The sequence below is a fragment of the Nocardioides sp. genome (assembly GCF_030019515.1).
In the GTDB taxonomy this organism is placed as follows: domain Bacteria; phylum Actinomycetota; class Actinomycetes; order Propionibacteriales; family Nocardioidaceae; genus Nocardioides.
The window spans coordinates 1-55,042 of record NZ_JASEEQ010000019.1 but is presented as its reverse complement, the minus strand read 5'-3'; the positions used below and the strand labels follow the sequence as shown (position 1 = coordinate 55,042).

61 protein-coding genes and 1 other RNA gene (1 of these 62 cut by a window edge) are annotated in these 55,042 nt (G+C 72.9%); 31 read left to right on the top strand and 31 right to left on the bottom strand.

What is annotated here, in order from left to right:
• The 5 genes in view from QMC84_RS20690 to QMC84_RS20670 are tightly spaced (at most 37 nt apart) and all read left to right on the top strand, a layout consistent with a single transcriptional unit that may run on beyond the window.
• Window positions 1-362, top strand: partial view of a TetR family transcriptional regulator C-terminal domain-containing protein gene (locus QMC84_RS20690; protein ID WP_300378248.1) — the 3' portion only. The gene continues 238 nt to the left of window position 1, outside the view; 362 of the gene's 600 nt are visible here — the last part of the coding sequence; its start codon lies off the left edge, out of view; it ends in the stop codon at window positions 360-362.
• Complete coding sequence (locus QMC84_RS20685) at window positions 359-1,771, top strand: GMC family oxidoreductase (protein WP_300378246.1); 1,413 nt, start codon at window positions 359-361, stop codon at window positions 1,769-1,771. The genes QMC84_RS20690 and QMC84_RS20685 overlap by 4 nt, the downstream gene beginning before the upstream one ends.
• A 7-nt stretch (window positions 1,772-1,778) precedes the next feature.
• Window positions 1,779-2,228, top strand: a complete 450-nt coding sequence (locus QMC84_RS20680; RefSeq protein ID WP_300378244.1) for a hypothetical protein — start codon at window positions 1,779-1,781, stop codon at window positions 2,226-2,228.
• Entirely contained in the window at window positions 2,225-3,775 is a 1,551-nt protein-coding gene (locus tag QMC84_RS20675) for an aldehyde dehydrogenase family protein (RefSeq protein WP_300378242.1), read from the top strand. The genes QMC84_RS20680 and QMC84_RS20675 overlap by 4 nt, the downstream gene beginning before the upstream one ends.
• Window positions 3,776-3,812: 37 nt before the next feature.
• Window positions 3,813-4,118: a hypothetical protein gene (locus QMC84_RS20670; protein WP_300378240.1), complete on the top strand. Its 306-nt coding sequence runs from the start codon at window positions 3,813-3,815 to the stop codon at window positions 4,116-4,118.
• A 57-nt stretch (window positions 4,119-4,175) separates the two neighbouring features.
• Here QMC84_RS20670 and QMC84_RS20665 read toward each other — a convergent pair whose 3' ends face one another.
• From QMC84_RS20665 to QMC84_RS20625, 9 genes are all read right to left on the bottom strand, one after another.
• Window positions 4,176-4,793 carry an ester cyclase gene (locus tag QMC84_RS20665; protein WP_300378238.1) on the bottom strand — a complete coding sequence of 206 codons (618 nt, stop codon included), beginning with the start codon at window positions 4,791-4,793 and terminating at the stop codon, window positions 4,176-4,178.
• Between the two features lie 189 nt (window positions 4,794-4,982).
• Entirely contained in the window at window positions 4,983-5,750 is a 768-nt protein-coding gene (locus QMC84_RS20660) for a PIG-L family deacetylase (RefSeq protein ID WP_300378235.1), read from the bottom strand.
• Window positions 5,751-5,760: 10 nt separating this feature from the next.
• Window positions 5,761-7,965, bottom strand: coding sequence for a glycosyltransferase (locus tag QMC84_RS20655; RefSeq protein WP_300378233.1), 2,205 nt, complete (start codon window positions 7,963-7,965; stop codon window positions 5,761-5,763).
• A gap of 53 nt (window positions 7,966-8,018) precedes the next feature.
• The gene (locus QMC84_RS20650; protein ID WP_300378231.1) at window positions 8,019-9,059 is read right to left on the bottom strand and encodes a phosphatase PAP2 family protein; all 1,041 of its coding nucleotides are present in this window, start codon (window positions 9,057-9,059) and stop codon (window positions 8,019-8,021) included.
• Between the two features lie 59 nt (window positions 9,060-9,118).
• On the bottom strand, window positions 9,119-10,564 hold the full coding sequence (locus QMC84_RS20645; protein ID WP_300378229.1) for an ATP-binding protein: 1,446 nt from the start codon (window positions 10,562-10,564) through the stop codon (window positions 9,119-9,121).
• A gap of 10 nt (window positions 10,565-10,574) precedes the next feature.
• Window positions 10,575-11,261, bottom strand: coding sequence for a response regulator transcription factor (locus tag QMC84_RS20640; RefSeq protein WP_300378227.1), 687 nt, complete (start codon window positions 11,259-11,261; stop codon window positions 10,575-10,577).
• A complete protein-coding gene (locus tag QMC84_RS20635) occupies window positions 11,258-12,799 on the bottom strand; it encodes a hypothetical protein (protein ID WP_300378225.1) in 1,542 nt (513 codons plus the stop codon). Before QMC84_RS20635 ends, QMC84_RS20640 begins: the two co-directional genes overlap by 4 nt.
• Window positions 12,738-13,457, bottom strand: coding sequence for a DedA family protein (locus tag QMC84_RS20630; RefSeq protein ID WP_300378223.1), 720 nt, complete (start codon window positions 13,455-13,457; stop codon window positions 12,738-12,740). Before QMC84_RS20630 ends, QMC84_RS20635 begins: the two co-directional genes overlap by 62 nt.
• Window positions 13,454-14,068: a phosphatase PAP2 family protein gene (locus QMC84_RS20625; RefSeq protein WP_300378221.1), complete on the bottom strand. Its 615-nt coding sequence runs from the start codon at window positions 14,066-14,068 to the stop codon at window positions 13,454-13,456. Before QMC84_RS20625 ends, QMC84_RS20630 begins: the two co-directional genes overlap by 4 nt.
• Before the next feature lie 210 nt (window positions 14,069-14,278).
• Here QMC84_RS20625 and QMC84_RS20620 point away from each other — a divergent pair, with 210 nt between their 5' ends.
• The gene (locus tag QMC84_RS20620; protein WP_300378219.1) at window positions 14,279-14,917 is read left to right on the top strand and encodes a cation transporter; all 639 of its coding nucleotides are present in this window, start codon (window positions 14,279-14,281) and stop codon (window positions 14,915-14,917) included.
• A 3-nt stretch (window positions 14,918-14,920) separates the two neighbouring features.
• Here the strand turns inward: QMC84_RS20620 and QMC84_RS20615 are convergent, their stop codons facing one another.
• Genes QMC84_RS20615 through QMC84_RS20600 form a run of 4 tightly spaced genes read right to left on the bottom strand, consistent with a single transcriptional unit; the run spans window position 14,921 to window position 18,005 of the window.
• Window positions 14,921-15,700 (bottom strand): fumarylacetoacetate hydrolase family protein, encoded by a 780-nt coding sequence (locus QMC84_RS20615; RefSeq protein WP_300378217.1) that lies wholly within the window; start codon window positions 15,698-15,700, stop codon window positions 14,921-14,923.
• A complete protein-coding gene (locus QMC84_RS20610) occupies window positions 15,697-16,842 on the bottom strand; it encodes a luciferase family protein (RefSeq protein ID WP_300378215.1) in 1,146 nt (381 codons plus the stop codon). Before QMC84_RS20610 ends, QMC84_RS20615 begins: the two co-directional genes overlap by 4 nt.
• A complete protein-coding gene (locus QMC84_RS20605) occupies window positions 16,839-17,375 on the bottom strand; it encodes a VOC family protein (RefSeq protein ID WP_300378213.1) in 537 nt (178 codons plus the stop codon). Before QMC84_RS20605 ends, QMC84_RS20610 begins: the two co-directional genes overlap by 4 nt.
• Window positions 17,376-17,429: 54 nt before the next feature.
• Window positions 17,430-18,005 (bottom strand): NADPH-dependent F420 reductase, encoded by a 576-nt coding sequence (locus QMC84_RS20600; RefSeq protein ID WP_300378211.1) that lies wholly within the window; start codon window positions 18,003-18,005, stop codon window positions 17,430-17,432.
• 109 nt (window positions 18,006-18,114) lie between these two features.
• Between QMC84_RS20600 and QMC84_RS20595 the strand changes: the two genes are divergently transcribed.
• Window positions 18,115-18,609, top strand: coding sequence for a MarR family transcriptional regulator (locus QMC84_RS20595; RefSeq protein WP_300378209.1), 495 nt, complete (start codon window positions 18,115-18,117; stop codon window positions 18,607-18,609).
• Window positions 18,610-18,661: 52 nt separating this feature from the next.
• The gene (locus QMC84_RS20590) at window positions 18,662-19,426 is read left to right on the top strand and encodes a response regulator transcription factor (protein WP_300378207.1); all 765 of its coding nucleotides are present in this window, start codon (window positions 18,662-18,664) and stop codon (window positions 19,424-19,426) included.
• Between the two features lie 25 nt (window positions 19,427-19,451).
• Here QMC84_RS20590 and QMC84_RS20585 read toward each other — a convergent pair whose 3' ends face one another.
• The 8 genes from QMC84_RS20585 to QMC84_RS20550 form a co-directional block, all read right to left on the bottom strand.
• Window positions 19,452-19,817, bottom strand: a complete 366-nt coding sequence (locus tag QMC84_RS20585; protein WP_300378205.1) for an Hpt domain-containing protein — start codon at window positions 19,815-19,817, stop codon at window positions 19,452-19,454.
• Between the two features lie 163 nt (window positions 19,818-19,980).
• Complete coding sequence (locus QMC84_RS20580; protein ID WP_300378203.1) at window positions 19,981-20,763, bottom strand: isocitrate lyase/phosphoenolpyruvate mutase family protein; 783 nt, start codon at window positions 20,761-20,763, stop codon at window positions 19,981-19,983.
• A 30-nt stretch (window positions 20,764-20,793) separates the two neighbouring features.
• Entirely contained in the window at window positions 20,794-23,781 is a 2,988-nt protein-coding gene (locus QMC84_RS20575) for a bifunctional [glutamine synthetase] adenylyltransferase/[glutamine synthetase]-adenylyl-L-tyrosine phosphorylase (RefSeq protein WP_300378201.1), read from the bottom strand.
• Window positions 23,778-24,527: a type 1 glutamine amidotransferase gene (locus QMC84_RS20570; RefSeq protein WP_300378199.1), complete on the bottom strand. Its 750-nt coding sequence runs from the start codon at window positions 24,525-24,527 to the stop codon at window positions 23,778-23,780. Before QMC84_RS20570 ends, QMC84_RS20575 begins: the two co-directional genes overlap by 4 nt.
• Window positions 24,528-24,552: 25 nt before the next feature.
• Window positions 24,553-25,890 carry a type I glutamate--ammonia ligase gene (gene glnA, locus QMC84_RS20565; protein WP_300378197.1) on the bottom strand — a complete coding sequence of 446 codons (1,338 nt, stop codon included), beginning with the start codon at window positions 25,888-25,890 and terminating at the stop codon, window positions 24,553-24,555.
• A 56-nt stretch (window positions 25,891-25,946) separates the two neighbouring features.
• On the bottom strand, window positions 25,947-26,597 hold the full coding sequence (locus tag QMC84_RS20560; protein WP_300378195.1) for a hypothetical protein: 651 nt from the start codon (window positions 26,595-26,597) through the stop codon (window positions 25,947-25,949).
• 248 nt (window positions 26,598-26,845) lie between these two features.
• Entirely contained in the window at window positions 26,846-28,876 is a 2,031-nt protein-coding gene (locus QMC84_RS20555) for an NAD(+) synthase (RefSeq protein ID WP_300378193.1), read from the bottom strand.
• Window positions 28,877-28,914: 38 nt separating this feature from the next.
• Entirely contained in the window at window positions 28,915-29,664 is a 750-nt protein-coding gene (locus QMC84_RS20550; RefSeq protein ID WP_300378191.1) for a class I SAM-dependent methyltransferase, read from the bottom strand.
• Between the two features lie 50 nt (window positions 29,665-29,714).
• Between QMC84_RS20550 and QMC84_RS20545 the strand changes: the two genes are divergently transcribed.
• From QMC84_RS20545 to QMC84_RS20525, 5 genes are all read left to right on the top strand, one after another.
• Complete coding sequence (locus QMC84_RS20545) at window positions 29,715-30,176, top strand: VOC family protein (RefSeq protein ID WP_300378189.1); 462 nt, start codon at window positions 29,715-29,717, stop codon at window positions 30,174-30,176.
• A gap of 110 nt (window positions 30,177-30,286) precedes the next feature.
• Window positions 30,287-31,150 (top strand): 3-methyl-2-oxobutanoate hydroxymethyltransferase, encoded by an 864-nt coding sequence (gene panB, locus QMC84_RS20540; protein ID WP_300378187.1) that lies wholly within the window; start codon window positions 30,287-30,289, stop codon window positions 31,148-31,150.
• Window positions 31,151-31,177: 27 nt separating this feature from the next.
• On the top strand, window positions 31,178-32,341 hold the full coding sequence (locus tag QMC84_RS20535) for a PQQ-dependent sugar dehydrogenase (protein ID WP_300378185.1): 1,164 nt from the start codon (window positions 31,178-31,180) through the stop codon (window positions 32,339-32,341).
• A 21-nt stretch (window positions 32,342-32,362) separates the two neighbouring features.
• On the top strand, window positions 32,363-33,619 hold the full coding sequence (locus QMC84_RS20530) for a hemolysin family protein (protein WP_300378183.1): 1,257 nt from the start codon (window positions 32,363-32,365) through the stop codon (window positions 33,617-33,619).
• A gap of 44 nt (window positions 33,620-33,663) precedes the next feature.
• Entirely contained in the window at window positions 33,664-34,527 is an 864-nt protein-coding gene (locus QMC84_RS20525; protein ID WP_300378181.1) for an endonuclease/exonuclease/phosphatase family protein, read from the top strand.
• 3 nt (window positions 34,528-34,530) lie between these two features.
• Here QMC84_RS20525 and QMC84_RS20520 read toward each other — a convergent pair whose 3' ends face one another.
• Together QMC84_RS20520 and QMC84_RS20515 are read right to left on the bottom strand one after the other, a co-directional pair.
• Window positions 34,531-34,818 (bottom strand): hypothetical protein, encoded by a 288-nt coding sequence (locus QMC84_RS20520; RefSeq protein WP_300378179.1) that lies wholly within the window; start codon window positions 34,816-34,818, stop codon window positions 34,531-34,533.
• Window positions 34,819-34,827: 9 nt separating this feature from the next.
• The gene (locus tag QMC84_RS20515; RefSeq protein ID WP_300378177.1) at window positions 34,828-35,013 is read right to left on the bottom strand and encodes a hypothetical protein; all 186 of its coding nucleotides are present in this window, start codon (window positions 35,011-35,013) and stop codon (window positions 34,828-34,830) included.
• Window positions 35,014-35,037: 24 nt separating this feature from the next.
• On the opposite strand from QMC84_RS20515, the gene map reads away from it, so the two are divergent.
• Window positions 35,038-35,865 (top strand): type I methionyl aminopeptidase, encoded by an 828-nt coding sequence (gene map, locus QMC84_RS20510; protein ID WP_300378175.1) that lies wholly within the window; start codon window positions 35,038-35,040, stop codon window positions 35,863-35,865.
• A 114-nt stretch (window positions 35,866-35,979) separates the two neighbouring features.
• Here the strand turns inward: map and QMC84_RS20505 are convergent, their stop codons facing one another.
• Window positions 35,980-36,447, bottom strand: coding sequence for a tetratricopeptide repeat protein (locus QMC84_RS20505; RefSeq protein ID WP_300378173.1), 468 nt, complete (start codon window positions 36,445-36,447; stop codon window positions 35,980-35,982).
• Between the two features lie 80 nt (window positions 36,448-36,527).
• Here QMC84_RS20505 and QMC84_RS20500 point away from each other — a divergent pair, with 80 nt between their 5' ends.
• Window positions 36,528-37,295, top strand: coding sequence for an isocitrate lyase/phosphoenolpyruvate mutase family protein (locus QMC84_RS20500; protein WP_300378171.1), 768 nt, complete (start codon window positions 36,528-36,530; stop codon window positions 37,293-37,295).
• Window positions 37,296-37,303: 8 nt separating this feature from the next.
• Window positions 37,304-37,692: RNase P RNA component class A (gene rnpB, locus QMC84_RS20495), an RNA gene on the top strand.
• Window positions 37,693-37,722: 30 nt separating this feature from the next.
• On the opposite strand, the gene QMC84_RS20490 is transcribed toward rnpB, so the two are convergent.
• The gene (locus tag QMC84_RS20490) at window positions 37,723-38,853 is read right to left on the bottom strand and encodes a site-specific integrase (protein ID WP_300378169.1); all 1,131 of its coding nucleotides are present in this window, start codon (window positions 38,851-38,853) and stop codon (window positions 37,723-37,725) included.
• Complete coding sequence (locus tag QMC84_RS20485) at window positions 38,853-39,659, bottom strand: hypothetical protein (protein ID WP_300378166.1); 807 nt, start codon at window positions 39,657-39,659, stop codon at window positions 38,853-38,855. Before QMC84_RS20485 ends, QMC84_RS20490 begins: the two co-directional genes overlap by 1 nt.
• Before the next feature lie 90 nt (window positions 39,660-39,749).
• Here QMC84_RS20485 and QMC84_RS20480 point away from each other — a divergent pair, with 90 nt between their 5' ends.
• From QMC84_RS20480 to QMC84_RS20415, 14 genes are all read left to right on the top strand, one after another.
• A complete protein-coding gene (locus tag QMC84_RS20480; RefSeq protein ID WP_300378164.1) occupies window positions 39,750-39,968 on the top strand; it encodes a hypothetical protein in 219 nt (72 codons plus the stop codon).
• Window positions 39,969-40,129: 161 nt separating this feature from the next.
• Entirely contained in the window at window positions 40,130-40,705 is a 576-nt protein-coding gene (locus tag QMC84_RS20475; RefSeq protein ID WP_300378162.1) for a hypothetical protein, read from the top strand.
• Window positions 40,702-42,303, top strand: coding sequence for a hypothetical protein (locus QMC84_RS20470; protein WP_300378160.1), 1,602 nt, complete (start codon window positions 40,702-40,704; stop codon window positions 42,301-42,303). Before QMC84_RS20475 ends, QMC84_RS20470 begins: the two co-directional genes overlap by 4 nt.
• A 271-nt stretch (window positions 42,304-42,574) precedes the next feature.
• A complete protein-coding gene (locus tag QMC84_RS20465; protein WP_300378157.1) occupies window positions 42,575-43,096 on the top strand; it encodes a WhiB family transcriptional regulator in 522 nt (173 codons plus the stop codon).
• A 1-nt stretch (window position 43,097) separates the two neighbouring features.
• A complete protein-coding gene (locus QMC84_RS20460) occupies window positions 43,098-43,376 on the top strand; it encodes a hypothetical protein (RefSeq protein WP_300378155.1) in 279 nt (92 codons plus the stop codon).
• On the top strand, window positions 43,373-43,666 hold the full coding sequence (locus QMC84_RS20455) for a hypothetical protein (protein ID WP_300378153.1): 294 nt from the start codon (window positions 43,373-43,375) through the stop codon (window positions 43,664-43,666). Before QMC84_RS20460 ends, QMC84_RS20455 begins: the two co-directional genes overlap by 4 nt.
• 167 nt (window positions 43,667-43,833) lie before the next feature.
• Window positions 43,834-44,223: a hypothetical protein gene (locus QMC84_RS20450; protein ID WP_300378151.1), complete on the top strand. Its 390-nt coding sequence runs from the start codon at window positions 43,834-43,836 to the stop codon at window positions 44,221-44,223.
• Entirely contained in the window at window positions 44,216-44,632 is a 417-nt protein-coding gene (locus QMC84_RS20445) for a hypothetical protein (RefSeq protein WP_300378149.1), read from the top strand. The genes QMC84_RS20450 and QMC84_RS20445 overlap by 8 nt, the downstream gene beginning before the upstream one ends.
• Before the next feature lie 167 nt (window positions 44,633-44,799).
• A complete protein-coding gene (locus tag QMC84_RS20440) occupies window positions 44,800-45,381 on the top strand; it encodes a hypothetical protein (protein ID WP_300378147.1) in 582 nt (193 codons plus the stop codon).
• Window positions 45,378-45,782, top strand: coding sequence for a helix-turn-helix domain-containing protein (locus QMC84_RS20435; RefSeq protein ID WP_300378145.1), 405 nt, complete (start codon window positions 45,378-45,380; stop codon window positions 45,780-45,782). Before QMC84_RS20440 ends, QMC84_RS20435 begins: the two co-directional genes overlap by 4 nt.
• A complete protein-coding gene (locus QMC84_RS20430; RefSeq protein ID WP_300378143.1) occupies window positions 45,779-46,081 on the top strand; it encodes a hypothetical protein in 303 nt (100 codons plus the stop codon). The genes QMC84_RS20435 and QMC84_RS20430 overlap by 4 nt, the downstream gene beginning before the upstream one ends.
• 5 nt (window positions 46,082-46,086) lie before the next feature.
• Window positions 46,087-46,344 carry a hypothetical protein gene (locus QMC84_RS20425; protein WP_300378141.1) on the top strand — a complete coding sequence of 86 codons (258 nt, stop codon included), beginning with the start codon at window positions 46,087-46,089 and terminating at the stop codon, window positions 46,342-46,344.
• A gap of 67 nt (window positions 46,345-46,411) precedes the next feature.
• Complete coding sequence (locus QMC84_RS20420) at window positions 46,412-50,065, top strand: phage tail tape measure protein (protein ID WP_300378138.1); 3,654 nt, start codon at window positions 46,412-46,414, stop codon at window positions 50,063-50,065.
• Between the two features lie 14 nt (window positions 50,066-50,079).
• Complete coding sequence (locus QMC84_RS20415; RefSeq protein ID WP_300378136.1) at window positions 50,080-50,316, top strand: hypothetical protein; 237 nt, start codon at window positions 50,080-50,082, stop codon at window positions 50,314-50,316.
• A gap of 19 nt (window positions 50,317-50,335) precedes the next feature.
• On the opposite strand, the gene QMC84_RS20410 is transcribed toward QMC84_RS20415, so the two are convergent.
• The 5 genes from QMC84_RS20410 to QMC84_RS20390 all read right to left on the bottom strand — a co-directional run bounded on the left by QMC84_RS20410 (window position 50,336) and on the right by QMC84_RS20390 (window position 53,177).
• Window positions 50,336-51,127 carry a hypothetical protein gene (locus tag QMC84_RS20410; RefSeq protein ID WP_300378134.1) on the bottom strand — a complete coding sequence of 264 codons (792 nt, stop codon included), beginning with the start codon at window positions 51,125-51,127 and terminating at the stop codon, window positions 50,336-50,338.
• Between the two features lie 310 nt (window positions 51,128-51,437).
• The gene (locus tag QMC84_RS20405) at window positions 51,438-51,884 is read right to left on the bottom strand and encodes a helix-turn-helix domain-containing protein (protein WP_300378132.1); all 447 of its coding nucleotides are present in this window, start codon (window positions 51,882-51,884) and stop codon (window positions 51,438-51,440) included.
• Between the two features lie 76 nt (window positions 51,885-51,960).
• The gene (locus QMC84_RS20400; protein WP_300378130.1) at window positions 51,961-52,485 is read right to left on the bottom strand and encodes a hypothetical protein; all 525 of its coding nucleotides are present in this window, start codon (window positions 52,483-52,485) and stop codon (window positions 51,961-51,963) included.
• Entirely contained in the window at window positions 52,482-52,703 is a 222-nt protein-coding gene (locus tag QMC84_RS20395) for a hypothetical protein (protein WP_300378129.1), read from the bottom strand. Before QMC84_RS20395 ends, QMC84_RS20400 begins: the two co-directional genes overlap by 4 nt.
• Before the next feature lie 75 nt (window positions 52,704-52,778).
• Window positions 52,779-53,177: a hypothetical protein gene (locus tag QMC84_RS20390; RefSeq protein ID WP_300378127.1), complete on the bottom strand. Its 399-nt coding sequence runs from the start codon at window positions 53,175-53,177 to the stop codon at window positions 52,779-52,781.
• A gap of 377 nt (window positions 53,178-53,554) precedes the next feature.
• Here QMC84_RS20390 and QMC84_RS20385 point away from each other — a divergent pair, with 377 nt between their 5' ends.
• Complete coding sequence (locus QMC84_RS20385; protein WP_300378125.1) at window positions 53,555-54,940, top strand: NAD-dependent malic enzyme; 1,386 nt, start codon at window positions 53,555-53,557, stop codon at window positions 54,938-54,940.
• Window positions 54,941-55,042: the final 102 nt, after the last annotated feature.

The following is a 55,042-nucleotide window of genomic DNA, read 5'->3' as shown; positions in this document are numbered from 1 at the left end:
GCTCTCCCGAGGACGCGGTGCGCCGGGCCCTCGCGGCGTACCTCGACCTGGTCCGCACCGACCCGGGCCGCGAGCAGGGCATGTTCGAGCTCACCCAGCACGCGCTGCGAACCCCGACGCTGGCGCGGCTGGCGACCGAGCAGTACCAGCGCTACCACGAGGTCGCCGCGGAGCTGCTCGACCACCTGGCGGACCGGTTCGACCGGCGCTGGGACTCCCCCACCGCCGACCTGGCACGGCTGGTGATCTCGCTGACCGACGGGCTCACCCTGGCCTGGCTGGCCGACCGCGACGACGCCGCCGCCGAACGGCTCGCCGCGCTGGCCGCCGACGCCGTGCTCACCCACCTGGAGGACTCATGAGCGAGCGCTACGACGTGATCGTGGTCGGGGCCGGCACCTCGGGCCTGAACCTGGCCCGCGACCTCGCGGCCGGCGGGCTGCACTGCCTGGTCCTGGAGGCCGGCGGCCGCTACGACCGCCGTACCTACCCCCGCACCGAGGTCGACGGGTCGGCGCAGCTCTTCTGGGGCGGCGGCCTCGAGCTGAACGCCGACGCGTCGCTGGCGATCCTGCGCCCGAAGGTGGTCGGTGGCGGCTCGATCGTCAACCAGGCGCTGATGGACCGGTTCGACGACGTCGCGCTCGACGACTTCCGGGCGGCCAGCGGCGTCGGGCTGTTCACCGAGGCGGCGCTGGCGCCGTACTACGGGCGCGCCGAGGCCAACATCTGCCTGCAGACGGTGCCGGAGGAGCGCCGCAACGGCAACGCGGCGATCTTCGCCGAGGGCTTCACCCGCAACGGCTACCGGCACGCACCCCTGCGACGGGCGCAGGCCGACTGCCGCTTCGAGGACGGCAACTCCTGCGTCGAGTGCCTCTCGGGCTGCCGGATCGACTCCAAGCAGTCGACGGCGATCACCGCGCTCCCCGCGGCCGAGCGGGACGGCGCCGTACTGCTCGCCGACGTGGAGGTGACGCTGGTGGCCGAGCGGCCCGACCGGGTGAGCGTGACCGGGCTGGTCGGCAAGCCCGGCGGCGCCCGGGTCGAGCAGACGTGGACCGCCGACCGGCTGGTGCTCGCCGCCGGCGCGATCGGCAACTCCCGGCTGCTGCTGGCCTCGGGGTTCGGCTCGCACCTGCCGGCGCTGGGCCACGGCTTCTTCACCCACCCGCAGTACATGAACTTCGGCGTCTTCGACGAGCCGGTCCGGGCGCACTCCGGGCCGCTGCAGAACTACAAGTCCGCCGACCCGGGCTTCCGCCGACAGGGCTTCAAGCTCGAGAACGTGTTCGCCGGGCCGTCGTCGATCGCGATGCTGATGCCCGGGTTCGGCGCGGCCCACCTGGCACTCATGCGGCGCTACGACCACCTGGGGTGCATCGAGGTCTGCGTGCGCGACACCACCCCGGGCCGGATCCGGCTCAACCGCAAGGGCGCGGTCGTCATCGACAAGCGGCTCGGCGAGGAGGAGCTGCGCCGCCGCGACGCCGGCGCCGCCGCGATCCGCAACATCTTCCTCTCCATGGGCGCCCGCGAGCTGGTCGAGGGCGACCTGGGGATCGGGCTGCACCTGATGGGCGGGTGCGCGATCGGGACCGACCCGGCCCGCTCGGTCGTCGACCCCGACTTCACGGTGCACCGCAGCCGGCGCATCCATGCGGCCGACTCGAGCGTCTTCCCGAACGCGCCGGGGATCAACCCGGCGCTGACCATCGCAGCACTGTCGATCCGGGCCGGGGAGTCGATCCTGGCCGCGGCGGGGAGATGAGGACGAGATGCCCCAGCAGACGACACCGAAGCTGACCGCCACCCAGGCCCGGGGGCTGCTCCGGCTCGGCGACGTGGTGATCCCCGGCGACGGCGTCCTTCCGCCGTTCTCGCGGGCGGTCGCTGCGACCGAGGCCGACCGGATGCTGCCCTACCTCAGCGACGCGGACCGCTCGAGCCTGCTGCTGCTGCTCGCCGTGTGCGGCCGGCTGCCGCGGCCCGCGGTCCGCGCCCTGGTCGCGCTGGCCGCCGGCTGGCGGCGTACTCCGGAGCCGGCCGCGGCGGGGCTGCGGATGGCCCACATCGGGATCAAGGGCGTGGTGCACTCCCTGTACTGGTCCGACCTGAACCGGCTCGGCATCCACGAGGCGATCGGCTACGACGCCCAGGTCGACGAGGCGGCGTACGAGCGGTCGTTGGGGATCACCGCCGACCCCACCACGGAGGAGGACCAGTGAGCGAGAGCTTCGTGCGAGCCGAGGTCGCCGGCGTCGTCGAGCGGGCCCGGAGCGGCCAGCGGTCGCTGGGCGCCCTGTCGGTCGTCGAGCGCCTGGTGCACCTGCGCGCGCTGCGCCGCGCGATCGCGGGGCGGGTCGACGAGATCGTCGAGCGGGTCCAGGCCGAGACCGGCAAGTCGCGCTCGGACATCTTGATGTCGGAGATCTTCGGCGCGATGGACGCGATCGCCTGGCTGGAGGCGAACGCCGTGGACGCGCTCGCGGACGAGAAGGTCCCCACCCCGATGACCCTGATGGGCAAGAAGTCGCGGATCTGGTTCCAGCCCCGCGGCGTCGTGCTCGTCGTCTCCCCGTGGAACTACCCGTTCTTCCAAGCGCTCGTGCCGATCGCGAGCGCGCTCGCCGCGGGCAACGCCGTGGTCTACAAGCCGAGCGAGCACACCCCGCTGGAGGGGCTGGTGGAGTCGCTGGCCGAGCAGGCGGCGATCGCGCCGCACTGGCTGCAGGTCGTGTACGGCGACGGGTCGGTCGGCTCCGAGGTGATCGGGCAGCGGCCGGACCAGGTCATGTTCACCGGGTCGGCGCGCACCGGCCGCGCCATCCTGCGCCAGGCGGCCGAGCTGCTGATCCCCGTGGAGCTCGAGCTCGGCGGCAAGGACCCGATGATCGTCTTCGACGACGTCGACATCGCCCGCACCGCGGCGGGTGCCGCGTTCGGTGCGCTCACCGCGGCGGGCCAGTCCTGCACCTCGGTCGAACGGCTCTTCGTCCACGAGTCGATCCACGACGACCTGGTCGCCGCCCTCGTCGAGCTGGTCTCCTCGCTGCGGCTCGTCGAGTCCCCCGACGACGACCGGGACGGTGACGGCGACATCGGCCGCATGACGACCGACTTCCAGGTGCGGACCGTCGCCGAGCACGTCCTCGACGCCCGCACCCGCGGCGCGCGGGTGCTCACCGGTGCCGACTGGGACCCGCAGGCAGTGCTCGACGGCCGCCCGGGCCTGCCCGGCCGGCCGTTCCGGCTGGTGCCGCCGATGGTGGTCACCGACCTGCCCGACGACGCGCTGATGGCGACCGAGGAGACGTTCGGGCCGGTGGTCCCGGTGCTGCGGTTCAGCGACGAGCAGGAGGTGATCCGGCGCGCCAACGCCTCGGCGTACGGCCTGACCGCGAGCGTGTGGAGCGCCGACGCCGAGCGGGCCGAGCGGGTCGCACGGCAGCTGCGCTGCGGCGGCGTCTCGATCAACAACGTGATGGCCACCGAAGCCACCCCCGCGCTGCCGTTCGGAGGCGTCGGAGAGTCGGGCATGGGCCGCTACAAGGGCGTGGCCGGGCTGCGCACGTTCACCAACGCCCAAGCGGTGGTCATCGACTCCGACGGCACCAAGCTCGAGGCCAACTGGTACCCGTACACCGCCAGGAAGCACGCCCTGTTCACCTCGATGATGCGCGCCTGGTTCAGTGACGGCCCGACCCGGCTGGCCCGGTTCGCGGTCGCCGGCGCGCGGCTCGAGAGGCACGCCCAGAAGGCTCGCCGTGAGTAGTCGCGCTCGCTAACGTGGTGACCGGACGGAGGTCGCGATGGGCACACAGATCCTCACCGAGGTCGCCGCGCGGGTCGACGCACAGCGCGAGGAGGAGCTCCTCGCTGGCTTCCACCGGCTGCTCCAGCGGCCGATGCCGGACGGGCTGGTGCGCACCGAGCTCCTGCGCGGCGCCGACGGCGAGTGGCGGATCCAGACGCTCTGGACGAGCCGTGAGGCGCTGGACGCGATGCGAGCCCTCGCCGAGCCACCGGCCGCCCCGACCCTGTTCCGCAACGTCGGCGCCGAGCCGCACCTGACCATCCTCGAGGTCGCGGGCAAGTACGCGGATCCGGTGCCCTGACCGGATCCGGATGCTTCCGCGGCCGCGCCGGTGAGGACGCGGCCGCGGTCGTAGCCGTCAGAGGCCGATCTGGGAGTAGAAGGTCTGGTTGTCCCAGAAGAGGAACTCCTCATCCATGGTGCCCCGACGGTTCCAGAGTCCGACGGTGGCCATGTTGATCGCGTACTGCCGACCGGTCGGCTCGATGTATCCGCCCTTGCCGTCCGGCATCGGGGCCGAGAAGGTACCCCGCATGACGCCGGTGACCGCGGTCAGGTTGCCCTTGGCGACCCGCAGCGGGTGCACCTGGATGTTGGTATCGGGTGCCCAGACGAACAGCGCCGCCAGGTCGTCGATGTGCTTCTGGATGCCGTCGGTGTAGTGGCCGTCCGGCCAGTGCACGCGCACGTGCTTGGCGTGGCTCTCGTCCAGGCGCGCCCAGTCCGCGCTCGAGAACACGGTGAAATCCAGCTCGTCGAAGGTCTTGAGGTTGCGTCGCTCCTCGGCGGTCAGGTTCTTCGGGAACGGCGGGCTGGTGACGCCCCCCGCAGCCGGGTCGGGCAGCGGCGTCCAGCCCCGGAGCTGGCCCGATGCGGTCGCCTCCGCGGGCGTCAGCCCGGCGTCCACGGCGCCGAGCGCCAGGGCTCCGAACGTCGCCAGGCCCGAGGCCCGCAGTGCGTCTCGTCGATTGATCATCTGGTCTCACCTTCCTGCTCGCAGACACTTACTTGTTGATTCAAGCAAACCTTAGTTGTTTCTTCAACTAATTGCCGGCCGTGTCCGTGGAGTGGAACGGATCCGCTCCGAGCGCCGCTCGCCTGTGACGCCGTGTCACCCCTTCTCCCCCCCTGCCGCACCACGGTGGGAGGTTGGGGTAGACAGGCGTTACAGCTCGCGGGGCGGGCGCGGCACCTCGACGAACCACTCGGTGCCGAGCACCCGGCGGGCGAGCCAGGTCGGCAGGAGCCGCAGCAGTGCGAGGGTGCGGACGCCGCCGGATGCCTGGGAGGCGTGGGCGGCCAGGGCGGCGCGCTTCGCAGGGAGCTGGTCGCGGACGTCGGCCCGCAGCGACACCTGGGCCGGCGCCGAGTAGATCCCTCGCCCCGGCAGGGTGAGGCCCGGGAGGAGCCGGGCGAACGGCCGGAGCACGGCGATCCCGCGGGCCAGCCAGGTGCGGTCCCGGGTCGCCTCGAGCAGCCGGGGCGGCCGGGCCGCGAGGACCTGCGCGGTGCGGGCGACGTGGTGCACCTGGACGTGGTCCGGGTGGCCGTAGCCGCCGTTCGCGTCGTAGCCGGTCAGGACGTCGGCGTCCTCCTCGTCGAGGACGGCGACCAGCCGCCGGGCGGCGTCCGCGAGCGACGCGTCCGCGAACCGGTCGACGAGACCGCTCGGGGCGTCGGCCATCCCGGAGTCGGCGTACCCGAGCCAGACGACGGCGGCGGCGCCGAGGGCGCGGGCGGAGGCGGCCGCCTCGACCCGACGGCGTACGCCGAGCGGCCCGGCCGCGGGGGCGACGGCGGCGAGCCCGGCTCCCCCGTCGGTGGCGAAGACCAGCACCACGCGGTCGCCGGCCGCGGCGCGCTGGGCGAGCCAGCCGCCGGTGAGCAGCGCCTCGTCGTCGGGGTGGGCGTGGAAGGACACGATCGTGGCCATCGGATCGAGCCTAGGCCTGGGCCTCGAGCAGCGCCGGGACCAGCGGCTCCGGCGCGCGGACCGGTGCGGCGAGCCGCTCGCTCGCGAGCCGGTACAGCGCGTCGGTCCGATCGAGGGCGTCGACCCAGTCGCAGGCCGGCGCGACCCGCCGGTTGTGCTCGGCGATCCGCTCGCGGAGCGTCGCGTCGAGGACCAGGTCCGCGAGCGCCACGACCATCTCCGCGTCGTCGGCGACCAGGACGCCGTCCATCCGGTCCCGGATGAACTCGCTCACCCCGCTGCGGCGGTTCGCCACCACGGGCAGGCCGGCGCAGCGCGCCTCGAGGGCGGCCAGGCCGAAGGACTCTTTCGGGGCGGGGGCGACGTACACGGACGCGGAGAGCAGGTGGCCGAGGACCTCGGACCGCGGGATCCGCCCGGTGACCCGCACGCAGTCGGTCAGGCCGCGGCGTCGGACGTACCGCTCGACCCGGCCCCGCAGCCGGCCGTCGCCGACGACGAGCAGGCGGACGTCGCGCTCCGGTGCGAGCGCGCGCACCTGCTCGAACGCGCGGACCAGCGGCAGCGGTCGTTTGCGCGGCATCAGTCGCATCACGCTCACCAGGGTGATCGGCCCCGCCCCGGTCGGGTCGGTCGGGCGGGCAGGCGACGCGGGCCGGCGCCACTGCTCGACATCGATCGCGTTCGGGAGGACGGCGACGTCCCGACCGTGCAGCGAGCGCCGGAACGTCTCGGCCGCGGCGCCGCTGACCGCGGACCAGACCACCGGCCAGCGGCGCAGCCGGGCCACGGCCGCGAGCCGGAGCAGACCACCCGCGCCCGCCCACATCGAGTGCACCGTCACCAGCGTCGGGACCCCGGCGGCCATCGCGGCCCGCGCCACCCCGATGCCGTACGGCGAGAGCATCGACACGTGGACGTGGACCACGTCGTACTCCGTGACCAGGCGCCGGGCCGCCGCGGCGGGCAGCCGGCGCACCCACGCCGGGTCGGGGCCCGCCGACGTGGTCGGGGTGAGCACCACCGCGTCCAGCCCTCGCGCCCGCTGGTGGCGAACCAGATCGTCCACGTGGGTCTCGATCCCACCGAGCCGGGGCAGGAACACGTCGGTCACATGCGCCACGCGCCGCGGGTCGCCCAGCGGCCGCGGCGCCGCCGGCCAGCGACGGGCGGCGCGGCGCCGGCCGAGCAGCCAGACGCCGAGGGTGCCGCCGCCGACCGGGATCTCGAGGGCGAAGACGAGGCCGCGGTAGAGCACCGCGCCGGCCGCGGCACCGGCCGGGTCGCCGCCCAGCGCCATCAGGATGCCGACCAGGCCCACGTCGGCCACGCCGACGCCACCGGGGGTCACCGGCAGCACCGTCAGGGTCCGCTCGAGAGCGAACCCGGCGAGCACCTCGGGCCAGGTGACCCCGCTGTGGGTCACGTGCAGACAGAGCCCGAGCAGCAGGCCCTGAAGCGCGACGTACCCGCTGATGCCCAGCGACATCGGCAGCCAGCCGTCGGCGACCACCCGCGCGCACTCCCGGCGTACGTCGAGCAGCGGGCCGACCACGTCGAGCTCGCGGGGCCGCCGGAGCCCGCGTAGCACCCGGCGCACGACCCACTCGACGGCCCGGCCCAGGCCGACCGTGCAGCGCGGGCTGGCCAGCACCGCGGCCGCGCAGGCGGCCAGCCCGACGAACGCCAGTCCGGCCAGCAGCGCGGTGTACCGCAGGGTTGCCGTCACCGACTCCCCCGCGTGCACGAGCGCGACGACCGCGATCACCGGGAGCACGAGCTTGGAGCCGACGTCGACGAGGTTGGTGAGGAAGGTGTAGCCGGCGAACCGCCGGGCGTCGATGCCCCAGGCGCGCATCATCCGGCGGTTCAGCTCGATGCCGGCCGCGCCGCCGAGCGGGACCACGTTCGAGACGGCGCTGCCGGTGAGGTTCAGCGCCAGCGCCCGCCGGTGCGTGAGGCTGGGCGCCGCGGCGGTGAGCACGCTGGAGTGGACGACCAGGCCGAGGAACCACAGCACGACCAGGCCGAGGACCGCCGGCCAGTGCAGCGACCGGAGCACCGGCAGCACGCCGTGCCAGGACAGGTCGACCGCCTGCGGGACCCCGACCGCGACCAGGCCGAGCGCGAGGGCCCAGGAGACCACGAAGCGCAGTCGGCGCCAGACGCGCGACGGGGGCCCGGCCTCGAGGGCCTCGGCGCTGACCGCGTGCATGTCGCGACGGTAGGCAGGGTCGGATGAAGCCTTCATGAAGCGCGGCTCCGCCCTCAGGAGGGGCGCCGCCGGACCCCGACGGTGCGCGGCCCGAGCCACCACGCCGCGGCTGCGATCGCGAGCCCGGCCAGGTCGTCGACCGCGAAGTGCCAGCCGAGGTAGACCGTGGCGACGAGGGTCCCCGCCAGGAAGACCGCGAGGGCGATCGTGGTCCGGCGCATCCGGTGCCACCAGGCGATGCCGAGGATCACCGCGGTGACGCCCACGTGCAGGCTGGCGAACGCGGCGACCTGGGCGAAGGCGCCGGCCGCCGAGGGGTCGGCCAGCAGGTGGGCGCGGTCGGCGAGGTACCGCGCCTGGGTGTCCTGGATCATCATGTGCGGCAACCCGGCGAAGTCCTGCGGCGCGGCGTGGAAGGGCCCGAGCGACGGGATCGCGTAGTACGACGCGGTCCCGAGGATCCACACCCAGACCAGGGCCGCGATGCTCGCGTAGGCGTCGCGCAGCCGCCGCGCCAGCACGACCGCCGCCGGGAACGCCAGCACCACGATCGTCGGGAACGTCTCGTACCAGACCATCAGCACCCAGGCGGCCACGTGCTGGCCGAGCAGGTCGTGAAGCAGCATCGCCGGACTGTGCCCGAGGAACAGCCACCGGTCCCACTCCAGCAGCATCCGGTCGCGTGGCCGGTTGAAGGAGTTCCAGCTCTTCAGGTTGTGGTAGGTGAAGTAGGTCAGGTGGTACCCGAGCAGCGCCACGACCGCGAGAGCGGTACGCCGGCGCGTCCAGCGCCCGCGGACGGCGGCGAGCACCCGGCGTACCTCGACGGGCCGGCCGGCACGGACCAGCCCGTCGAGGGCCACCAGCCCGAGGGAGATGGCGGCGGTGAGCGCGATCCTGCTGAGCAGGAACGCCCCGTGTGGGTCACGGAAGGGGATCCCCACCTGGAACGACCGCACCAGGCCCACGCCGACGAAGACGAGCACCACGAGCCACAGCCGTGCGGCCGTCGCCCAGGGCAGGTCCGGTCCGTCCGTGGTGGGCCCGGTCGGCGGTGCGGTCGGCTCCTGCACGCTGGTCGTCTCCTCGGGCACGGCCGGAACCTAGGCCGAGAAACATGAAGCGGAGGTGAAGGGCCCTCGCGGGCCGCCGGTCACCCGGTGGTCGCGACGGCCCCGGTCGGCAGCAGGATGCTGACGGTCATCTCGGGGCCGTGGGTGCAGGCGAGGGGTGCGCGGCCGCCGCCGTGCGAGGAGTGGTGGCCCGCGTGGCACAGCCGCAGCTCGCCGCCCGCCTGGGCGACGACCGCCTGGACCAGCGCCAGGCCGAGGCCGGACCCGGGACGGCTGCGCGCCTCCTCGGAGCGCACGAAGCGCCGCGTGGCCGTGTCGAGGATCTCCGGCGCCAGCCCGGGTCCGGCGTCGGCGACCATCAGCCGCGCCCAGCCGGGGTCCGGCCGGTCGACGGTGACGGCGTACGGCGCGGCCCCGTGCAGGGCGGCGTTGTCGAGGAGGTTGGTCAACATCCGCTCGACCTCGAAGTCGGCCACCGCCACCGGCACCGGCCCGGCCGGGATCCCGGTCGAGGTCCGGGCCGCCTCCGCCGGGGCGGCGAGCCGGCGCTGGTTGACGACGCGGGCGGTGACCGCCGCCAGGTCGCACGTCTCGTGCCCGGTCCGGCCGGTGGCGCTGCCGAGCTCGAGGAGCTGCTCGGCGAGCCGGGCGAGCCGGTCCAGGTCGACCTGGAGCTCCGCGAGGACCCGCTCGTGCTCCTGCTGCGTGCGCGGGCGTCGGCGCGCCAGCTGGACCCGGCTGGTGAGCAGGGTGATCGGGGTGCGGAGCTCGTGGCTGGCCTCGTTGACGAACTGGCGCTCCCGGTCCAGCGCCCGCTCCAGGGACGTCAGCATCTGGTTGAGGGTGTGCCCGAGCCGGGTGACCTCGTCGTCGCGAGAGGCGGAGACGTCGAGGCGCAGGTCGGGAGCGCCCGCGGCGATGGCGGCGGCGCGGCGGCGGTAGCGCTCGACCGGCCGCAGCGCCGCGCGGGCGAGCCGCTCCCCCACGAACGCCGTGACCGCGAGCGCGCCCAGGCCGGCCAGGACCAGCTGGGCCAGCAGCTCGCGCAGTGCCTCGTCGCGGTGGTCGCGGCGGACGGCGACCAGCAGGTAGTGGCCGCTGCCGTCGCCCAGCCGGTTGACGCGGAGCCGGTACGGATCGTCCGAGATCGGCAGGAAGTCGCCGACGTTGAACGTCCGGTGGGCGCCGCCGACGTGGTCCAGCTGAAGCTCGCTGATCAGGCCCTTCGTCCCGCTGGCGCCGCCGTGGTCCAGCACCGACCCGTCGGACTCCAGCACCTGCCAGGCCACGCCGGTGGCGTCGGCGGCGGACCGGTTCGCCACCCGGCCCTCGGCGCCGACGAGCGGCGTCAGGGTCCGGGTCGCCTGCGCGAGCTCGGTGTCCAGGCCGCGGTCCAGGGCGTAGCCCACCCGCCAGTAGACGAAGCTGCCGGCCGCGAGGAGCACGACGAACATCGCCGCGGAGAAGCCGGCGACCAGGCGGATCCGCAGCGGCAGCCGGGACGCCCGCTCGCGCAGCGACGTCATCTGGCCGACGTCATCGGGCCGCCGGGGTCGGTTCCACGCGATAGCCGACGCCGCGCAGCGTCGTGATCGTCTCGGTGCCGAACGGCTTGTCGATCTTGGCCCGGATCGCGGCGAGGTGCACGTCGATCACGTTACTGCGCAGGTCGGTCTCGCCGTCCCACACCTCGTCGAGGATCATCAGCCGGCTCACGACCCGACCCGCGTGGGAGACGAGCAGGTGGAGGATGTCGAACTCGCGCGCGGATAGGACGATCTCGGTGCCGCCACGGGTGACCCGCCGGGCGACCGGGTCCACGACCAGGTCGCCGAGCTGTACCGGCGCCTCCCCCACCAGGCTGTGGCGCCGGTAGAGCGCGCGCAGCCGGGCCAGCAGCTCGTCGAGGTCGAACGGCTTGGGCAGGTAGTCGTCCGCGCCGGCGTCCAGGCCGCTGATCCGGTCACGGACGTCGCCCCGGGCGGTCAGCATCAGGATCGGCAGCGCCACCCCGAGGTCGCGCAGCCGCCGGGCCACGGTCACCCCGTCCATGCCCGGCAGCATCCAGTCGAGCAGTGCCACGTCCAGGCCGGAGTCGGAGAGCAGGCGCTCGTACGCCGAGCGGCCGTCGTGCACCACCTCGACCTGCCAGCCGGCCTCGGCGAGGGACTCCTCGAGGACATCGGCGAGCCGGACGTCGTCCTCGGCCACCAGGATCCTCACGGGCCCACTCCTCCCTGTCGCTCCCAGACGTGCCACTCGCCGTACGTCCTCTGCTCACCGTAGTGATGTACCAAGTACCCCTCCGCGGCCCGCGCGTCCAGTCCCCACGACGCGAGGCTGTCGCCGTCGACGACGAGCCACCGCGGCGCGGCCGGCCCGGCCAGCACGTCCTCCAGGCCGCGCAGCCGCGGGTCGCGGACCCGCACCGGCAGGCTCCACAGGTAGGGGTAGGGGCTGCTCAGGCCGCTGGCCGCCACGATCTCCGGGTGGCCGAAGGCGACGACCACCCCGTCCGCGGGCTCGGCGTGGGCGCGCAGGTACGCCGCCACCTGCTCCTCCGGCGCCACGTCGTCCGACGGCTGGCTCCAGCGCAGCCAGGCCAGCGGGTTGACCACCAGGACATACGCCAGGACGGCAGCCACCAGGGACCGACCCCGCACGGGGGCGGCGAGGACGACCAGCAGCACCAGGCCCGGCACCAGCCCGGTGAGGTAGTGCCACCAGTAGCTGCCGCCCATCACGACGCCGAACAGCTCCCAGCCGACCAGGGCCAGCGCCGGCCAGGTCAGGCCGGAGGACCGGTCGGCGAGGACGAGCAGGACGAGCAGCACCAGCAGGGGCGCACCGCCGCTGATGAGGAACACCGTGGCCAGGTGCATCATCCGCTCGGGCGTCGCCGGCGACGAGGAGGTCCCGATCACCGCTGACGCCTCCAGCCGGAAGACGAAGACCGCGTCCCAGACGCCGCGCGGCGACGTCCCACGAACGGCGGCGCCCGCGAGAGCCACCCCCAGCACCGCCAGGGTGCCACCGGCGAACGCGGCCGCCCGCGCGCCCAGTGCCCGGGCCCGGCCGTACCGGGTCAGCAGCACGACGGCGGCGACCACGAAGACGTCGACGGCGTTCTGCTTGACCAGCGCCGCCGCCATGGCCGCAGCGCCGGCGCCCGCGGCCAGGGCCAGGCCGCTGCGGCCGTGCGCGCCCCGCGGCTCGCGCACGGCGGCCAGCAGCAGCACGACGCCCAGCAGGACGGACGGCACGGCGAGGATCTCGCCGTCGGTCTCGGGGAGGCCGAAGTACGGGCTGGACAGCAGCGCCAGCGCCGCGGCGGGCGCGGCCACCCGCGGCCAGAGCCGGCCGTTCCCGAGCAGGCCGCCCAGGACGCCGGCCAGCAGGACCGACACGGCACTGGCGGTCGCGCCCATCAGCTTGACCGCGGGCGCGACCACGACCCCACCGCTCGGGGTGAGGTGGCCGGCGATGGAGAACAGCCAGACCAGCAGCGGGGGCCGGTCCACCCAGTAGTCGCCGTACAGCGAGGAGCCGGGGTGCCAGTGCTGGCCGAGGAGGAGGAACCCGCTCTCGTCGGAGCTCAGCGGGTCGTGCAGGAACGGCAGCCAGGCAGCGAACGCGGCGGCAGCGGCGAGGAGCAGGAGGCCGGCAGCGGCTCGGCTCCCACCGAGGACGGTGCCCGGCTCACCCGACCGACGACTCGGCTCGGCGACCGGGGGTGCGGCGACGGACCCGGGGCTGGACACGCCGCGACCGTAGGCCGCAGCAGATGAAGGAGCGATGAAGGCCGAGCCGGCGGCGGCCGGTCCCCCGCCCGCGCAGGTGACGAGCGGCGATCAGGCCGGCGACGACCACGACGGCCAGGCCGGCGCCGACGCCCGAGATCACGTGCTCGACGGTCTGCCAGCTGTTGCCCGCCAGGTAGCCGGCGAGCGCGACGGCGCTCCCCCACGCCGCGGCGCCGGCGACGTTGAAGAGGGCGAAGGTCCGGTACCGCATCCGGGCCATTCCGGCCAGGCCCGGGACGAGCACGCGCAGCGCAACCGTGAACCGGCCGACGAACACGGCCGGTCCACCACGGCGCGCGATCAGGTCCGCCGCCCGGTCGAGGTGCTCGGCGCGGACCAGCCGACCCACCGTGGAGTCCAGGATGCGACGCCCCCATCGCTGCCCGACCAGGTAGCCGACCGCATCGCCCGCCGCCGCACCGCCGATCGCCGCCGCCAGCACCGCGGCCAGCGGCAGGTGTCCCTGGCCGGCGGCCACGCCGCCGAGCAGCACCGCGATCTCCCCCGGGAAGACGAACCCGACGAACGCGGAGGACTCCAGCGCCGGCAGCGCGAAGACCACCAGCAGCCCGAGCCAGACCGGCATCGACAGCAGCTGCTCGACGAGGCCGGTCATCGGGTCACCACCGGCGGCCGGCTGACGAGCGGGCGCAGCGGGGTGCCCGCGAGCCAGGCGACGAGGGCCCGGACGGCCGGGCGGGCGAGCAGGTACGACGTCCCCGTGACCAGAGCGCCGAGCGCCAGGCCGGCCAGCACGTCGAGCGGGAAGTGCGCGCCGACGTAGACCCGGCTGAACGCCATCAGGGCCGCCAGCGCGACCGCCAGCAGCCCGAGCCGGCGGTGCGCCAGCAGCACGCCGACCGCGACCGCTCCGGCGAGGACCGCATGGTCGCTCGGGAACGAGTAGTCCTGGCTGCGCGGGACCAGGAGCAGCACGTGCGGGAGGACCGCGTAGGGCCGCGGCTCCGCGACGTCTCCCGAGACCAGCTGGTTGAGGCCGACGGCCAGCAGCGCGGCGAGCGGCGCCCACAGGGCGATGGCGACGCGGGGCAGGTCCCGCTCGCCCCGCGCCAGCCACCAGGACAGCAGGAGCAGCCCGGCGAACAGCACCACGCCGTACTCGGTGAAGAGCCGGAACGGCGCGTGCAGCCAGGGCGTCTCGACCGACAGCCGGTTGACGTCGGTGAACCAGTCCACCTGCAGCTGTGCCCACACCACGGATCCCACGGCCCCTCCTCGTGGGCGGATGACACCCGCCTCGCCCCGGACCGTACGCAGCGGTGGATGAACCCGGGATGAAGGCGCGGGCTACCCCCCTGACGGCCCGGCCCCGGGCCAGGCCCGGGCCGGCGGTGCCCCAGCAACCGACCCACCGCCCACACCGGTTGCCAGGCCACCGCCCACCCGCCGACCTCGCACGCGGCCTAGATTGGCGGGGTGAGCTCACCCCACCCGGTCGAGCCGACGGGCATCGACGCACACCGGCTGCGGCGCGCGGTCCTCGTGGTCGCCGGCCTGAACTTCTCCTACTTCTTCGTCGAGTTCACGGTCGCGCTGTCGGCGGGCTCGGTGTCCCTGTTGGCCGACAGCGTCGACTTCCTCGAGGACACCTCGATCAACCTGCTGATCTTCATCGCCCTGGGCTGGCCGCTCGCCCGGCGTGCGCTGGCCGGCAAGGCGATGGCGCTGATCATCCTCGGGCCCGCGTCGGTCGCGGCGTGGACGGCGATCCAGCGGTTCAGCGACCCGGTCGCCCCCGACGTCCTGCCGCTGGTGCTCGCCTCGCTCGGTGCCATCGTCGTCAACGGGACCAGCGCCTGGGTGCTCGTCAACGTGCGCCACGCGGGCGGCTCCCTGAGCCGCGCGGCGTTCCTCTCGGCACGTAACGACGTGCTGGTCAACGTCGCGATCATCGGGATGGGGCTGGTGACCGTGTGGTCCGGGTCCGGCTGGCCGGACCTGGTGCTCGGCACGTTCATCATCCTGTTGGCCGCGCACGCCGCCTGGGAGGTCTGGGAGGTCAGCGAGGAGGAGCGGCTGGCCTCGAAGGCCCTGGCCGGGGAGCAGATCGACTGACCGCTACGCCGTGGGCTCGACCGCGATCGTGCCCAAGCCCTCGACGCTGAGCCGGTAGCGGCTCCCGGACCGAAGGGGTACGGCGTCCGTCAGCGCGCCGGCCAGCACGAGCGACCCGGCCGGGAGCGACTGCCCGTGCCGCTCGAGGTGCTCGGAGAGCAGCCCGAGGGCGCGCCACGGGTCGCCCAGGATCGCGGCGCCGGTGGCCCGGTGGACGACCTCGCCGTCGACCTCCACCGCGCAGCGCACCGAGGCCAGGTCCAGGTCGGCCGGCCAGGCGACCGGCTCGGCCCCGACCAGCACCCCGGCCGCGCTGGTCTCGTCGGCGACCACGTCGGGCAGCCGGAAGCGGTAGCCGGTCCACCGGGAGTCGAGGATCTCGGCTGCGACCGCCACGCCGGCGACGCTGGCCATCGCCGCGTGGGCGTCGAGCGCCCGGTCGATCGGACGCCCGGTGACGAAGGCGATCTCCGGCTCGATCCGCGGCTGGGCCCAGCGCGCCAGGGCGTCCCCGACGTCCTCGGGCTCGAGCAGCATCGAGCGGGTCAGGAAGCCGACGATCGGCCGGTCGACGCCCATCCGGTCCTGCTTGGCGCGGCTGGTCAGACCCAGCTTGGCCCCCACGACCGGGTCGCCCGCGGCGACCCGGTCGTCCAGGGCGAGCGCCTGCACGGCGTACCCCCAGTCCTCGTCGAGCTCGGGGTGCTCGTCGGTGAAGGGCGGCAGCGTGCGGCGCTCCGCCCGCGCAGCACGGAGCAGGTCGGCGGCCTCGCGGGGAGTCACCGGCCCATCGTCGCGTACGCGTGGCTGGCGGCGACGATCCCGGCGACCACCTCGAGCTCTGCGTCGTCGCGGGGACCGTAGACCAGCACCATGCCGCGGGCCAGTCGGATGCCGGCGAGCGGGTGTGCGACCGCCCAGCCCTGGGCGATGGCGTCGCGGGCGAGCGCGGGCGGCAGCGCCAGGTGCAGCGAGCCGTCGTGCTCCGGGTGCAGGTGGGCGAACTCCCCGACCTGCGGCACGAGGTAGGCGTCCGGCGGCGCGCCCGGTGCCGGCGACACCATGAAGCCGCGAGCGCCGGGGACGGAGATCGCCGACTGCCGGCTCGAGACACCCGGCAGGCCGCTGACCCGGGCGAACAGCTGCTCCTGGAGCCCGGTCGGGCTCTGGTCGGACTCCTGCTGCTGCGGGATGGTCCACGAGACCCGCGGTCGCGTGCCCGCCCGGGCGGGCAGCCGCCCGTCCGGCAGCGACGGCCAGGTGACCGCGCCCTCGGGTAGGGCCTCGCGGCGGCCGAGGAGGTCGAGGCGCTCGCCGATCCAGCCGCTGAGCTCGGCAGCGGTGGCCGCGGTGAGCCCGTGGCCGCCCGGGTCGCGCCGGGCGTACGGCGGGGCGCCCGACTCGCCCGTCAGGTAGGACCAGGTGCGGTCCAGCAGCTCGCGCGGGATCACCGTGTCGGTGTCGCCCTGGGCGACGAACACCGGCACGCCGGCCAGCCGCGCGGGAGTCACGGGGACGCCTGCGTCGAACGGCAGGGTCCCGTAGAGGATCGCTGCGCCCGCGTACCGCTCGGGCTCACTGAGCAGCAGCCCGCCGGCGAAGGCGGCGCCGCCGCTGAACCCGGCGAGCACCACCGGGCGCCCGGCGGGGGCGACCTGGTCGAGCCAGCCGCGGAACCACGCCATCGTCTGCGCCAGGGACTCCGCGACCGGGCGCCCGATGCCACGGTTGGCGAACCAGGCGTAGCCGCCGCCCTCGGCGATCGGCGCGCGGACCGCGGCGTACGACGGGCCCGCGGGCAGGTGGTCGGCCAGGCCGATGATCCCCTGCTCGTCGGCGCCGCGGCCGTGCAGCAGCACGACCAGCGGCCGCTCCGGGTCGTCGGGCCGGTGCCAGGCGACGACGGGCTCGGCGAACGTGCTCACGAGGCGACCGCCTCGGCGACGATCCGACCGGCGGAGGCGACCCCGCCCCAGCGGGCGAGCTCGGCGTCCAGGTCGAGGTGCTCGATCGGGGCGGAGCTCTCGTACTCGCCCCAGGCCTCGCGCGGCAGCATCCACATCAGCTCGAACTCGTTGCCGTCGGGGTCTGCGCCGTACACGCTCTTCGTGGCGCCGTGGCTCGACGCCCCGGTGTAGGCGCCGGCGTCGACGAGCGCCTGGCGGGCGGCCGCGAGCTCCTCGATGGTGTCCAGCTGCCAGGCGAGGTGGTAGAGCCCGATCCCACCGCGCCGCTTCGGCGGCGCGGCCGGACCGACGCCGAACAGGCCGAGGTCGTGGTGGTTGCCCGAGCGGGGCAGCCGCAGGAAGGCCGCGTTGGCGCGCGGCTCCCTGGCGGCCACGACCATCCCGAACACCTGCGTGTAGAAGCGCTCGGCGCGCTCCAGGTCGGCGACGAAGAGTACGGCGTGGTTGAGCCGGACCGGGGAGAACGACGGTGTGGACGGTGCGGTCGACATGACTGACTCCTGTCAGGTGGTCGGGATGGTCGGGGCGGTCGGGACGGGCCGGCCTCAGCCCTGGACGGCGAAGCCGCCGGTCCAGGCGATCTTCTCGGCGGCGGCAAGGCTGATCTGCAGGAAGCCGAGCGCCTCCATCTCGCGGGCCCGGCGCAGCGAGCCGGCGTCGATGGCGCGCAGGCCGCCGGCGGTCACGAGCTCGGACAGGCGGGCCTTGGCGTCGGCGTCGTCGCCGGCGATCAGGACGGTCGTGACCCGGTCGCCGATCGTCCCGGAGGCCAGGGTGGCCGCGAAGGTCGTGTTGAAGGCCTTGAGGACCCGGGAGTCCGGCAGCGCGGCCGCGAGCTCGGCGGCGGCCGAGGAGTCGGCGGGCACGGTGAGGGAGTCGAAGGTCTCGAAGTTCACCGGGTTGGTGATGTCGACGACGATCTTGCCGGCGAGCTGGGCGCTGCGCTCGGCGAGCACCTGGGGCAGGGCCGGGTAGGGCACTGCGAGGACGACGATGTCGCCGCTGACGGGGGTGGCGCTGTCGGCTTCGCCGAGGAGTTGGGCGCTGTGCCCGCCGCGCTCGACGACGCTGGCGATGGCCGGGCCCATGTTGCCGGTTCCGAGGATGGTGACGGTGGTCATGAGAGTGGTCCCTTCGTAGACGTCGCACGACAGCCAATTGGTTGTCACTTCAATGAACCATGCCATCGCGTTGATTGTTCCCACAACTTTTCTGAGGCACACTCGGGCCGTGGAGACCCGATGGTTGAGCAAGGCCGAGCTGGCCGCCTGGGTGCGGCTGGTCGCGGTGGTCGAACTGCTGCCGGGGGTGCTCGACACCCAGCTGCGCCGGGACGCGGGGCTGACGATGTTCGAGTACTACGTGCTCGCGACGCTCTCCGAGGCGCCCGGCCGGGTGCTGCGGATGACGGCGCTCGCGGCCCAGACGAACGCCACCCTGCCCCGGCTCTCCCACGTGGTCCGGCGGCTGGAGAAGCGCGACCTGGTACGCCGAGTCCCCGCCACCGACGACCGGCGGGCCACGGACGCCCACCTCACCGACGCCGGCTGGCGCACCGTCCAGGAGACCGCGCCTGGCCATGTCGCCCACGTCCGCGACCGGGTCATCGACGCGCTCACCCCTGCGCAGGTCGCGCAGCTGACCGAGATCGCGGATGCGTTGCTGCCGCGGCTCGACCCGGCGGGGACGATGACCGGGCTCTACCACCGCCACGACGACGCCTGAGCCGCGGACCGGCGTATCTCAAGACTTCCGCAAGAAGTGGCATCATCGGCCCATGGAGACCGACGTGGGGCCTGTCTCAGCGGGCGCGCCCGGCCGGCTCGGGCGGGTCGCGCTCGTGGTGGAGGACGACGAGGACATCCGCGCGCTGATCGTGTACACCCTCGAGACCCAGGGCTTCGAGGTGTTCGCCGTCGGCTCCGGCCTCGAGGGGGTGGCGGCGGTCCGCGACCGGAAGCCGGACCTGATCACCCTGGACCTGGGCCTGCCGGGGATCGACGGCATCGAGGCCTGCCGGCGGATCCGCGAGATCAGCGACGCGTACGTCGTGATGATCACCGCCCGCGACGACGAGATCGACCGGCTCCTCGGCCTGGAGACCGGCGCCGACGACTTCATCGCCAAGCCGTTCAGCGCCCGCGAGCTGAAGGCTCGCGTGAACGCGATGTTCCGCCGCCCCCGCACGGTCGGCGGCGTCCCGCGTCCGGACGCATCGACCCAGGACGCGCACGAGATCCTGACCCACGGCCCGCTGCGCGTCGATGTGGAGAGCCGTCGCGCGTTCCGCACCGACGAGGAGCTGGTGCTGACCCGCACCGAGTTCGACCTGCTGACCGAGCTGATGCGGGCCCCCGCGCGGGTCTGGTCGCGCGAGGCGCTGCTGCGCAGCGTCTGGGGCACCGACTGGGCCTCGGACACCCACCTGGTGGAGGTCCACGTCGGCAACCTGCGGCGCAAGCTCGCCGCCGGCACCGACGGCTCGACCCGGTTCATCCGCACCGTGCGGGGCGTGGGCTACCGGATGGAGCTCCCGGACTAGGGACGGTGGGCCGATCCCGACCGGGCTAGACCGCGAGGTGGTCGGCGAGCACCCGCTCGACCCGGGTCGCGGCGGGCGGCAGCGCCGCGGCCGCGGCGTACGCGCCCGGCAGGTCCCGGAGCCGCAGCTGCTGCTCGACCACGGCGGCGAGGGCCCCGAGCTCGTGCGCGCCGAGGGTCCGCGAGGAGACCTTGAGGCTGAGCACCGCATCCATCGCCGGGTCCGGGTCCTCGGCCTCGAGGGCGGCGAGGAGGCGGCCGAGCCGAAGCGGCAGCAGCCGGAGGTAGCTCTGGACCAGGACCAGGGCGAACTCGTCGTCGCGGGGGTGCCCGGTCAGGCCGGCCACAGCGGCCGGGTCGAACACCGCGGGCGTCTCGACGACCTCGCTCATGACGACTGCTTCCCCTCCTGCCCCGGCGACCGGGCAGTCCGACAGGTGCGCGGTGGTACGCCCTGACGAGCAGATGCTGTCCGGGCAGGCTCAAGCAACCGGCCACCCGGCCTCGGGGTTCGCGCAAGGAACCGGCAAGGAACCTCAAGCCGCCGCCGGCAGATCAGTTCAGCGCGCGCATCGTCGGCGGGACGCCCCCGCCGCGGTGCACCTCCTCGACCAGCTCCTGGAGCGCGGTGAGCGCGACGTTCTGCGACATCGGCCCGTAGGACACCCGGGCCACGCCGAGCTCCTCGAGCCGGGCCAGGGGCGGCAAGCCCGGCACGCCGATCAGGGTGAGCCGCTGCGGGCCGTAGGCCTCCACGAGCGTGGCGACCTGCTGCTCGTCGAGGCGCCCGGGCACGAACACGACGGGCGCCCCGGCGTCCAGGTAGGCGCGACCGCGCTCGACGGCGTCGGCGAGCACGTCGCCCGGGTCGCGGTCGCGACCGCGCAGGAACGCGTCGGTCCGCGCGTTCAGCACGAAGTCCACGCCCTCCGCCTCCGCGGCCCGCATGATCCGCTCGACGTTCGCCGCGGCCTCGGTGACCGGGCGCATCTGGTCCTCGATGTTGGCGCCGACCACGCCCAGCCCGATCGCGCGCCGCACGGTCCCGGCCGGGTCGCCGTACCCGCCCTCGAGGTCGGCGCTGACCGGCAGGTCGGTCGCGGCGGCGATCCGGCCGACGGCCTCGAGCATCAGGTCGACCGGGATCTGCTCGCCGTCGGGATAGCCGTAGGACGCGGCGATCGAGTGGCTGGCGGTCGCCAGCGCGGTGGTGCCGGGGACCCCGGCGACCGTCCTCGCGGAGACCACGTCCCACACGTTGACGACGGTGAGCAGCTCGGGGGCTTCGTGCAGGCGCAGGAGGGTGGTGGCCCGGTCACGGGTCCGGTCGTCGGTCATGACCGGAGCCTAGGACCCCGGACCGACTGCTCACTCCCAGAAGACCCGCTCGACGACGGCGCGGGCCAGGCGCGTGTAGCGCAGCTGGTCGTTGACCATCGCGTCCGAGGACGCGGGCGGGTAGCCGAGGATCGAGGCGACCGCGGCCCGCTCGCGGATGTCGCGGGGCAGCTCGTCGGCGGCCCGGCCGCGCACCAGCGTGACCGCGTTGCGGACCCGGCTGACCCGCCGCCAGGTCTGCTGGAGCACGGCGGCGTCGTCGTCGGTGACCAGGCCGGCCTGCCGGGCCGCGGCCAGGGCGTCGAGGGTGCGGGAGGTGCGCAGCCCGGGCACGGAGTCGGCGTACCGCATCTGCAGCAGCTGCACGGTCCACTCGATGTCGGCGAGGCCGCCGCGGCCGAGCTTGAGGTGGGTGTGCGGGTCGGCACCGCGCGGCAGTCGCTCGTCGTCGATGCGCGCCTTGATCCGGCGCACCTCGACCACGTCGTCCACGCTGAGCCCGCCGGCCGGGTAGCGCAGCGGGTCGATCAGCTCCTCGAAGCGGCGACGCAGGTCGAGGTCGCCGACCACGGCGTCGGCGCGCAGCAGCGCCTGCGCCTCCCACACCTTCGACCAGCGCGCGTAGTAGGCGGCGTAGGAGTCCAGGGTCCGCACCAGCGGCCCCTGCTTGCCCTCGGGGCGCAGGTCGGCGTCGACCTCCAGGGCCGGGTCGGGGCCGGGCAGCGCGAGTAGGCGGCGCAGCTCGTTGCCGACCGCGTGGGCGTACGACGACGCCTGCTGCTGGTCGGCGCCCGGTTCGGGGTCGTGCACGAACAGCACGTCGGCGTCGCTGCCGTAGGACAGCTCGAAGCCGCCGTAGCGGCCCATCGCGACGACCGCCATCCGGGTGGGCGCGGCGGCCAGGTCCCGCTGCCGGCGTACGGCACGACCGGCGACCTCGAGCGTGGCCTCCAGCGTCGCGTCGGTGAGCCGGGACAGGGCCGCGCCCACGTCCGCGACGTCGGTGAGCCCGAGCAGGTCGCCGGCGGCGATCCGCAGCAGCTCGCGTCGGCGGACCCCGCGGATCGCGAGCACGGCCGACTCGGGGTCGTCGTGCCGGCCCGAGGAGGCGAGCATCTCCTCGCTCAGGGCCTCCGCCGACAGCGGCGTCAGGTCGCCGCCGAGCATCCGCACCCCCTGCGGCTCCCGCTCCAGCAGGTCGGTGGCATAGCGCGACGTCGCGAGGATCCGCGCCAGCCGCTCGGCGACCTCGCCCTCGTCGCGCAGGGTGGAGAGGTACCACGGGGTGCTGCCCAGCGACTCGCTGATCCGGCGGAAGCCGAACAGCCCGGCGTCCGGGTCGGGTGCGTCGGCGAACCAGCCCAGCAGCACCGGCAGCAGGGTGCGCTGGATCTGCGCGGCCCGGCTGAGCCCGGACGTCAGCGCCTCGAGGTGGCGCAGCGCACCCTGCGGGTCGAGGAAGCCGAGCGCGGCCAGCCGCTCGGTCGCAGCCTCCGGCGAGAGCCGGGCCTCCTCGCCGGGGATCCTCGCGACGGCGGCGAGCAGCGGGCGGTAGAAGAGCTTCTCGTGCAGCCGGCGCACCTCGAGCCGGTGGTGCTGCCAGGTCTTGCCGAGGACGCGGACCGGGTCCTTGAGGTAGCCCATGCTGCGGCCGAGCCGACGCAGCGAGGCCTCGTCCTCCGGCACCACGTGGGTACGGCGCAGCCGGTGCAGCTGGATGCGGTGCTCGAGGGTCCGGAGGAACGCGTACGCGTCGTGCAGGGCCTCGCCGTCCGCGCGGCCGACATACCCGGCCCGGGTCAGCTCGGCGAGCGCGCTCAGCGTGGTGGAGGGCCGGATCCGCTCGTCGGCGCGGCCGTGCACGAGCTGGAGCAGCTGGACTGCGAACTCGACGTCGCGCAGCCCGCCGGAGCCCAGCTTGAGCTGCCGCTCGGCCTCTCGGGCCGGGATGTGCTCGACCACCCGGCGCCGCATCGCCTGGGTGTCCTCGACGAAGCCGTCGCGCTCGGCGGCGCTCCACACCATCGGCCGGGTCATCGCCACGAACTCCCGACCCAGCGCCAGGTCGCCGGCGACCGCCCGTGCCTTGAGCAGGGCCTGGAACTCCCAGGTGCTGGCCCACCGCTCGTAGTACCCCTGGTGGCTGGCGATGGTGCGCACCAACGGCCCGGCCTTGCCCTCGGGGCGCAGCGCCGCGTCGACCGGCCAGATGGTGCCCTCGGTGGTGTGGTCGGAGCAGACCCGGATCAGGTTGCTGGCGAGCTGGGTCGCGGCCTTCAGCGCGCTGTTGTCGACGGCGCTGTCCGAGACGCCGTCGGCCGGCGCCCAGACGAAGATCACGTCGACGTCGGAGACGTAGTTGAGCTCGTGGCCGCCGCACTTGCCCATCGCGACCACGCCGAGCCGCGCCAGGGCGCTGTCGGCGCCGACCCGCTGGCGGGCCACCGCCAGCGCGGCGTCCAGGGTGCCGGCCGCCAGGTCGGAGAGCTCGGCGGCGGCGTCGTCGACGACGAGGTGGTGCGCGAGGTCGCGTGCCGCCAGCCGCAGCAGCACCCGGCGGTACTCCACGCGGAGCGCGTCGACGGCCTCGGCGTCCGGGAGGGTCGCGACCGGCTCGGGGTGGTCCGGGTCGGCGCCGACGGCCGCGAGCAGCTCGGCGCGGATCGCCCAGGCGGCCGGCCGGCTCGAGCCGAGCGCGGGATCGGCCAGCTCGCGCCAGTGCTCCGGGTGCCGCACCAGGTGGTCGCCGAGCGCCTCGCTCGCACCGAGCACGCTCAGCAGGCGCATCGCGGTGCCCTCGTCGTCGACCAGCTCCTCGAGCAGCTCGTCGGGGTCGTCGAGCGCCTCGACCAGCCGCGCCAGCGCGGCGACGGCGTCGTCGGGGTCGGCGGTGCGGGCCAGCAGGGCGAGCAGCGGGTCGGCGGCCGCACCGAGTCCGGCGAGCGCGTCCAGCGCGGCGTCGGGGTCGAGGAAGCCCAGGCGCAGCAGGTTCCCCTTGCTGGTCGCCGACCGGGTCATCGGGCCGGGCACTCCGCAACGCGTGCGGCGGCCCGCTCGGAGACCAGGGCCGCGAGCCCGGTGGCGAGCGGCCGCCACGCGTCGTCCAACTCGGCGCGGGCCGCGTCGATCTCACGCAGCACGGCGTCGGTGTCGATGCCGCGGGTCTCGTGCGAGCCGCGGTCGGACTCGGCCCAGGGCCGCAGCACGGGTACGTCGACCTCCGGGTGCAGCTGCACCCCCCACACGGTGGGCGCGTAGCGCACGGCCTGGACCTCGCCGGCGCCGGTCCCGGCCAGCAGCACCGCGCCCGGCGGCAGCTCGGTCACCACGTCGTCGTTCCACTGCACGCCGCGCCGCGGGGTCGCGAGCGGGCCGAGCAGCCGGTCCGAGGTGGCTGCGGTGGTCCACCCGACGTCGAGCAGCCCGACCTGCTGCCCGCGGGGGTTGCGCGCCACGGTGCCGCCGTACGCGGCGGCGATCAGCTGGTGGCCCAGGCAGATGCCGAGCGTGGGCAGCCCCCCGTCCCGCGCCTGCCGGAGCAGCTCCTTGACCGGCGCGAGCCAGGCGTGCCGGTCGTCGTCGTTCGCGCCCATCGGCCCGCCGAGCACCACCAGCCCGTCGTACGCCGCAAGGCCCGGCAGCTCGTCGCCCGCGTAGGGACGGCGGACGTCCAGGTCACAGCCGGCCTCGGTCAGCCAGGTGCCGACCCACGCCGGCGGGCACTCGAGGTCGTGCTCGACCACGAGCACCACCGGACGGGTCACGCCGCCTCCTGGACCGGCGCGCCCATCACAGCACCGGGAGCATGCGGTCGCGCTCGAAGGCGGAGACCTGGCCCCGGTACTCCTCCCACTCCGCGCGCTTGTTGCGCAGGAAGTAGTCGAAGACGTGCTCGCCGAGGGTCTCGGCGAGCAGCTCGGAGTGCTCGGCCACCGCGATGGCCTCGGCGAGGCTCTTCGGCAGCGGCTCGATGCCGAGGCTCTTGCGCTCCCGCTCGGTCAGCGCCCACACGTCGTCCTCGGCCTCGCGGGGCAGGTCGTAGCCCTCGGTGATGCCCTTCATGCCGGCGGCCAGCACCACCGCGAAGGCCAGGTAGGGGTTGCAGGCGGCGTCGATGGTGCGCAGCTCGATCCGGGTGGACTGGCCCTTGTTGGGCTTGTACATCGGGACCCGGATCATCGCCGAGCGGTTGTTGTGGCCCCAGCAGATGTAGGACGGCGCCTCACCGCCGAACATCAGCCGCTTGTAGCTGTTGACCCACTGGTTGGTGACCACGCTGATCTCGTTGGCGTGCCGCAGCACGCCCGCGATGAACTGCCGCCCGGTCTTCGAGAGCTGGTACTCGGCGCCGGCCTCGAAGAACGCGTTGCGGTCGCCCTCGAACAGCGATACGTGGGTGTGCATCCCCGAACCCGGGTGGGTGGTGAACGGCTTGGGCATGAACGTCGCCCACACCCCCTGCCCGAGCGCGACCTCGCGGATCACGGTGCGGAACGTCATCACGTTGTCCGCGGTGGTCAGCGCGTCGGCGTACCGCAGGTCGATCTCCTGCTGGCCGGGCCCGCCCTCGTGGTGGCTGAACTCCACGGAGATGCCCATCGACTCGAGCATCGTGATCGCCTCGCGGCGGAAGTCGGCGCCCATCGACTGCGCGGTGTGGTCGAAGTAGCCGCTGCGGTCCACCGGCTCGGGCTCGGCCCCGGCCTCGGGGCTGTTCTTGAACAGGTAGAACTCGATCTCCGGGTGGGTGTAGAACGTGAAGCCCTGGTCGGCCGCCTTGCCCAGCGTGCGCTTGAGGACGTGGCGCGGGTCGGAGTACGACGAGGAGCCGTCCGGCATCATGATGTCGCAGAACATCCGGGCCGTGGCCGGGCCCTCGCCGCGCCAGGGCAGGATCTGGAACGTCGACGGGTCCGGCATCGCCAGCATGTCCGCCTCGTAGACCCGCGCGAAGCCCTCGATCGCCGAGCCGTCGAAGCCGATCCCCTCGTCGAAGGCGCCGTCCAGCTCGGCCGGCGCCACCGCCACCGACTTCAAGAATCCCAGGACGTCGGTGAACCACAGCCGCACGAACCGGACGTCCCGCTCCTCGAGAGCGCGAAGAACGAAGTCCTCCTGCTTACCCATGCCTCCAGCCTATCGGCGCGCACGCTTCGGGGCCGATCACGCGCCGATCCTCCGGGTCAGCCGCGCGGCTGCACCCCGCAGATCGGTACGTCCTGGGTGCCCATGACGCCATCCCACACCTGACGCATGGGGACCATCCAGTCCTGGGTGACGTCGGCGTAGGCGATGCTGCCGCGGACCCGGTGCCGCAGGCCCTGGACCCAGACCTTGCGGACGGTCAGCGGGATCGTCACCTCGGCGTCGCGGGTGCCGGCCCAGCAGCCCGCGCCCCTGGTCTTGGAGCGGGCCTCCTTGAAGCCGACCTCGTCGCCGACCCGCTTGCCGCCGTAGCGGAACACGGTCTGGGTGATGTAGCCGGTGTGGCCCTCCCAGGGCGCCTCGACCGTCATCGACATGCCCTTGGTGCGCCGGCTGGGCACGGTGACGGTGACCGTACCGTCGCTGACCTCGTGCTGTCCCCCGTCCCAGACCCGGACGCCGGACGTGGCGTCCGGGTCCCAGCGGCCCTGGACCAGGCCGACCACGCAGCCGTCGCAGTCGGGCACCTGGAAGGTGATGGTGGTCTGGCGCGCCTCGCGGGCGGACGGTGTCGTGGCGAGGGCGGTGGTGGCGTCAGCGGCGGGTGCGGCGCTCAGGGCACCGGCCGCGCCGGCGGCCAGGACCGCGGCGCCGGCCGCGAACCGGCGCAGGGGGCTGATGCTGCTCATGGCGTACTCCTCGGGCGGGACCCTCGGGCAGGATCTCGAACGTGTCACGGTGGTGACGCTCCGGCCGCCGGTTCGGTTGCATGCCGGAGCGTCATTTCTGTGCGGCTCGAGCCCGGCCAGGGGTGACCCAGCAACCGACCCCGACCCGCATCCGGTTGCCAGCACACCGCGCACCCGCGCCACCGCGCCACCGCGACGCGTCGCCACGCCGGCACGCACGCCCGGCCCGGCCAGCCGTCGGCGGGCAGTCACTCGGTGGGGATGTTGGCCTCCAGCTCGGCCAGCCAGGCGGCGGGCGAGGCGTCCGAGGGCATCCGCCAGTCCCCGCGCGGGGACATGGTGCCGCCGTGGCTGACCTTCGGCCCGTTCGGCAGCGCGGAGCGCTTGAACTGGCTGGCGAAGAACCGCCGGACGAACACCTCGAGCCAGCGACGGATCGTGGCCAGGTCGAACTCGATGCGCCGGTCGTCGGGGTAGTTCGGGGGCCACTCCCCCGCGTCCGCGTCGTGCCAGGCGTGCCAGGCGAGGAACGCGACCTTGCTGGGCGAGTAGCCGTAGCGCAGCACGTGGAAGAGCGTGAAGTCCTGCAGGGAGTACGGCCCGACTGACTGCTCGGTGGACTGCGGCAGGTGGTCCTCCCGGGTCGGGATCAGCTCCGGGGTGATCTCCTGGCCGACCACGTCGAGCAGCACCCGGTTGGTGGTCTCGTCGAACTGCCCGGTGCTGATCACCCAGCGGATCAGGTGCTGGATGAGCGTCTTCGGTACGCCGGCGTTGACGTTGTAGTGGGACATCTGGTCGCCCACGCCGTACGTGCACCAGCCCAGCGCCAGCTCGGAGAGGTCGCCGGTGCCGAGCACGATGCCGCCGCGGTGGTTGGCGAGCCGGAACAGGTAGTCGGTGCGCAGCCCGGCCTGGACGTTCTCGAAGGTGATGTCGTAGACCTCCTCCCCCCTCGCGTAGGGGTGGTCGAGGTCGGTGAGCATCGCCCGCGCGGCGTCGGTGATGTCGATCTCCTGCATGGTGATGCCGAGCGACTCGGCGAGCGCCCACGCGTAGCCCTTGGTGGCCGGGCCGGTCGCGAAGCCCGGCAGCGTGAAGCCGAGGATCTCGCTGCGGTCGCGGCCGAGCCGGTCCATCGCCTTCGCCGCGACGATCAGGGCGTGCGTGGAGTCCAGGCCGCCGCTGATGCCGATGACGACCTTCGGCTGGCCGATGGCGCTCAGCCGCTGCTCGAGCCCCGAGACCTGGATGTTGTAGGCCTCGTAGCAGTCCTGGGCCAGCCGCTCGGCGTCGTCGGGCACGAACGGGAAGCGGTCCACCTTGCGGCGCAGCCCGATGTCCTTGGTCGGCGGGCCCAGCTCGAAGCCGACCGTGCGGAACTCCGGGCCGATCGTGCGGCGGTTGTCGTCGAACGTCCCGGTCCGCAACCGCTCGAGGCGGGTGCGGTCGAGGTCCAGGTCGGTGATCGCGGCGCGCGGCCCGTCCGGGAACCGCTCGGTCTCGACGAGCAGCTCGCCGTGCTCGTAGACCATCGTCTGCCCGTCCCACGACAGGTCGGTCGAGGACTCGCCTTGGCCGCCGGCGGCATAGAGGTACGCCGCCAGGCACCGGCTGGAGGCACTGCGCGCGAGCAGCTCCCGGTCGCTCGCCCGGCCGACGGTGATCGGGCTGCCGGAGATGTTGGCGAGCACGGTCGCGCCCGCGAGCGCGGCCTCGGCGCTCGGCGGCACCGGCACCCACATGTCCTCGCAGACCTCCACGTGCAGCACCAGGCCGCGCACGTCCTCGGCCTCGAAGAGCAGGTCCGGCCCGATCGGCGCCTCCTGGCCGGCGAGCACGATCGACCCGCGCACGTCATCGCCGGGCGCGAACCAGCGGCGCTCGTAGAACTCGCGGTACGTCGGCAGGTAGGACTTCGGCGCGACGCCCAGGATCCGGCCCCGGTGGATGACGACGGCCGCGTTGAGCACCCGGTTGCCGTGCGCGACGGGCGCGCCCACGACGAGCACCGGCAGCAGGCCCTCCGACGCGGCGACGAGGCCGGCGATCTCGTCGGCGACCGCGTCGAGCAGCACGTCCTGGAGGAACAGGTCGTCGACGGCGTACCCGCTCAGGCAGAGCTCGGGGAAGATCGCGACCGCGACCCCCTCCTCGGAGCACGCCCGGGCCTGCTCCAGCACGGCCCGGGCGTTGGTCGCGGGGTCGGCCACGCGGATCGGCACCGTGCAGGCGGCGACCCGGGCGAAGCCATGGGCGTAGGCGGAGTAGAAGTCCACGCTCGGAGTTTCCCACGTCGCGTGTCTCCGACAGCGGGTCAGGCGCGCCCGAGCACCGCCCATGCCGTCGCGTCGACCGTGAAGGCGCCGTCGGGGAGCAGCTCGGCGCAGTGGCCGCGCAGCGCGTCCCGGGCGTCGGCGTCGAGCGCGCGCACGTAGTCGCCGGCCGGTCCGACGCCCAGCGTGTAGGGCTCCCACCACTCCTCGAAGGAGGAGAACGGCACGGTGACCGTGAGGGTGGTCTCGACCAGGTCGCGCAGGCCGGCCTCGCGGGCGAGCTCGCCGAGAGCGCCCTCACCGGTGCCGGGGAGCGTGGCCTCGTCCGCCGCGTCCGGGTCCCGGTCCTTGACCGCCTGCCAGAACGTCGACAGCGGCCCGGCGGTCGTGGCGTGGTTCCAGACGGTCGCGCCGACCAGGCCACCGACCCGGCCCATCTCGCGGAGCCCGCCGACCGGGTCGGACATGAAGTGCACGACGAGGTTCGCGAGCACCACGTCGGCCGAGTCGTCGGCGAACGGGATCTGCTCGGCCGTGCCCTGCCGGACGTCGACCCCGGGACAGCGCGCCCGGGCCGCGGCCACGAACGACGGCGACGGGTCGAGCGCCCGGACCCCGTCGGCCCCGAGCCGCGCGACCAGGCGGCTCGTGAGCACACCCGGCCCGCACCCCACGTCCACGGCGCGCTGTCCTCGCCGTACTCCTGCGAGCTCGGCGAGCTGCTCGGCGAGCGGCTCGGAGTACCGCCCCATGAACCGCCCGTACGCGTCGGCCGCGACGTCGAAGGCCATGGCCGACTGTAGGCCGATGAGTACGCCGCCGACAGCGGGTCAACACGGGCATGCCTGAGATCAGCACCTGCCTGTGGTTCGACGACGACCTGATGGAGGCCGTGGAGTTCTACACCCGGGTCTTCCCGAACTCGGAGATCCGCGGGGTCTCCCACTACGAGGACGGCCGCGTGCTCGCCGCCGAGTGGACGCTCGACGGCCAGCCGTTCCGAGGGATCAACGGCGGGCCGGTGCACGCCGGCTTCACCGAGACGATCTCGCTGAGCGTCAGCTGCGCCGACCAGTCCGAGGTCGACTACTACTGGGACACGCTCGTGGCCGGCGGCCGGCCCAGCCAGTGCGCCTGGCTCCAGGACCGGTTCGGGCTGTCCTGGCAGATCGTCCCGACCCGGCTCTACGAGCTGATCTCCGACCCTGACCCGGCGCGGGCGCAGGCGGCGATCGCGGTGATGATGACGCAGCAGAAGATCGTCATCGCCGACATCGAGGCCGCCGCCGACGCCGTCCGGTGACCACCGGGGTGACCATCGACACACGAGTGAACCCGTCGGTAGCGGGCTAGCCTGACGAACGGTCCGTGGACTCCATCAGGGAGCCGCGAGATGACGCCAGGGAGTACGAGATGAGCACCGAGGAGACGCCCCCGTACGCGTCCGGGGTCTCGACAGGCTCGACCACCGGAGCCGCACCGATCAAGCGGATCCGCACCCACCACCTGCGCGAGATGAAGCAGCGCGGCGAGAAGTTCGCGATGCTCACCGCCTACGAGCAGTACGCCGCGCAGACCTTCGACGAGGCCGGCATCGAGGTGCTGCTCGTCGGGGACAGCGCGTCGAACAACGTCTTCGGCAACGAGACGTCGCTGCCGGTCACCGTCGACGAGCTGATCCCGCTGGCGCGCGCCGTCAGCCGGTCGGTGCGCCGGGCCCTCGTCGTCGCCGACCTGCCGTTCGGCTCCTACCAGGCCTCGCCCGAGCAGGCCTACCTGACCGCCGTGCGGTTCATGAAGGAGGCGAACGCGCACGCGGTGAAGCTCGAGGGCGGGATCGAGATGGCGCCGCAGGTCCGCAAGCTCACCGAGGGCGGCATCCCGGTGATGGCCCACATCGGCTTCACCCCCCAGTCCGAGCACAACCTGGGCGGCTACCGGGTCCAGGGCCGCGGCACCGCGGCCGCGAAGGTGGTCGCGGAGGCCCGCGCGATGGAGGAGGCCGGCGCCTTCGCGGTCGTCATGGAGATGGTTCCCGGCGACGTCGCGGCCGAGGTCACCAAGTCCGTCGCGATCCCGACGATCGGCATCGGCGCCGGGCTCGACTGCGACGCGCAGGTGCTGGTGTGGCAGGACGCCTTCGGCCTGCGCACCGGCCGGATGCCCCGCTTCGTCAAGCAGTACGCCGACCTGCACGGCGCCCTCCTCCAGGCCGCCCGCGACTACGCCGCCGACGTCAAGGCCGGCACCTTCCCGGGCCCCGAGCACACCTTCTGACTCAACGAGCAGTCCTAGGGTGTCCCCATGCGCCCGGTCGTTCTCGGAGTCCTGGCCACGCTGGCCCTCGCCCTGCTGTCGCCCGTCGCCCACGCGCACAGCCCGCACGTGGAGCGGCCGGCGGCCGACCGGGCCCAGGTGCCGGGCCTGAGGGTCACCCGGCTCGTGACCGGCCTGGACCACCCGTGGGACGTCCGGCCGATCGGCGGCGGCCGGCTGATCCTCACCCAGCGCGACCGGGCCACGGTCTCGATCTGGGACGGCAGCCGGACCCGGCTGGTGCAGGGCTTCCCGAGCGACTCCGTCTGGGTGTCCGGGGAGACCGGACTGATGGGGCTCGAGGTGGACCCGTCGTTCGCGAGCAACCGCACCTTCTACACCTGCCAGGGCGGCTTCACCGACGGCGGCGGGCACGACGTACGGATCATCCGCTGGACGCTGCGCGACGACCTGGCCGCGATCACGGGGAGCAAGCGGCTGCTCGGCGGCCTGCCCGCCACCAGCGGGCGGCACGGCGGCTGCCGGCTGCTGGCGGTCGGCAAGCGGCTGTACGTCGGCACCGGCGACGCCGCGACCGGCAGCAACCCCGAGAACAAGAGGTCGCTGGGCGGCAAGACGCTCTGCCTGCTCGCCGCCACCGGCAGGCCCTGCGGCAGCAACCCGTTCATCCGGTCGGGCAACCGCAACAAGCGCTTCGTGCACACCTACGGCCACCGCAACGTCCAGGGGCTCGACCGGCGCCGCGACGGCACCCTGTGGTCGGTCGAGCAGGGTACCTACCGCGACGACGAGGTCAACCGGCTGCGCAAGGGCGGCGACTACGGCTACGACCCGGTCCCCGGCTACAACGAGTCGGTGCCGATGACCGACCAGTCCCTGCCCGGCCGCCAGCGCGCCGCGGTGTGGCGCTCGGGCGACCCGACGCTGGCGACGTCCGGCGGCGGGTTCGTCCACGGCACGCGCTGGGGCGCCCTCGACGGCAGTCTCGCGGTCGCTGCGCTCAAGGCCGAGCGGGTGCTGTTCCTCCAGCTCTCCGCGTCCGGCAGGCTGCAGAGGGTGCGGGTGCCGGCGGCGCTGCGTGAGCACGGCCGGATCCGCACGGTCGTGGACGGCCCCGGCTCGGTCGCCTACGTGCTCACCGACAACGGGAACGGGAACGACGCGATCCTCGTTGTCAGACCCAGACGATGAGAGAGCGGTGACGACACCCCGGTGGACGCCCAGACCCTGATCAACCTTGCCCTGGTCCTGCTGTTCATCCTGATCGGCGGGGTGTTCGCCGGCACCGAGATCGCGCTGGTCTCGTTGCGCGAGGCCCAGGTCAACACGCTCGCCTCCCGCGGGGCCCGCGGCGCTCGGGTCGCGTCCGTGGCCCGCGACCCGAACCGGTTCCTGGCCGCGGTCCAGATCGGCGTCACGCTGGCCGGCTTCTTCTCGGCGGCGTACGGCGCCTCCACGCTCGCACCCGACTTCGCGCCGATGCTCGAGCACGCCGGGCTCGGCGAGGACGCCGCCGGCACCGCCGCGCTGGTGGTGCTGACCCTGTTCATCGCCTACCTCTCCCTCGTGCTCAGCGAGCTGGTCCCCAAGCGGCTCGCGCTGCAGCGCGCGGCAGGGGTCGCCTACCTGGTCGGCGCGCCGCTGGACCGCTTCGCGACCCTGATGCGCCCGGTGGTCTGGCTGCTCTCGGTCTCCACCAACGCGGTGGTCCGCGTCTTCGGCGGCGACCCGGCCGCGGCCTCGGAGGAGCTCAGCGACGAGGAGCTGCGCTACCTCGTCGACCGGCACGAGGGCCTGGCCGACGACGAGCGGCGGATCCTCGCCGACGTCTTCGACGCCGGCGACCGGTCCCTGAGCGAGGTGATGCGGCCCCGCGGCGACGTGACGTTCCTGGCCGCCGACGCCACGGTCGCCGACGCGATCGCCGTCGCCCTGACCAGCCCGTACTCCCGCTACCCCGTCACCGGCACCGGCCACGACGACGTCCGTGGCTTCCTGCACGTGCGCGACCTGCTCGGCGCCGACCCCCGCAAGCGGGTGCGCTCGATCACCCGCAAGATCCTGCACCTGCCCGCCACCAACCGGGTGCTGCCCTCGCTGACGCGGATGCGGGCCGAGGGCAGCCACATCGCCGTCGTCGTCGACGAGTACGGCGGCACCGACGGCATCGTCACCCTCGAGGACCTGGTCGAGGAGCTGGTCGGCGAGATCCACGACGAGTACGACGAGACCGCGAGCGTGGCCGCCGGCGAGGTGGACGCGGGGCTGACCATCGAGGACTTCGCCGAGCGCACCGGCGTCGGGCTCGAGGACGGGCCCTACGAGACCGCGGCCGGGTACGTCGTGCACCGGCTCGGCCGGCTCGCCGCCGCCGGCGACGTGGTGATCGTCGGCGACCACGAGATCGAGGTCGCGACGGTCGACAAGCACCGGATCACCCGGCTGCGGGTGCGCCCCCGCGAGTCCTGAGGGAACCTCTCAGGTCGGCCGGGGGCCGACCGATGTGACCCCTCGTGATCTCGGTGCTCCGCCCTGCCCTCTGCTCGCTGTCCCTCGCCCTCGCCCTGGCCCTCGCCCTGGCCCTCACGGCCACGGGTGCCGCCCTCGTCGGACCCGTCGAGGCCGCTCCAGCCCAGGAGGAGAGCTTCGTGATCGCCTCGTTCAACGTGCTCGGCGCCGACCACACCGACGGCCGCCACGGCCGACCGGGCTTCGACAGCTCCGATGTCCGCCTGGACCGGGCGATCAAGGTGCTCCGCCGTACCCACGCCGCCATCGTCGGCCTCCAGGAGTTCCAGCGGCCCCAGCACGACCGGTTCCTGGCCCGGGTCGGCGACCGGTGGGCCGTCTACTCCGGCGCCGAGTGGGACACCGACAACTCGATCGCCTGGCGCACCGACCGGTTCGCGTTCGTCGAGGGCTGGTCCGTCGCCGTGCCCTACTTCCACGGCAACACCCGGTACATGCCGGTGGTCGGGCTGCGCGCGCTGGCCAGCGACCGGATGGTCTACATGATGAACACCCACCACGCCGCCGACACCCGCGGCAACGCCTCGCAGTGGCGGCGGGAGGCGACCCGGATCGAGCGCAGCGTGACCCGCAAGCTGACCCGGGAGCTGAACGTCGCGGTGTTCATGACCGGCGACATGAACGACCGGTCGGCGTTCTTCTGCCCCTTCACCCGCAACCAGGTGATGCACTCGTTCCTGGGCGGCTCGAACCCCAGGAACGGCTCGTGCGACGCGCCCACCTCGGGGGTCGACTGGATCTTCGCGAACGAGTACGCCGAGCTCGACAGCCCGCGGATCAACCGGTCCGCCCTGGTGCAGGCGACCTCGGACCACCCGATCGTCAGCGCGCACGTGCGGCTGCGCTGATGCTCAGGCGTTCCAGCCCAGGAACGCCCCACCCGCGGTGACCACCGCGAACCAGAGCACGACCGCGCCCACCGCCAGCCCCGGCACCCAGCGCGGGTGCAGCGACCACCAGGCGCAGGCGACGACGAACAGCAGCACCCACATCACCAGCAGCACGATGACCGCCCACCAGGGTGCGACCAGCCCGCTGGCGGCGTACAGGAAGAACGCGCACGCCATCCCCGCCATGCCGATGAACGGCCACGGGGAGACGTCGGGGCGCCCGCGGGGGCGCCGGCCGGGCTTGGTCATCGGTGGCGACTACTCGTCGTCGTCGTCGTTCCAGGCCGGGTCGTTGTCCCACTCCTCGTTGCGCTCCTCGGCGGTCTCCAGCGCGCGCTCGGCCTCCGCGCGCGTCGGGTACGGACCGAGCCGGTCGATCGGCGGGCACAGGTTCGACTCGTCCTCGACACGGTGGTGCCGCACGCAGTACCAGAAGTCGCTCATGCCGTAGAAAACTACACTCGTCGGATGACTCCCCCGCTGCGCTCCGTGCCGGCATCGATCCCCCGACCGGAGTACGTCGGCAAGGTCACGCCCACGCCGTTCACCGGCAGCGAGGTCAAGGACGCGGAGACCGTCGAGCGGATGCGCGTCGCGGGCCGGCTGGCCGCGGAGGCCCGCGACCTGGTCGGCGCGCACGTCGCCCCCGGGGTGACCACCGACGAGCTGGACCGGATCGGCCACGAGTTCCTGTGCGACCACGGCGCCTACCCCTCGACGCTGGACTACCGCGGGTTCCCGAAGTCGCTGTGCGCCAGCGTCAACGAGGTCGTGTGCCACGGCATCCCCGGCGACCGGGTCGTCGAGGACGGCGACATCGTCAACATCGACGTCACCGCCTACCTCGACGGCGTGCACGGCGACACCAACGCCACGTTCCTCGCCGGCGACGTCGACGAGGAGTCACGGCTGCTCGTCGAGCGCACCCGGGAGGCGCTGGAGCGCGGGATCAGGGCGGTCCGGCCGGGCCGGCGGATCAACGTGATCGGCCGGGTGATCGAGTCCTACGCCGCGCGCTTCGGGTACGGCGTGGTCCGCGAGTTCACCGGCCACGGCATCGGCGCCGCGTTCCACAGCGGCCTCGTGGTGCCGCACTACGACGACCCGGCGTACGACACCGTGATCGAGGTCGGGATGACGTTCACGATCGAGCCGATGCTCAACCTCGGCACCCACGAGTGGGACCTGGCCGAGGACGGCTGGACGGTGCTCACCCGCGACCGGCGCCGCAGCGCCCAGTTCGAGCACACCCTGCTGGTCACGCCCGCCGGTGCCGAGGTCTTGACGCTGCCCTGATCCAGCGTGTGACCGGGTCCTCGGCTCGTCCGGCTCCCGTCGTACCTGACAGAACTGTCGTCCTCCCCGCCCTTCGCGAGCAGATGGGTCAGGTGCGTGGCAGACCGCGCCGGCTCAGACCAGCTTGTCGTACGACGTCTCGCCGGTCTCGGCGAGCCGCCGCTCCACCCGCAGCACGGCGACCTCGTGCTCGGGTTCGCCGCTCATGGTCGCGGCCAGCCGCAGGTGCGGCAGCGCCTCGGCGTACCGGCTCTGCCGCTCCAGGCACCGCCCGAGCGCGTGCCGCATCCAGTCGTCGGCGGGGTTCTCCTCGACCAGGCGGGTCAGCTCGGCCTCGGCGCGCTGCAGCTGCGCGCGCATCAGGAAGGCCCAGGCGCGCAGCGTGCGCAGCCCGGTGTTGTCGGGCTCCTCGGCCAGCGCCGGCTCGATGACCTCGAGCGCCTCGCGCGGCGCCCGGCGGGCGAGGAGGTCGAAGGCGGTGCGGTACGCCGACTCCGGTCCGGCCTGGCCGGGGAAGACGACCGGCGGCGCCTGCAGCTCGTGCTCGGTCTCGCGCTCCGTCTCGCGGTCGATGTCCTTCACGACGGTCCACCGTACCCGGCGGCGACCGGCTCCCGACCGGCCGAGGGCCCGTCGACCCGCGCCCGTGCTTGACTCGCTCCATGTCGTTCCGCGCCCTGCACCACGCCGACCTGCCGCTCCTGCTGCCGAACGCCTGGGACGTGCCGTCCGCGATCGCGTTCGTCGAGGCGGGCTTCCCCGCAGTGGGGACGACCAGCTTCGGCGTCGCGACCTCCGCCGGCCACCCGGACGGCGACGGCGCCACCCGCGAGGCCAACCTGGTCCTCGCGCAGCGCCTGGCGCGGCTCCCGGTGCACGTCTCGATCGACATCGAGGACGGCTACTCCGAGGACCCGGACGAGGTCGCCGACTACGTCGCCGGGCTCGGCGCGGTCGGGGTGGCCGGCGTGAACCTCGAGGACAGCGCCGCCGCGCGGCTCGTCGAGCCCGCGCGGTTCGCCGCCAAGGTGGCCGCGGTCAAGGAGCGCAGCCCGGACGTCTTCGTCAACGCCCGGGTCGACACCTACTGGTTCGACCAGGACGCCACCGTCCCCGCGACCGTGGCGCGCGCGCTGGCGTACGTCGAGGCCGGGGCCGACGGCGTCTTCGTCCCGGGCCTCGCCGACCCGGCGGCGATCCGCGAGATCGCGGCCGCGGTGCCGGCGCCGCTGAACCTCCTCGTCACCCCCGGACGCACCCTGCGCGAGCTCGCCGACCTCGGCGTCCGGCGGGTCAGCACCGGCTCGCTCCCCTATCGCGCCGCCGTCGACGCGGCCGTCCGGGTGGCGACCGCGGTGCGCGACGACGAGCAGCTGCCGACGGCGACGTCGTACGCCGAGGCGCAGGAGCGCGTCCACCGCTATCCTTGAGCCGCGGATGGGCTGGCCGGGCGACCGCGTGGAGGCGACTCCCCGAGGAAGGTCCGGGCTCCACAGGGCAGAGTGGTGGGTAACACCCACCCGGGGCAACCCGCGGGACAGTGCCACAGAGAACAGACCGCCCCGCCCCGCTACGGCGAGGAGGGGTAAGGGTGAAACGGCGGTGTAAGAGACCACCAGCGACCGGGGCGACCCGGCCGGCTCGGCAAACCCCACTTGGAGCAAGGTCAAGAAGTCCCGTGCTTGCACGGGACGCGCGCACGTTCGAGGGCGGCCCGCCCGAGTGCGCGGGTAGACCGCTGGAGAGTGTCGGCAACGGCACCCGTAGATGGATGGTCGCCCCCCGGCTCGCCGGGGACAGAACCCGGCCTACAGGCCAGCCCGTCCGCACCACCCCCTCTCATCAGGCAAAACTCGCTCACGACGACTCCGCAGTCCGCACAGAGTCCGCAGGAGCGCCGAGAACCGAGTCGATCGCCTCGCGGGTCCGGTCATCGCTGTCCGGCCAGAGGTGCGAGTAGGTGTCCAGCGTCTCCGCGGCCGAGGCGTGCCCCAGTCGAGCCTGGACGGTCTTCACGCTCTCGCCGTACCGGATCAGGAGCGACGCGTAGTAGTGCCGCAGGGCGTGGGGGCCGGAGCGGCCAGGGAGGCCCGCAGCGCTCGCGAGCGGGCGCCACAGGTGGCCCATGGCCTGCCGACTGATCGGCTCCCCGCCCTCGAGCGTGAACACGAGACCGTTCGGACCGGGCGGGTACGCCGCCAAGTGGGCCGCCAGGAAGTCGACCACGACCTGAGGCAGCGGGATCGTCCGCACGCTCGCGGCCGTCTTCGGCGGCCCGTAGGTCGGTTCCTTCTTCGCCACTGAGACGAGCTGGCGGTCGACCTCGACCTCGCGCCGCAGCATGTTGAGCCGGTCGACCGTGAGCCCGCGGACCTCGGCGGGCCTCATCCCCGTGCCCGCGGAGAACGTCACCAGCGCCTTGAGTCGGTCCGGCATCGCCAGGCGCAGCGCCTCGACCTGCTCCGTCGTCGGCGGGACGACCTTGCTCCGTGACGCCTTCGGGAGCTTGGTGCCCTCGCACGGGTTGGCGACGATGCGTCGGTCCTTGACAGCAGCCTTCATCACCGACGAGACGATGGAGTGCACAACCCCGATCGTGGACGGGGCCAGCGCCCTCCGCTTCGCGGCCTTGTCCTCGATGCCCAGGCGCTTCACCCACGCCTGAACCTCGCTCGGCAGGATCGACGACAGCGGCCGGTCTCCCAGCGTCGGGTAGGCGTGTCGGCGCAGCATCGTCTCCACGTGTGCCTGACTCGACGGCCGGTGAACCTGAGCGGCGCGCCACTGCTCTGCATAGATCCGGAAGGCGATGCTCCCGGCCTTCGGGTCGACGTACTGGCCCGTGACGACAGACGCCGTGACCTCATCGAGCCACCGCTGAGCGTCGACCTTCCGTGTGAAATGGCGGGCGTGCTCTCGACCACCCGCGTCCCGGTACCGAGCGCGCCAGCGGCCGTCCGGACGCTTCGCGATGCTCTTGCTGGCCATCAGGACCCGCTCCTCTCCGCGGCCTTCTTTGCCCGCCAGGCGGCTTGGTTGCGCCGCTGCTGCTCGCGCTTGCACTCCGGGCGATCGCAGTAGACCGACTCACCCTCACGCGGCGGGCGGCGTCGATCGACTGGCGCCCCGCAGGAAGCGCAGGAGTACCGCTCCTCGGCGCCTATCTCCCGCGCGAGCAGGAGCGCGATGGCCCCGAGGAAGGTGCTCCTGACCGGGACGATCGCGAGGCGCTTGTAGTCCGACCAGTTGACGCCGGTGTAGACCCCGCTGGCAGCGAGGAAGTCGGAGACCAATCCCGCGAACCGCTCGCGCTCGAATGACCAGTTGCCGAGCTCTTGTTGAAGCCAGGCGGGTCGGGTCGCGCGGCGCTCGCTCGGGTTCAGGAATCGATGCGCGTCGAGCCAGTCGTCCAGCTCGCCGGGCCGGCGGGCGACGAGGGCTGCCCCAACCCTGCGAGCCGCGGCAACGGCTCGTGCGTGTTCGCGGATTCGGTTTGCCGGCACCCTGCCGGGGTCGTCGGGGAACTGCTGCCGCCAATCGGGCTCCTTGCCGTCTGTCCCCTTGAAGCCGCCGACCTCTGGAAGGCCGTTGGCCGCAATGAACTCTGCGACCTCTTCGGGCGTCGCGATCGCTAGGCGGCAGTACCGGTCGAGCAGGTCGTCGGGCCCTGGCGATGCCGGCGCATCGTCGTGCTCGCGCGACCAGACGATGTCTCCATCTTGGGCCGTCGGATCCTGAGGCCGGATGATCCGGCCCCCTCGGAACCAGAGTTCTTCTTGCGTTGCTGGTGTCATAGCCCGTAGATAACCAGAGAGTTGTAACGAAGTCAATAGTAGCCCACGCTGATCTGTATTGAGAACCCTCGATACGCACAGGAGGCCAAGGTGCTTGATGACGACAAGATCTTGAACATCCCGGACATTGCCGTGAGGACGTGCAAGCCGGAGGGCACGATCCGTTGGTACCGCCACCGGCAGACCGCGGGCTACGACGAAGGTCCACGGATGTTCAAGCTGGGGCGCACCGTGGTGGCCAAGGCGTCGGACGTGGACGCGTGGATCGAGCGCCAGTACGCCGAGGCGGCCAAGTCGGTGTCGGCATGAGCCAGGCAGAGGGGCCGCCTGAGAGCGGCAGAGGCCGCCCGGCGCTGAACCGGACGACCTCCAACACCTCGCCGCCAAGCAAGAGTGACACCTCCAGCGTAGGCGTCGCGACGCCCTCGTGCTGGGACGGCGGGGTCACAGTCCCCGCCCACCCGGACTGTGTGCGGTGCAGGTACGCCGGCCTGATCTTCCCGGACGGTCGGCGCTGCTGTTACTACCACGCGACGGAGGCCGATGAGCGCCTGGTCGACGAGCTCGACGCACGGGCGCCGGGCATCGGCCTGGTGCGGGACGGCCGCGGCGATTGGGGCTGTACGTTCGGCTGGCCCTACGGGCCCAACCTCTACATGGCTACTCGTCAACGGCTGCTCGAGTGGGCCGAGCCTCTGGGCCTGCGCCGCTCGCTCCGTGGCCACGCCTGCCGCGCCTGGCTGACGACCGGGAGGCGCTGCTACGGCGCCTGCCGGACCGACGACCAGGTGGCCGGCTGGCCTGTCGCGCCCGGCACGGCCAGCGACCTCAACCCGATGCCACTCAGCTGGCCCGATCACATCTCGACGTGGACCCGTGACGGCGAGCCGGCTGTGATCGTCGCGCAGCCCTACCACCTCGACGACGTCGACTACGCCCACCTGGGCGTGATCGCGGCCGACCCTGCCGTGCGGCTCGAGGCGTTGCCTCCGGGGCGCTCGTGGTACGGCGCTCGCACCTACTTCCTGGCGGTGTGGCGGGCGTGAGCGAAGAGCCCCACAACGCAGCAGACGATGCGCCGACGACCGGCGAGCCGCCCAAGGCCGGCGCACCGGGCGCGGTAGCGGCGGTCAAGGCGAGCCCGGTCCGGCTCCTGATCAATCACTTCGCGACGGTGTACGCGCTGACGCACCACGAGGGCACGGCGTACGCGGTGCCGCGGGCCGACCACGGGCTGGGGCCGTTGCATGGCTCGCCCGGGGTCGCGCTCGAGATCGGCGGGGAGCTGCGGCACCGGATCGTGCGACTCAGTGGGCTCGTCGTCCCCGGTGCGCCGATCACCCGCGCGGTGGCCGACACCGTGTTGATGCACCTCCAGGCGCGAGCGCACGAGGGCCCCGAGGCGCAGCTGGCGTTGCGGTTCCACCACGACGTCGACGAAGGCCTCGTGGCCATTGACCTGGGTTGGGCCGACGGCCGGGTCGTGACGATCACCGCCGACGGCTGGTCGGTCGGGGCGGCGCCCGCCGGCGTCGTGTTCCGGCGCTCGCACGCCACGAAGCCGCTGCCCTCCCCGAGCCGCGGCGGTCGCCTGGTCGACCTCGCGCCGCTCCTGGCCGTCGACCCGGCTGACGAGGCCTTCCGGGCGCTGGTGGGCTGGCTCGTCGGCCTGCCCTTCGCCGCCTCGGTGCGGCCCGGGATGCTGCTGGTCGGTCCGCCAGGAGCGGGCAAGTCCACGCGGTTGCGGCTGGTCGCCTCGATCTTGGAGCCGTCCCCGCCGTCGGCGCTCGGCTCGGCGTTCGGGCGGAACTTCGCCGACGACCAGGTTCGCGGCCTCCACCGGGCGATCCCGTTGTGGGACAACCTGACCAGCGTCTCGGGCGCCGTCTCCGACGAGCTGTGCACGCTGGTGACTGGCACCGCACGGGAGACCAGGGCCCTGTACTCAGACAACGCCCTCAACGTCAGGCCGATCCAACGGCCGCTCGGTCTGACCGCGGTCGGTGTTCCCGCCGGCCTGCGACCCGACGCCCTCGACCGGCTGATCACGCTCGAGGTGCCGCCGATCGAGCACCGCATCGACGACGCGGAGCTACAGGCCGCCTTCGACGCCCAGCACGGGCGTCTGCTCGGCGCGGTCTGCGACGCCGTCGCGGCGGTGCTGGCCTACGTGGACCAGGTCCCCGCCCCGACCGAGCACCGGATGGCGGCGCACGCGCGGGTGCTGGCGGCGCTCGACGAAGGGGCGGCCGCGGGCCACATCCTCGGCTGCCCGGCTGGCCTGCTCGCGGCGTACGCCGCGCAGAGCCGGCGTGTGAAGCAGCGCACGGCCGCCGAGGACACGTTCGGCGCCGCTCTCCTGACGCTGCTTGAGGCCCGGCACGGGCGATGGTCGGGTAAGGCCTCGGAGCTGCTCCTGGAGGCGGGTATGTTCGCCACGCACCCGGACCGCTTCGGCACCGGCTGGCCCTCGTCGGCACGCCGGATTCCCGAAGTGCTCAACCACCTTCGCGAGGGCCTCGCCGCTCTCGGCGTGCACTGGGCGACCAGCACAGTCCGTGGGTCGACGCGCTACAGCTTCGAGCTGGTGGAGGTCGAGGAGTGGCCCGAAGCGGGCGGCGGGCTGCGGGTGATCGGGTCATGAGCGCCCTGCTCGCCAACTCGGCTGCCGCCGGTTCACACCCACCCCAAAGCCCACCCCGGGAGGCACAAGCCCACCCCAAAGCCCACCCCCACGTCGGTGGGTCTGACCTGCGACAACACCAAAAGGGGTGGGCGTGGTGGGCGTGGTGGGCTTCTTCCGGGCTATTCCTCTGTTCGCTAAGAATGAAGAAGGTAGGCAGGGCGCCGTATATGGGGAGTGCGCCCGGACGACGGGCACCACGCCCACCACGCCCACCCCGGCAGGTGACCCGATGATCCCCGAGTTGCTCGCCATCGACTGGCCGGCCCGCTCGGTGTGGTTCGCCTTGGCCCGGGCGCTTGACGACCTGGCCGACCGCGGCCGGTTGACGCCGTGCCAGCGCGACCCGGCGCCGTTCCACTCCGAGCTCCGAGCCGACCGGGCCGAGGCTGCGGCGGCCTGCCGTGCGTGTCCGGCGCGCCTGGCCTGCGCGGTGTTCGCGCTCGCGAACGACGAGCCCGCCGGGGTGTGGGGCGGGGTCGACCTCACGCCGAGCTCAGCCGCGGGCGGCAGCAAGGCGGCACGCCGGGCCGCGCTCGAGCGTGCAGCTGCGGGCGTGCCGGATCCCGACGAAGCGGCCGAGACCCCGGCCCAGCCCCGCGGGCCGGCGGCGCAGGTCTGCGAGGAGTGCGGCGCCGCCTACCTGGCCACCCGGCGCGGGACCCGCTTCTGCTCCGGCGCCTGCCGGAGCAGGGTCAGCCGGCGCGGCTTCCCGGCATGGCTTACCGCGACGTCGAGTCAGGCGGTGCGCTGAGATGGGCAAGCCGGGCGACCCCCGCAACCAGCGCAAGTACAAGGCCCTGCGCGCCGCCTTCCTGGCGCTGAACCCGAGCTGCGCGCTCAAGCTGGCTGGCTGCACGGGCCGCGCCGACACCGTCGAGCACACCGTCCCGGTGGCTGCGCGCCCAGACCTGGCGTTCGAGGTCGGGCTTTGGCTGCCTGCCTGCCTGCACTGCAACGCCAGCAAGGGGGCGACGTACGGCAACCGCCGGCGCCGCAAGCGTTCCGTGAGACCGAGGAGGTTGATCCTGTGATGGACGAGAACGGCGTGGACTGGCTGTGGTGCCCGCAGTGCTTCTACTGCGCCCCGACCGAGGCGTTCACCGAGTACGTCGAGTCCGACCGCTTCGACACCGACTGCGCGACGGTGGCCGACGACCCTGACGCGTTCAGTCCGGCCGTGCGAGACGAGGCGGCCGACCTGCGCGCCTCTGGCTTCCCCGGCCTGATCCGCCACTGGCCCGATGCGCGGCTGGCGGGATGGCTGGAGCTGCTGACCGACGAGATCGAGTTTCGGCGCCTGGCCGACGAGGCCTCGACGTGATCCGCGTCCAGCTCGCGGGCCGCGGCCCCGGGGGCGGGGTCCAGACGGGTCCGCCGGAGAGCGCGGACACCCTCGCCGCGTCCCTTTCCCACCCCGGGCCGTTCCGTGGTCACAGTGACCGCCGTGACCGCCGCCCCGTCACAGACGGCGACCTTGAGGAGTACCTGATGCAGATTCGAACCGTGACGTGTGCCGAGTGCGGCCGCGCCTTCGAAACCCGGTCGCCCCGGGCGAGGTTTTGCCCGGACAACGACCGGTGTCGCAAGGCCGCGAGCCGGCGACCGACGAAGCTGGGCCGACACGAGATGAACGCCCAGCAGTCGGCCGCTCTGCAGCCGGCAGCCGGGCTGACCGCCGTCCCGACGCAGGCGGAAGCGCTCCAGGAGCTGGACGCGGCGTCGGAGCTACTGGAGCGCGACCTGGACGTGCTCGAGGTGCGTTTCCCGCGGGAGGCCCGCGACGAGGTTTTCGACGAGCTGATCGGCGGGTTGGCGACCTACCTGTCCTCGATTGCCGGCCTGCGGGCGCTCGTGGAGGCGAGGTGCGGCGATGCGTGAGCGAGGTGTTGTCCGGCCACCGGCCGAGCTGGCCGCCTGGTTCACCCATCGCCCTGGCTGCGCCGACCCCGAGCAGCTGGGGCTGTTCGAGCACCGCGACGGCACCCCCGGCCTGGGGTGCGCGTCGTGCGGCCGCAGCGTGCCGTTGCGCGGTAGCACCCGGCAGCGCGCGGTGGCCGAGGTGGCGCTGCGGCGCGAGGCCGAGGAGGGGCCGGCCGTGGTCGCGGTCGTGGTCGCGGCGCGCTACGTCCTGACGTGCATCGACTGCGGCTCGACGATCCCGGTTCACCGCGGCGACCGGCCCGTGGTGCCGCTGTGCCAGGTGGACCGCGCTCGCCGGCAGGCCGAGAAGGCCGAGCGGCTGCGGCGGCGCCGAGAGGCCCAAGCCCGGGACGAGGCGCGGGGATGAGCACCCGACCCGCACCTGCACCCGCAGCCGCAGCCGCGACCTGTGCCCGGACCGCGCCAGTGATCCGCGCGCCGGCCTCGCTGTCGCAGTGGAGTCGGGTCGCGCTCGCGTTTCACGAAGCCGGCCATACCGTTGCAGGCGTCCGCCTGCTCGGCCGCACGGGAAGCGTGACGATCTCGCCCGGCTCGACGTACGCGGGGCTGTCCGAGGTCCCTGCCCTGCGCCGGGACGGTGACGGGGACTTGCTCGCAGGAGGCCGGGCGACGTGGGTGTCCAACGAGGAGGCCTACGCGTGGGTCCGGGACGTGGCCGAGCGCGACGTGATGGTCCTCCTGGCTGGCAAGGAGGCCGAGGACTTGGCGCTACGGCTGCACCGCTGCCGCCTGCTGCTCACCGCCGGGGTCACCGCATCTGTGCCGCGGGTGAACGCCGTCGATCGCGCCATCGTTGAGAGCGCGCCCGCGTCCTCCGCGGATGCCGAGGAGTTCGCCGCCGGTGATGCTGCCCGGAAGCTGCTGCCCAAGCGCGACCGGACCGACGAGGCGAGGGCGTGGCGCGGCGTGCTCGAGCTCAACCCGGGCCGGGACCCCAAGGTGTGCGCGGCGCACCTCGCGTTCTTGCGCGCCGACGTCCGGGCGCACCTGGAGAGCCAGTGGCCGGCGGTCGAGGCCCTGGCCGGCGCGCTGCTCGAGCACACGACGCTGAGCGGCACCGCGGCCACCCGGATCATAGGGAGGCACCTGACGTGATCGTGGTGCTCGACGACGACCCGACGACGCTCGCGCAACTCACTGCCGCGCTGCGGGCGCACGTGCGCCAGCTGCGCCGCAACGGCGGCTGGCCAGCCCCGGACCTGCTCCTGCTCCTGCGGTCACTTGAGGCCCGGAGCGGCCAGGAGCGGCCAGAACTCGCGCACCGGTCGACGCCGGCCCACAGTGAGGCGGAACCGGCCGACGGCGCCGGCACACGACGAGCGGAGCTGATCGCGTTGACCTACGGCCAGGCCGCCCAGCGACTGGGCATCAGCGAACGCACCGTCCGGCGCCGCGTCGTCTCGGGCGAGCTGCCGGTGATCCGCCTCGGCGGCCGCGTGTGCCGCATCCCCGCGGCCGCGCTGGACGCCATCGCCGAACAGGGAGAGGCGTCATGAACGTCGTCGACGACGCGATCGCCCGGTGGTCGGCCGCGGAGGCCTACCTCGCCCGCGCGGACCAGGCGTGGGCGGTCGCCTCCGCGGCGTATCGCGAGGCCTACTACGAGGCGCAGCAGCGCAACGCCGTCGTCGACGAGTTCGGGCTCCCGACCGGGCAGGTCAAGGCGTTCGGGCGCTTCGATCAGGCCATGCTCGCGCCGCTGGAGCGCGCCGAGCACGCCGCGTGGTCTCACCGCCAGGCAGCGAAGGCAGCCGTAGCTCAGGCGCTCGCCGACGTCGAGCAGTTCCGGGGGTGATCGGCATGAGCCGAGGACGCCACGGCCCGGCCGAGCACACGCTGCGTGCGCGCCGGCTCTTCGACGAGGCGCTCGCGCAGTCGGTCGACGCGCTCTTCGCGAGGCCCGACGCCGTCGCGGTCGTCTCGGCGGTCGCCGAGGGCGACCTGGCGATCGTCATCACCGGCGACTCGCTGCACGTCATAGCCGTCACGGACGCCAACGTGGCGAGCCCAGCGCCGCAGCAGAACCCGGAGACGCCCGGGACGGGGTGCTACCTGTGACGCGCGCGGTCGCCCACCTTGACCGAGGGGGGCAGTAGTCATCGCCGGGCCGATCCGCATCGCCATCTTGGCCAACGGCCGTCAGGCGCGCGCCGAGGCTGCCCTCACCGCCCGCTCCTACGGGCTCATGGGCCGCCAGGCCAGCCGCACCGGGAAGCTCATCGCCGGGGCCTTCGCCGTCGGGAGCCTGGTCAGGCTCGGCGCCGCAGCAGGCCGCGCCGGCGCGACCTACGTCAGCGCGCTGAACAAGATTCAGGCCCTGACCGACAGCACGGACAAGCAGATCGACCGCGCCGCCCAGCGCATCGAGAAGAACGCGGGCGTCTTCGCCAAGTACGGCCAGACCGCCTCTGACGCCGCGCTCGGTGTCGTCGAGCTGACCAAGTCGGGCCTATCGTTGGACAGCTCGCTGCGGGCCGTGCGAGGCACGATGGTCCTGGCGAAGGCCGGGGAGCTCGAGGTGGCCGACGCCTCGATGCTGGTCGCGAACACGCTGAACACGTTCGGGCTCAAGGCGAAGGCCGCGAGCCGGATCGCCAACGGCCTGGCGAACGCCGCGAACATCTCCTCGGCCGACGTCACCGACCTCGCCGAGTCGTTCAAGTACGTCTCCCCGCTGGCCGCCAAGGCCGGGGTCTCGCTCGACCAGACGAACGCGATCCTCGCCGAGCTGGCCAACTCCGGGATCAAGGCCTCCCAGGCCGGTACGGCGTTCCGGTCGTTCCTGCTCAACCTGCAGGCCCCGACCCCGGCCGCGGCGAACGCGCTGAAGGCACTCAACGTGCAGGTGTACGACGCCCAGGGCAACATGCGACCGCTGCCCGGTCTCATCGACCAGCTGAACCGCGGCCTGGGCCGGCTGAGCCAGGAGCAGCAGAACGCGAACCTGAAGGCCATCTTCGGCAAGATCGGCATCACCGGCGCCCAGGTGATCCTCAAGAACGGCACCAAGGGCCTGGCGGAGTACACCAAGGGTGTCAAGCGTGCCGGGGCTGCCCAGAAGCTCGCGGAGTCCGCCACGAAGGGCCTAGCGGGCACGCTGTCGTCCCTGAAGGCCCAGACCGTCACCACGGTCCAGGAGCTCTACCGGCGCTTCTCCCCGGCCCTGGACAAGCGGCTGCAGTCGGTCGCCTCCTACCTGGCCGAGAACAAGGACGAGATAGTCGCCGCGGCCACCGCTGCCGGGAAGCGGCTCGGCCCGGCGCTCGAGTCTCTGGGCGAGTTCGCGCTGAGCGCGGGCAAGTACATCAAGGACACGACAGTCCCCGCGCTCGCGGACCTCCTGCCGCTCGTTGACGGCACGGCCAAGGCGGCCAAGACCGCCGGCGACGCGCTCAACGGTCTGCCCGGCCCTGTGAAGGAGATCGGCGTCCAGGCCGCCCTTGCCGCGCTGATCCTGCCGCGCATGACCGCGGGCGTCACCACCGCGACGGCAGCGGTCCAGAACCAGATCACCTACCTGCGCGTCCTCAAGTTGGAGATGCAGGACACCGCCACCCGAGCACAGGCCACGTCGACGATGATGCAGCGACTCAGCGGCGCGGCGAAGGCCGCGGCCGGGATCGGCGGCATGGTCGCGCTGACCCGCGCGGCCGGCGAGACCAACGAAGGGCTCAAGACCCTCGAGTCCGTGGGCGGCGGTGCGCTGCTCGGGTTCTCGATGGGCGGTCCGATCGGTGCGGCCGTGGGCGGTCTGGCCGGCGCCATCCTGGCCGTGGGCACCGCAGGGAAGAAGGCCGGCGACAGCCTGCAGTTCGCCAAGCCGAAGGTCGAGGACTTCGCCGGGTCCCTGAACCGGGTCTCCGGTGCCGCCACCCGGGCCGCCAACGACGTTGCGCGGCTCTCGCTGCAGCAGTCCGGAGCCTTCGAGGCAGGTCGCCGGCTCGGCCTCTCCTCCCGCGATTTGGTGGCTGCCACGCTGGGCCAGGAGGGCGCCGTCAAGCGCGTCGACCGTGCGCTGAAGTCCGCCGAGCGGCAGCAGGTGCGCTGGGCAAAGTCGGTCGGCGTGATGCCGGGCTACCTGAACCAAGGCGCCGTCGACCTGACCACCCTGAAGAACGCACTCGGCGCCACCACCGAGGAGTTCAAGCGCGACCAGGCCGCAGCCCGAGAGGCCGCCATCGCGAACGGCGAGTTCGGCCGCGCGCTCAAGAACATCGACCAGGCGACCCGCCGCAAGATCGTCAGCCGCATCGACATGAGCGGTTGGCCGGAGGGCGAGCGTCAGATCGCCGGCGTCCTCCGCGGTCTGGTCAAGGTGCAGGACCGGAAGCAGATCCGCACGGTCCTGAAGACGCTCGGGGCGAAGGAGTCCGTCACGGACATCCAGCGCGTGATCCGCGAGCTGAATCATCTGGGTGACGCCAAGCCGGAGATGAAGCCTGCGCTCCGTTCGGTCCAGCAGTTCTCCCTGAACGCCAAGCGCCAGGCCATCACGGCCGCCACCGAGGTCTCCGACAGCCTCAAGAAGGGCACAGGCAAGGCCCGTCCCGACTTGACCGGATTCAACGCCGCGCTGCGGTCCAGCCTCACGACCTCGAAGCGCTGGGCCACCGACGGCGGCACCCAGGTGGGCGCCAACCTGAAGTCCGGCATCTTCACCGGCTTCTCCGGCACCGCCGCCGCGCTGGCCGCTGAGGCGGCCTCCGCCGTGCGCCAGGCCGTGGCCGCCGCGCGCGCCGCCGGCCGGATCCACTCCCCGTCCAAGGAGATGGAGGACAAGGTCGGCAAGCCGCTGGCCGACGGCCTCCTGCAGGGCTTCACCAAGAACGTGACCCGCGGCTCGGAGGGCATCAAGCGCGCGCTGGACAAGCTGCGCGACCTGATCGAGAAGCGCCTGGACGGCAAGAAGCAGGCCGACCGGCGCAAGGCGCTGCTCAAGAGCCTGAAGGCCGAGGGTGCCGCGTTGCGCGCCAACGGGAAGCTGCAGGACCGGATCGCCAAGCGGCTCGACAAGGCGCAGGAGAAGTACAAGGCGCTGATCCAGCGCTCGCGGCAGTTCGCCGCCAGCGTCAAGACCGGCTTCCAGACCTACGGCTCCGTGGTTGGGCTCGGCACCACCGGTGGCGGCACCGCGGTGACACTCCCGGCGCTGCTCTCCCAGCTGGCTGCCCGCGCCGAGGTCGCCGACCAGTTCACCGCGATCATCGAGAAGCTGAAGGGCAAGCTGAACAAGACCAGCCTGCGCCAGCTGCTCGAGCAGGCCGCTCAGGGTGACCTGGAGGGCGCGCTGGCCACCGCGCAGGCCATCGCCTCCGGCGGGGCCGCGGCCGTCGCCCAGGTCAACTCCCTGACCGCCCAGATCTCCCAGGCCGGCGCGGGGCTCGGCGACTCCGCCGCGCAGTCTCTGTACGGCGCCGGGATCCGCGCGGCCGAGGGCATCGTGGCGGGCCTCAAGCGCCGGGAGCGCAAGCTCGACAAGATCGCCGACCACCTGGCCGACCGGCTGATCGACCGGATCAGCAAGCAGCTCGGCATCGGCAAGACGTCGGCGCCGAACACGGCCAACCGGTCGTCGGTTCCCGCCACGCACACCAGCCGGACCCCGGCCCTGGACGCCTACATGCGCCAGGTCACCCAGCCGAGCGCCGGCGGCAACACGTACAACATCACGGTCACCGTTCCGGTCGGAGCGAGCAGCGAGGAGATCGGCCGCACCCTCGCCAAGCACATCGACGCCTATGAGCGGGCCGGCGGCCGGCGCCGCGGCCGGCGCCCCTGACGAGGAGAAAGCACATGCCCTACCCGGAAGACCACCCGTTCCGAGCCGCGTTCGCGGAGACGCACAACCGGATCACGAACATCGTCCTCGAGAGCAAGATGACGGACGGCTACTGGAGGGCCAACGTCGGCGAGAACCTGACGTTCATCCTCGGCCAGCTCGACCTGCTGACCTACGCGGTCGAAAACCTGATGGACCAGGTCGACTACGACCCCGAGCGCTACCGGCCGCGCCCGATCGACGAGGTCTGAGCAGTGCTCGGTCGCGAGTTTAGGCCCCGGAGTCAGCGCCGTACCAGTCCAGGCCGCGCCAGCCATCAGGCAGGGTGTCCTCGGTGATGTGATACGCCTCCTTGAGCCGGAAGACGTTCAGGTGGTCCCACTGATCGAAGACCTGCAGCTCACCGCCCTCCGAGACGATGGCCGAGCCGTCGCGGCGGATCATCGACTTGAAGTGCCAGCGGTCGAGCCGCGCGCTGTCCCGTTTGTGCCAGTCGCGCTTGTTGAAGAGGACGTCGTAGGCGGCCTGCTCGACTCGGGGTAGGTACGGCTCGATGTCGGGGTCCAACAGGACAGTGCGGGCTTGCGTGAGGTCGGCGTGCGTCGCTGGGTTGCGAAGTTCCTTGATCCAGGACCGCACCTCATCGCGGGTGTACCCGAGGTCCCACGGGTAGCTCTTGAGGAAGTCAGTCAGCGGGTCGACCAGGAGCTTCACGCCGGCGCACGCGAACGCGTTCTCGAAGACGCGCATCAGGTCGTGGAGCTTGGCGACGCCGTGACCGGCAGACAGGGCCGCGCCCAGGAGCGCGATCCCGACCGGTCGATCCGCCAGGAGTGTCCGGAAGTCGATGTTGACGTGCGCACCAGGGGCGAGCCGCGCCGGGCCGGGTCGCAGCGGCGGTAGGCCGATCCGTTCGATCCCAGCGAGCTGACGGCGCTCTTCGTCTGTGGTCGGCTCGAGGAAGACGTACGGCCGCGGCGAGTAGACCTCGTGCCTCGCTTGAGAGGTGATGGCGAGGACGTCGGCCGCCTCGGTGAGAGCGGACTCAGCGTCCTTGGTCACGTCGCCGTTGATAGCCACCGCAGGGCCTCCGAGGTCGAGGTCTACATCAGTCGAGGCGCACAAGAGCACCTGTCCAGGGGTGTCCTGAACCGGCCGATGCCAGCTCACGGACAGCCCGTGCTGTGGGTCGGGCCGACCCGCCAGGTCTTCGGGCCCGACGAACCCGCGGACCGATACCTGGACGTTCGGCTGGCCGCTCGTCCACGTCCAGCGTCGGAGGTATCGCGGGGTCGGGCGGAGCTCAACCATCGCCAACCGATGCAGTCGCATGCTCACGACCGTAGATCCTGTCGCCGACACCCCACCCGGATCAGAGGTCGAAGATCTGCACCGGTCGCTCCCGGGGGGACTCGGTGGGCAGGGACTGCACCCACTCGTCGAGGTCGGCGGCCCGGATGACGATCTTCCTGCCGAGGTAGTGACCTACCAGCTCGCCGTCCGCGATCGCCCGCTTGATCGAGGTCTCGCCGATCCCGGAGGCCGCGACGGCGCCGGCCATCCCGTAGGACACCGCGGGCAACGCGAGCGGCGACGAACCGGGCCGGCGCTTCCCCGTCGGACCGGCGCGCTCCTCGGGCAGCGTGGCGACCCATTCGTCGAGGTCGAGGGCCCGGAACACCATCTTGGTCCCGACGTAGTGCGCGACCAGCTCGCCGCGGTACACCGCGCTCTTGATTGAGGCCTCTCCGATGCCGGTGGCCGCCACCGCGCCGGACATCTTGTAGGCCACCGCGGCGAGGGTCAGTGAGCTTGTCATGGCGCCAGCACAGCAGACACCGCTCCCGACCGTCGACCAGCGGCGCTCTCATCGGCTAGACCGCGCCAACCTTCGCTCAGCACCGCCTGCCCATCGCTCCCCCGCGCCAGTCGTAGCCGTCTCTGGCGACCCACGGCACCGGCCAGCGGTCCGGTGCGTCGATGGCGTCCGCGGCGCGCTTGAGCCGGTCGAGCAGCCGGTCGCGGGCGACCCTCGCGTCGATCACGAGCTTGAACCAGGTCCGCTCCCCGTCGCGGTACTGGTGGAGCTCGAGCAGCGATTCACCGCCCGGCGGCACGCCGGGGATGCCCTCGGCAGCCCAGGCCAGCGGGTCGTCAAGCGCCTCATCGTGCGCCCAGCGTACGTCCACCCCGCGGCCCGCCAGATCGTCCAGGAGCCTGTTGAAGGCTCTGTTGTCCGCAAGCGCGTGGTCGTACCAGGTGCCGTAGCTCTCGCCCCCCACGTCGACACAGGCGTGCGTGGTGACCACCTTGCAGCGGGTGCACCGCAGCCCCTTCCACCAGGCCCCGGTCCGGGCCATCGTCCGGACGGCGCCGCACGTGCAGCACAGCGCCGGCACCTGGACCTTCGTGCTGCTCACCGCACGGCCTCCTCGTCGACGAGGTTCACCGGCAGGTCCCCGGATCCGTCGGTGAGGCCGTCGGCCTGCTCGAGCACGCACGCGCGTGCGCCCTCGGGCGTGGTGAGTGAGAAGTGCTCCGACTCGTGCCAGGTCGCGGCGCGGCGAGCCGATGTCTTCCTGGCGCTAGCCCAAGTGGGGCATGCCGTCGGCGGGCGGTTGTTAGATGATTCGGTCACGATGTTGCCTCCTATACAGGCGGTGTCGAGGCCCTGGACGGTGTTCGCGCACCGGCCGGGGCCGTTCTCTTGTTTCTACAGGTTCGACGTCGGCGCCGACAGCTGAAGCATGGGATGGGCGCCGGGGATCGCGTCGCGCAGGTGCAGCCGCCACTGATCCATGATCAAGTGCTCCTGGTCCTCGGCGGGCTCGCGCCACTGGTCGTTCGGCTCGATCACCGGCGTCTCGATGCCGAGCCAGCCGCACGCGCACCGGGGCAACCATCCGGTGATCTCGCTGTTCGGGCGCAGGTAGATCGGATCGATCTGGCCCCAGGTGCGGGGGTCGTTGGGGTCGCCCGGCAGGTAGGTGTACCCGTCGAGGTAGTGGCCAGCAGCGCAGCTGGTGCCGCCGCTGATCCTGCCGTCGGCGTAGGTCATCGCGATCCAGCCTTCGTGCTGATCGCCGTCGTCGAGCTCGTGCGTGTAGCCCATCGCTCACTCCTCGGTTTGGGGGTCGTCGGGGTCGGGATTCAGTCCGCAGACAGTCCGCACGAGCGTCGAGAACTGCACACGGCCGTCGGTAACGCCCAACAGCGTTTACGCAGGTCAGCCCGCAAGTGTCTGCATCTGTCAACAGTCATCTGTTACACGGGGTCTATCCCCGGCCTACAGGCCAGCCCGTCCGCACCACCCGCCGCCGGCACCTGTTCGGTGGTCGAGGCCACCTCCATCGAACGCTCGCCGCCGCGCTCCCCCCGGGGTGATCTTCACGAGAGCGGGCGGCGCTACGCTCGGCCGGCACCCGTATCCGCTCAGACCGCATCTCGGTGTTGAGCGATACCTCCCAGCTACCTGTTCAAAGGGGCGTCATGGCAACTCCCAGTCCCGGCTACTCGATCACCGTCCGGATGGAGGTGCCCTCGTCCGCACGGGCCACCGGAGACGTGGTCGCCGCAGTCACCGGTGCCGGAGGCTCGGTCACCGCACTCGACGTGGCCGAGTCACTCGCGGACCGGATCGTCGTCGACGTCACCTGCGACGCCTCGGACATGGACCACGCCGACCTGATCACCGAGGCGCTCAATCGCGTGGACGGTGCGACGGTCCGCAAGGTCAGCGACCGCACCTTCCTGCTGCACCTCGGGGGCAAGCTCGAGGTCGTGTCGAAGGTGCCGCTCAAGCACCGTGACGACCTCTCGCGTGCCTACACCCCGGGAGTCGCGCGGGTGTGCCTGGCCATCGCGAAGAACCCGGAGGATGCTCGTCGGCTCACCATCAAGCGCAACACGGTCGCAGTGGTGACCGATGGCTCGGCGGTCCTGGGTCTGGGCAACATCGGCCCGGCAGCGGCCCTGCCGGTGATGGAGGGCAAGGCGGCGCTCTTCAAGCAGTTCGCCGACGTCGACGCGTGGCCGGTCTGCCTCGACACCCAGGACACCGAGAAGATCATCGAGATCGTGAAGGCGATCGCGCCGGTGTACGGCGGCATCAACCTGGAGGACATCGCCGCGCCGCGGTGCTTCGAGATCGAGGCGCGGCTGCGTGCAGAGCTCGACATACCCGTCTTCCACGACGACCAGCACGGTACGGCGATCGTGGTGCTCGCCGCCCTCACCAACGCCCTGCGGGTCGTGGGCAAGGAGCTGAGCGAGGTGCGCATCGTCGTCAGCGGAGTGGGAGCCGCCGGTCACGCGATCATCGAGCTGCTCCACGCCGAGGGCGCGACCGACATCGTGGCCTGCGGCCGAGGTGGCTCGGTGCACCAGGGACAGGAGAACCTCGACTCGGCGCGTCAGTGGATCGCCGACCACACCAACCACGAGCGCTTCGCCGGCCCGCTCCAGCAGGCCCTGGCCGGGGCAGACGTCTTCATCGGCGTGTCCGCGCCGAACCTGCTCACCGGCGACGACATCGCGACGATGGCCGACAACGCGATCGTCTTCGCGCTCGCGAACCCCGATCCGGAGGTCGACCCGGTCGCCGCAGGACAGCACGCAGCCGTGGTCGCGACCGGTCGCTCCGACTACCCGAACCAGATCAACAACGTGTTGGCCTTCCCGGGGTTCTTCCGCGGGATGCTCGATGCCGGCACTCACGAGATCACCCAGGAGATCATGCTCGCGGCCGCGGCCGCGATTGCGGACGCCGTCTTGCCGTCGGAGCTCAACGCCAGCTACGTCGTGCCCTCGGTCTTCGACCCCCGTGTCGCGACCGCCGTGGCCGACGCCGTGCGCGCGGCCGCGACGCCGGCCTGAGGTAGCTCGAACCCGTCCGGTCGTTCAGGCGACGCGGCGAGGTTCAGGCGGCCGTGGTGTAGTCGTCGGCGATCTGGATGTTGATGGGGCTGTGCCAGAGCT

Bases quoted from the DNA above. Each gene is read 5' to 3' on its own strand.
- QMC84_RS20535 (WP_300378185.1), top strand. From the start codon at position 31,178: ATGCGCCCGGTCGTTCTCGGAGTCCTGGCCACGCTGGCCCTCGCCCTG.
- QMC84_RS20385 (WP_300378125.1), top strand. From the start codon at position 53,555: ATGGCAACTCCCAGTCCCGGCTACTCGATCACCGTCCGGATGGAGGTG.
- QMC84_RS20485 (WP_300378166.1), bottom strand. From the start codon at position 39,659: ATGACACCAGCAACGCAAGAAGAACTCTGGTTCCGAGGGGGCCGGATC.
- map (WP_300378175.1), top strand. From the start codon at position 35,038: ATGACTCCCCCGCTGCGCTCCGTGCCGGCATCGATCCCCCGACCGGAG.
- QMC84_RS20645 (WP_300378229.1), bottom strand. From the start codon at position 10,564: ATGACGTCGCTGCGCGAGCGGGCGTCCCGGCTGCCGCTGCGGATCCGC.
- QMC84_RS20680 (WP_300378244.1), top strand. From the start codon at position 1,779: ATGCCCCAGCAGACGACACCGAAGCTGACCGCCACCCAGGCCCGGGGG.
- QMC84_RS20580 (WP_300378203.1), bottom strand. From the start codon at position 20,763: ATGACCGACGACCGGACCCGTGACCGGGCCACCACCCTCCTGCGCCTG.
- QMC84_RS20460 (WP_300378155.1), top strand. From the start codon at position 43,098: ATGGGCAAGCCGGGCGACCCCCGCAACCAGCGCAAGTACAAGGCCCTG.
- QMC84_RS20585 (WP_300378205.1), bottom strand. From the start codon at position 19,817: ATGAGCGAGGTCGTCGAGACGCCCGCGGTGTTCGACCCGGCCGCTGTG.
- QMC84_RS20405 (WP_300378132.1), bottom strand. From the start codon at position 51,884: ATGACAAGCTCACTGACCCTCGCCGCGGTGGCCTACAAGATGTCCGGC.
- QMC84_RS20415 (WP_300378136.1), top strand. From the start codon at position 50,080: ATGCCCTACCCGGAAGACCACCCGTTCCGAGCCGCGTTCGCGGAGACG.
- QMC84_RS20450 (WP_300378151.1), top strand. From the start codon at position 43,834: ATGCAGATTCGAACCGTGACGTGTGCCGAGTGCGGCCGCGCCTTCGAA.
- QMC84_RS20685 (WP_300378246.1), top strand. From the start codon at position 359: ATGAGCGAGCGCTACGACGTGATCGTGGTCGGGGCCGGCACCTCGGGC.
- glnA (WP_300378197.1), bottom strand. From the start codon at position 25,890: ATGGGTAAGCAGGAGGACTTCGTTCTTCGCGCTCTCGAGGAGCGGGAC.
- QMC84_RS20590 (WP_300378207.1), top strand. From the start codon at position 18,662: ATGGAGACCGACGTGGGGCCTGTCTCAGCGGGCGCGCCCGGCCGGCTC.
- panB (WP_300378187.1), top strand. From the start codon at position 30,287: ATGAGCACCGAGGAGACGCCCCCGTACGCGTCCGGGGTCTCGACAGGC.
- QMC84_RS20665 (WP_300378238.1), bottom strand. From the start codon at position 4,793: ATGATCAATCGACGAGACGCACTGCGGGCCTCGGGCCTGGCGACGTTC.
- QMC84_RS20575 (WP_300378201.1), bottom strand. From the start codon at position 23,781: ATGACCCGGTCGGCGACCAGCAAGGGGAACCTGCTGCGCCTGGGCTTC.
- QMC84_RS20660 (WP_300378235.1), bottom strand. From the start codon at position 5,750: ATGGCCACGATCGTGTCCTTCCACGCCCACCCCGACGACGAGGCGCTG.
- QMC84_RS20520 (WP_300378179.1), bottom strand. From the start codon at position 34,818: ATGACCAAGCCCGGCCGGCGCCCCCGCGGGCGCCCCGACGTCTCCCCG.
- QMC84_RS20560 (WP_300378195.1), bottom strand. From the start codon at position 26,597: ATGAGCAGCATCAGCCCCCTGCGCCGGTTCGCGGCCGGCGCCGCGGTC.
- QMC84_RS20605 (WP_300378213.1), bottom strand. From the start codon at position 17,375: ATGTCGACCGCACCGTCCACACCGTCGTTCTCCCCGGTCCGGCTCAAC.
- QMC84_RS20550 (WP_300378191.1), bottom strand. From the start codon at position 29,664: ATGGCCTTCGACGTCGCGGCCGACGCGTACGGGCGGTTCATGGGGCGG.
- QMC84_RS20490 (WP_300378169.1), bottom strand. From the start codon at position 38,853: ATGGCCAGCAAGAGCATCGCGAAGCGTCCGGACGGCCGCTGGCGCGCT.
- QMC84_RS20670 (WP_300378240.1), top strand. From the start codon at position 3,813: ATGGGCACACAGATCCTCACCGAGGTCGCCGCGCGGGTCGACGCACAG.
- QMC84_RS20430 (WP_300378143.1), top strand. From the start codon at position 45,779: ATGAACGTCGTCGACGACGCGATCGCCCGGTGGTCGGCCGCGGAGGCC.
- QMC84_RS20500 (WP_300378171.1), top strand. From the start codon at position 36,528: ATGTCGTTCCGCGCCCTGCACCACGCCGACCTGCCGCTCCTGCTGCCG.
- QMC84_RS20630 (WP_300378223.1), bottom strand. From the start codon at position 13,457: ATGACCGGCCTCGTCGAGCAGCTGCTGTCGATGCCGGTCTGGCTCGGG.
- QMC84_RS20465 (WP_300378157.1), top strand. From the start codon at position 42,575: ATGATCCCCGAGTTGCTCGCCATCGACTGGCCGGCCCGCTCGGTGTGG.
- QMC84_RS20390 (WP_300378127.1), bottom strand. From the start codon at position 53,177: ATGGGCTACACGCACGAGCTCGACGACGGCGATCAGCACGAAGGCTGG.
- QMC84_RS20545 (WP_300378189.1), top strand. From the start codon at position 29,715: ATGCCTGAGATCAGCACCTGCCTGTGGTTCGACGACGACCTGATGGAG.
- QMC84_RS20445 (WP_300378149.1), top strand. From the start codon at position 44,216: ATGCGTGAGCGAGGTGTTGTCCGGCCACCGGCCGAGCTGGCCGCCTGG.
- QMC84_RS20425 (WP_300378141.1), top strand. From the start codon at position 46,087: ATGAGCCGAGGACGCCACGGCCCGGCCGAGCACACGCTGCGTGCGCGC.
- QMC84_RS20515 (WP_300378177.1), bottom strand. From the start codon at position 35,013: ATGAGCGACTTCTGGTACTGCGTGCGGCACCACCGTGTCGAGGACGAG.
- QMC84_RS20600 (WP_300378211.1), bottom strand. From the start codon at position 18,005: ATGACCACCGTCACCATCCTCGGAACCGGCAACATGGGCCCGGCCATC.
- QMC84_RS20655 (WP_300378233.1), bottom strand. From the start codon at position 7,965: ATGCACGCGGTCAGCGCCGAGGCCCTCGAGGCCGGGCCCCCGTCGCGC.